The organism is Vibrio sp. Vb0667 (assembly GCF_033391095.1).
In genome coordinates, this window is sequence record NZ_JAWPOL010000011.1 from 57,672 (window position 1) to 115,342 (window position 57,671).

The 57,671-nt window shown below is 44.4% G+C and carries 53 protein-coding genes (1 of these 53 only partly in view); 34 read left to right on the top strand and 19 right to left on the bottom strand.

Going from position 1 to position 57,671, the window contains the following annotated elements; translation table 11 throughout:
- Positions 1–74: 74 nt before the first annotated feature.
- Positions 75–734 carry an NADPH-dependent FMN reductase gene (locus R8269_RS12705; RefSeq protein ID WP_158159563.1) on the top strand — a complete coding sequence of 220 codons (660 nt, stop codon included), beginning with the start codon at positions 75–77 and terminating at the stop codon, positions 732–734.
- Positions 735–845: 111 nt separating this feature from the next.
- Here the strand turns inward: R8269_RS12705 and grcA are convergent, their stop codons facing one another.
- Positions 846–1,223, bottom strand: coding sequence for an autonomous glycyl radical cofactor GrcA (gene grcA, locus R8269_RS12710; RefSeq protein ID WP_005381814.1), 378 nt, complete (start codon positions 1,221–1,223; stop codon positions 846–848).
- A 326-nt stretch (positions 1,224–1,549) separates the two neighbouring features.
- Between grcA and nfo the strand changes: the two genes are divergently transcribed.
- The 3 genes from nfo to R8269_RS12725 all read left to right on the top strand — a co-directional run bounded on the left by nfo (position 1,550) and on the right by R8269_RS12725 (position 4,069).
- Positions 1,550–2,434: a deoxyribonuclease IV gene (gene nfo, locus R8269_RS12715; RefSeq protein WP_005381812.1), complete on the top strand. Its 885-nt coding sequence runs from the start codon at positions 1,550–1,552 to the stop codon at positions 2,432–2,434.
- Between the two features lie 289 nt (positions 2,435–2,723).
- A complete protein-coding gene (gene ung / locus R8269_RS12720) occupies positions 2,724–3,404 on the top strand; it encodes a uracil-DNA glycosylase (RefSeq protein ID WP_005381808.1) in 681 nt (226 codons plus the stop codon).
- A gap of 113 nt (positions 3,405–3,517) precedes the next feature.
- Complete coding sequence (locus tag R8269_RS12725) at positions 3,518–4,069, top strand: hemerythrin domain-containing protein (RefSeq protein WP_005381807.1); 552 nt, start codon at positions 3,518–3,520, stop codon at positions 4,067–4,069.
- Between the two features lie 236 nt (positions 4,070–4,305).
- On the opposite strand, the gene R8269_RS12730 is transcribed toward R8269_RS12725, so the two are convergent.
- Positions 4,306–4,491 (bottom strand): DUF3545 family protein, encoded by a 186-nt coding sequence (locus R8269_RS12730; protein WP_005381805.1) that lies wholly within the window; start codon positions 4,489–4,491, stop codon positions 4,306–4,308.
- A 721-nt stretch (positions 4,492–5,212) separates the two neighbouring features.
- On the opposite strand from R8269_RS12730, the gene R8269_RS12735 reads away from it, so the two are divergent.
- Positions 5,213–6,646 (top strand): alanine/glycine:cation symporter family protein, encoded by a 1,434-nt coding sequence (locus tag R8269_RS12735; RefSeq protein ID WP_005381800.1) that lies wholly within the window; start codon positions 5,213–5,215, stop codon positions 6,644–6,646.
- A 110-nt stretch (positions 6,647–6,756) separates the two neighbouring features.
- On the top strand, positions 6,757–7,533 hold the full coding sequence (gene yaaA / locus R8269_RS12740; protein ID WP_005381798.1) for a peroxide stress protein YaaA: 777 nt from the start codon (positions 6,757–6,759) through the stop codon (positions 7,531–7,533).
- A gap of 109 nt (positions 7,534–7,642) precedes the next feature.
- Here yaaA and srmB read toward each other — a convergent pair whose 3' ends face one another.
- Both srmB and R8269_RS12750 read right to left on the bottom strand, forming a co-directional pair.
- Entirely contained in the window at positions 7,643–8,866 is a 1,224-nt protein-coding gene (gene srmB / locus R8269_RS12745) for an ATP-dependent RNA helicase SrmB (RefSeq protein ID WP_005381797.1), read from the bottom strand.
- Positions 8,867–8,973: 107 nt separating this feature from the next.
- A complete protein-coding gene (locus tag R8269_RS12750) occupies positions 8,974–9,693 on the bottom strand; it encodes a tRNA1(Val) (adenine(37)-N6)-methyltransferase (RefSeq protein WP_005381794.1) in 720 nt (239 codons plus the stop codon).
- 330 nt (positions 9,694–10,023) lie between these two features.
- Here R8269_RS12750 and brnQ point away from each other — a divergent pair, with 330 nt between their 5' ends.
- Positions 10,024–11,334, top strand: a complete 1,311-nt coding sequence (gene brnQ, locus R8269_RS12755; protein WP_005381792.1) for a branched-chain amino acid transport system II carrier protein — start codon at positions 10,024–10,026, stop codon at positions 11,332–11,334.
- 72 nt (positions 11,335–11,406) lie between these two features.
- Here brnQ and fldB read toward each other — a convergent pair whose 3' ends face one another.
- Positions 11,407–11,925 carry a flavodoxin FldB gene (fldB, locus tag R8269_RS12760; protein WP_005381790.1) on the bottom strand — a complete coding sequence of 173 codons (519 nt, stop codon included), beginning with the start codon at positions 11,923–11,925 and terminating at the stop codon, positions 11,407–11,409.
- Between the two features lie 157 nt (positions 11,926–12,082).
- Here fldB and xerD point away from each other — a divergent pair, with 157 nt between their 5' ends.
- The 7 genes from xerD (at position 12,083) to R8269_RS12795 (ending at position 20,815) form a co-directional block, all read left to right on the top strand.
- Entirely contained in the window at positions 12,083–13,000 is a 918-nt protein-coding gene (xerD, locus tag R8269_RS12765) for a site-specific tyrosine recombinase XerD (RefSeq protein ID WP_005381788.1), read from the top strand.
- A 59-nt stretch (positions 13,001–13,059) separates the two neighbouring features.
- Positions 13,060–13,848, top strand: a complete 789-nt coding sequence (gene dsbC / locus R8269_RS12770; RefSeq protein WP_005381786.1) for a bifunctional protein-disulfide isomerase/oxidoreductase DsbC — start codon at positions 13,060–13,062, stop codon at positions 13,846–13,848.
- Between the two features lie 43 nt (positions 13,849–13,891).
- Positions 13,892–15,631 carry a single-stranded-DNA-specific exonuclease RecJ gene (gene recJ, locus R8269_RS12775; protein ID WP_005381784.1) on the top strand — a complete coding sequence of 580 codons (1,740 nt, stop codon included), beginning with the start codon at positions 13,892–13,894 and terminating at the stop codon, positions 15,629–15,631.
- 173 nt (positions 15,632–15,804) lie between these two features.
- Positions 15,805–16,903, top strand: a protein-coding gene (prfB, locus tag R8269_RS12780) for a peptide chain release factor 2 (protein ID WP_100068604.1) whose coding sequence is annotated in 2 segments (ribosomal slippage) — positions 15,805–15,879 and positions 15,881–16,903 — 1,098 coding nt in all. Because the reading frame shifts where the segments join, the coding sequence is not laid out codon by codon here.
- A 34-nt stretch (positions 16,904–16,937) separates the two neighbouring features.
- Positions 16,938–18,455 carry a lysine--tRNA ligase gene (gene lysS / locus R8269_RS12785; RefSeq protein ID WP_005381781.1) on the top strand — a complete coding sequence of 506 codons (1,518 nt, stop codon included), beginning with the start codon at positions 16,938–16,940 and terminating at the stop codon, positions 18,453–18,455.
- Between the two features lie 243 nt (positions 18,456–18,698).
- Complete coding sequence (gene vpsR, locus R8269_RS12790) at positions 18,699–20,033, top strand: cyclic-di-GMP-binding transcriptional regulator VpsR (RefSeq protein WP_053304355.1); 1,335 nt, start codon at positions 18,699–18,701, stop codon at positions 20,031–20,033.
- A gap of 530 nt (positions 20,034–20,563) precedes the next feature.
- Positions 20,564–20,815: a hypothetical protein gene (locus R8269_RS12795; protein ID WP_005381776.1), complete on the top strand. Its 252-nt coding sequence runs from the start codon at positions 20,564–20,566 to the stop codon at positions 20,813–20,815.
- Positions 20,816–20,949: 134 nt separating this feature from the next.
- On the opposite strand, the gene R8269_RS12800 is transcribed toward R8269_RS12795, so the two are convergent.
- Complete coding sequence (locus R8269_RS12800; RefSeq protein ID WP_005381774.1) at positions 20,950–21,984, bottom strand: NADP(H)-dependent aldo-keto reductase; 1,035 nt, start codon at positions 21,982–21,984, stop codon at positions 20,950–20,952.
- A gap of 154 nt (positions 21,985–22,138) precedes the next feature.
- Here R8269_RS12800 and R8269_RS12805 point away from each other — a divergent pair, with 154 nt between their 5' ends.
- Positions 22,139–22,450, top strand: a complete 312-nt coding sequence (locus R8269_RS12805) for a DUF6482 family protein (protein ID WP_005381772.1) — start codon at positions 22,139–22,141, stop codon at positions 22,448–22,450.
- A gap of 15 nt (positions 22,451–22,465) precedes the next feature.
- On the opposite strand, the gene mutH is transcribed toward R8269_RS12805, so the two are convergent.
- A complete protein-coding gene (gene mutH, locus R8269_RS12810) occupies positions 22,466–23,146 on the bottom strand; it encodes a DNA mismatch repair endonuclease MutH (RefSeq protein ID WP_005385968.1) in 681 nt (226 codons plus the stop codon).
- A 619-nt stretch (positions 23,147–23,765) separates the two neighbouring features.
- Here mutH and rppH point away from each other — a divergent pair.
- The 5 genes from rppH to R8269_RS12835 all read left to right on the top strand — a co-directional run bounded on the left by rppH (position 23,766) and on the right by R8269_RS12835 (position 29,104).
- A complete protein-coding gene (gene rppH, locus R8269_RS12815; protein ID WP_005381953.1) occupies positions 23,766–24,287 on the top strand; it encodes an RNA pyrophosphohydrolase in 522 nt (173 codons plus the stop codon).
- 2 nt (positions 24,288–24,289) lie between these two features.
- Entirely contained in the window at positions 24,290–26,536 is a 2,247-nt protein-coding gene (gene ptsP / locus R8269_RS12820) for a phosphoenolpyruvate--protein phosphotransferase (RefSeq protein WP_258476710.1), read from the top strand.
- 6 nt (positions 26,537–26,542) lie between these two features.
- Positions 26,543–27,334, top strand: coding sequence for a sulfite exporter TauE/SafE family protein (locus R8269_RS12825; RefSeq protein WP_005385965.1), 792 nt, complete (start codon positions 26,543–26,545; stop codon positions 27,332–27,334).
- A gap of 87 nt (positions 27,335–27,421) precedes the next feature.
- The gene (gene lgt / locus R8269_RS12830) at positions 27,422–28,243 is read left to right on the top strand and encodes a prolipoprotein diacylglyceryl transferase (protein ID WP_005381948.1); all 822 of its coding nucleotides are present in this window, start codon (positions 27,422–27,424) and stop codon (positions 28,241–28,243) included.
- A gap of 9 nt (positions 28,244–28,252) precedes the next feature.
- Positions 28,253–29,104, top strand: coding sequence for a thymidylate synthase (locus R8269_RS12835; RefSeq protein WP_005381947.1), 852 nt, complete (start codon positions 28,253–28,255; stop codon positions 29,102–29,104).
- A 70-nt stretch (positions 29,105–29,174) separates the two neighbouring features.
- Here the strand turns inward: R8269_RS12835 and R8269_RS12840 are convergent, their stop codons facing one another.
- Together R8269_RS12840 and R8269_RS12845 are read right to left on the bottom strand one after the other, a co-directional pair.
- Positions 29,175–30,317, bottom strand: coding sequence for a flavohemoglobin expression-modulating QEGLA motif protein (locus tag R8269_RS12840; RefSeq protein ID WP_053306894.1), 1,143 nt, complete (start codon positions 30,315–30,317; stop codon positions 29,175–29,177).
- Positions 30,318–30,464: 147 nt separating this feature from the next.
- Positions 30,465–31,610, bottom strand: coding sequence for a Na/Pi symporter (locus R8269_RS12845; RefSeq protein WP_025768431.1), 1,146 nt, complete (start codon positions 31,608–31,610; stop codon positions 30,465–30,467).
- Positions 31,611–31,996: 386 nt separating this feature from the next.
- Between R8269_RS12845 and nhaR the strand changes: the two genes are divergently transcribed.
- Together nhaR and R8269_RS12855 are read left to right on the top strand one after the other, a co-directional pair.
- Complete coding sequence (gene nhaR, locus R8269_RS12850; RefSeq protein ID WP_005381942.1) at positions 31,997–32,887, top strand: transcriptional activator NhaR; 891 nt, start codon at positions 31,997–31,999, stop codon at positions 32,885–32,887.
- A gap of 288 nt (positions 32,888–33,175) precedes the next feature.
- Positions 33,176–33,484: an ArsR/SmtB family transcription factor gene (locus R8269_RS12855; protein ID WP_005381940.1), complete on the top strand. Its 309-nt coding sequence runs from the start codon at positions 33,176–33,178 to the stop codon at positions 33,482–33,484.
- A gap of 304 nt (positions 33,485–33,788) precedes the next feature.
- Here the strand turns inward: R8269_RS12855 and rpsT are convergent, their stop codons facing one another.
- Entirely contained in the window at positions 33,789–34,049 is a 261-nt protein-coding gene (gene rpsT, locus R8269_RS12860; protein ID WP_005381938.1) for a 30S ribosomal protein S20, read from the bottom strand.
- Between the two features lie 305 nt (positions 34,050–34,354).
- Here rpsT and murJ point away from each other — a divergent pair, with 305 nt between their 5' ends.
- The 6 genes from murJ (at position 34,355) to ispH (ending at position 41,961) form a co-directional block, all read left to right on the top strand.
- Positions 34,355–35,917, top strand: coding sequence for a murein biosynthesis integral membrane protein MurJ (gene murJ, locus R8269_RS12865; RefSeq protein ID WP_318222552.1), 1,563 nt, complete (start codon positions 34,355–34,357; stop codon positions 35,915–35,917).
- 69 nt (positions 35,918–35,986) lie between these two features.
- On the top strand, positions 35,987–36,922 hold the full coding sequence (ribF, locus tag R8269_RS12870) for a bifunctional riboflavin kinase/FAD synthetase (RefSeq protein WP_005381933.1): 936 nt from the start codon (positions 35,987–35,989) through the stop codon (positions 36,920–36,922).
- Between the two features lie 64 nt (positions 36,923–36,986).
- Complete coding sequence (ileS, locus tag R8269_RS12875; protein ID WP_017821497.1) at positions 36,987–39,815, top strand: isoleucine--tRNA ligase; 2,829 nt, start codon at positions 36,987–36,989, stop codon at positions 39,813–39,815.
- Positions 39,816–39,888: 73 nt separating this feature from the next.
- Positions 39,889–40,395 (top strand): signal peptidase II, encoded by a 507-nt coding sequence (lspA, locus tag R8269_RS12880; protein ID WP_005381924.1) that lies wholly within the window; start codon positions 39,889–39,891, stop codon positions 40,393–40,395.
- Positions 40,396–40,539: 144 nt separating this feature from the next.
- Complete coding sequence (fkpB, locus tag R8269_RS12885) at positions 40,540–40,971, top strand: FKBP-type peptidyl-prolyl cis-trans isomerase (protein ID WP_005381922.1); 432 nt, start codon at positions 40,540–40,542, stop codon at positions 40,969–40,971.
- A gap of 24 nt (positions 40,972–40,995) precedes the next feature.
- Positions 40,996–41,961: a 4-hydroxy-3-methylbut-2-enyl diphosphate reductase gene (gene ispH / locus R8269_RS12890; protein WP_017636164.1), complete on the top strand. Its 966-nt coding sequence runs from the start codon at positions 40,996–40,998 to the stop codon at positions 41,959–41,961.
- 46 nt (positions 41,962–42,007) lie between these two features.
- On the opposite strand, the gene R8269_RS12895 is transcribed toward ispH, so the two are convergent.
- From R8269_RS12895 to R8269_RS12910, 4 genes are all read right to left on the bottom strand, one after another.
- Positions 42,008–42,481, bottom strand: coding sequence for a low molecular weight phosphatase family protein (locus R8269_RS12895; RefSeq protein ID WP_017636163.1), 474 nt, complete (start codon positions 42,479–42,481; stop codon positions 42,008–42,010).
- A 71-nt stretch (positions 42,482–42,552) separates the two neighbouring features.
- Entirely contained in the window at positions 42,553–43,281 is a 729-nt protein-coding gene (gene btsR / locus R8269_RS12900; protein ID WP_258476709.1) for a two-component system response regulator BtsR, read from the bottom strand.
- A 31-nt stretch (positions 43,282–43,312) separates the two neighbouring features.
- Positions 43,313–44,983, bottom strand: a complete 1,671-nt coding sequence (locus R8269_RS12905; RefSeq protein ID WP_005381915.1) for a sensor histidine kinase — start codon at positions 44,981–44,983, stop codon at positions 43,313–43,315.
- Between the two features lie 193 nt (positions 44,984–45,176).
- On the bottom strand, positions 45,177–46,661 hold the full coding sequence (locus R8269_RS12910) for a carbon starvation protein A (RefSeq protein ID WP_005381914.1): 1,485 nt from the start codon (positions 46,659–46,661) through the stop codon (positions 45,177–45,179).
- Between the two features lie 280 nt (positions 46,662–46,941).
- Between R8269_RS12910 and R8269_RS12915 the strand changes: the two genes are divergently transcribed.
- Together R8269_RS12915 and R8269_RS12920 are read left to right on the top strand one after the other, a co-directional pair.
- A complete protein-coding gene (locus R8269_RS12915) occupies positions 46,942–47,283 on the top strand; it encodes a DUF2799 domain-containing protein (protein WP_005381912.1) in 342 nt (113 codons plus the stop codon).
- Between the two features lie 114 nt (positions 47,284–47,397).
- A complete protein-coding gene (locus R8269_RS12920) occupies positions 47,398–47,670 on the top strand; it encodes a hypothetical protein (protein ID WP_005381911.1) in 273 nt (90 codons plus the stop codon).
- A gap of 51 nt (positions 47,671–47,721) precedes the next feature.
- Here R8269_RS12920 and murQ read toward each other — a convergent pair whose 3' ends face one another.
- Positions 47,722–48,651, bottom strand: coding sequence for an N-acetylmuramic acid 6-phosphate etherase (gene murQ / locus R8269_RS12925; RefSeq protein ID WP_215810542.1), 930 nt, complete (start codon positions 48,649–48,651; stop codon positions 47,722–47,724).
- Positions 48,652–48,687: 36 nt separating this feature from the next.
- Positions 48,688–49,800, bottom strand: coding sequence for an anhydro-N-acetylmuramic acid kinase (locus tag R8269_RS12930; protein WP_215810541.1), 1,113 nt, complete (start codon positions 49,798–49,800; stop codon positions 48,688–48,690).
- A 99-nt stretch (positions 49,801–49,899) separates the two neighbouring features.
- Between R8269_RS12930 and nagZ the strand changes: the two genes are divergently transcribed.
- The 3 genes from nagZ to tyrA all read left to right on the top strand — a co-directional run bounded on the left by nagZ (position 49,900) and on the right by tyrA (position 53,316).
- Entirely contained in the window at positions 49,900–50,883 is a 984-nt protein-coding gene (gene nagZ, locus R8269_RS12935) for a beta-N-acetylhexosaminidase (protein ID WP_005381905.1), read from the top strand.
- A gap of 207 nt (positions 50,884–51,090) precedes the next feature.
- Positions 51,091–52,167: a 3-deoxy-7-phosphoheptulonate synthase gene (locus R8269_RS12940; RefSeq protein ID WP_005381904.1), complete on the top strand. Its 1,077-nt coding sequence runs from the start codon at positions 51,091–51,093 to the stop codon at positions 52,165–52,167.
- Positions 52,168–52,188: 21 nt separating this feature from the next.
- Positions 52,189–53,316 carry a bifunctional chorismate mutase/prephenate dehydrogenase gene (gene tyrA, locus R8269_RS12945; RefSeq protein WP_206959259.1) on the top strand — a complete coding sequence of 376 codons (1,128 nt, stop codon included), beginning with the start codon at positions 52,189–52,191 and terminating at the stop codon, positions 53,314–53,316.
- Between the two features lie 77 nt (positions 53,317–53,393).
- Here the strand turns inward: tyrA and R8269_RS12950 are convergent, their stop codons facing one another.
- From R8269_RS12950 to ettA, 3 genes are all read right to left on the bottom strand, one after another.
- Complete coding sequence (locus tag R8269_RS12950) at positions 53,394–54,395, bottom strand: M23 family metallopeptidase (RefSeq protein WP_054578534.1); 1,002 nt, start codon at positions 54,393–54,395, stop codon at positions 53,394–53,396.
- 39 nt (positions 54,396–54,434) lie between these two features.
- A complete protein-coding gene (locus R8269_RS12955; RefSeq protein ID WP_005381897.1) occupies positions 54,435–54,794 on the bottom strand; it encodes a PilZ domain-containing protein in 360 nt (119 codons plus the stop codon).
- Positions 54,795–55,024: 230 nt separating this feature from the next.
- Positions 55,025–56,692 carry an energy-dependent translational throttle protein EttA gene (gene ettA / locus R8269_RS12960; protein WP_005381894.1) on the bottom strand — a complete coding sequence of 556 codons (1,668 nt, stop codon included), beginning with the start codon at positions 56,690–56,692 and terminating at the stop codon, positions 55,025–55,027.
- Between the two features lie 364 nt (positions 56,693–57,056).
- Between ettA and sltY the strand changes: the two genes are divergently transcribed.
- Positions 57,057–57,671, top strand: partial view of a murein transglycosylase gene (sltY, locus tag R8269_RS12965; RefSeq protein WP_064369001.1) — the 5' end (the start) only. It continues 1,332 nt past the right edge of the window; only the first 615 of its 1,947 coding nucleotides appear in the window; its start codon is at positions 57,057–57,059; the stop codon falls past the right edge of the window.

The window sequence follows — 57,671 nt, forward strand, 5'->3', positions numbered from 1 at the left end:
TTTTATTGTCGGTAAGTTTTGACTCTCTTTATGATTGAGAAACGAACTTAACTAAATGAGATGGAAAGAGAAGCATGCATTTTTTGATTTTTCTTGGCTCAGTGAGAGACAGCACGCCACCACGACCAGCCCGTTTAGGAATGCGAGTCAGTAAAGCGTGTGAAAAACTCATCGCGAGTCAACATTCGCAACATACGGTCGAAATCATCGACCCTTTGAATTACGACTTTGGTGATGTGTTTAAGCCCGAGTTTGCTTATCACCGCTCTAAAGTTCCGCAGCACCTAAGTGAGCTGGCAGACAAAATCAAACATGCGGATGGGTATGTGATGGTTAGCCCGGAATATAACCATTCGATGAGTCCTGCTCTGGCGAACACGCTTAACCATTTCGGCAGTTCGCTGTTTTCTTACAAGCCGAGTGCTATCGTGACCTATTCTGCCGGACAATGGGGTGGTGTTAGAGCTGCCGTTTCTATGCGTACCTTCTTATCTGAACTTGGATGTCTACCTGTCTCTGCGATGATCCACATTCCGAAAGCGCAAGAAGTGTTTGATGAACAGGGCGTTGCTGAGGATGAGTCGGAGCAGACGCAGTGGGACAACTATATGAATCGCACTATGCATCAATTGATTTGGTGGGCAGAAGGGGCGTCACTGCAAAGAGATAGGCGTGATCCAACCTCTTTAGCGCAAGCGTTTCAGAAAGATCCTTCGCAAAGAAATGCACCTTAGAGGCGAGTTGCTTTCCATTATAGAAAGGGTTTAGAAGGATTCTGAAACAAAAAAAGCTTGGTCATTGCTGACCAAGCTTTTTAAATTCTAGCGAGCTAGTTTACTGAGAGATTATAGAGTCTCAGTAAAAGTACGAGCGATTACATCACGTTGTTGCTCTGGAGTTAGCGAGTTAAAACGTACTGCGTAACCAGAAACACGAATAGTTAGTTGTGGGTATTTCTCTGGGTGTGCAACTGCATCTTCTAGTGTTTCGCGTTTAAGCACGTTCACGTTTAGGTGTTGGCCGCCTTCGATACGAGGAGCAGTTTCGATTGCAACTTCACGGCTTTCGTATTCACCTAGGTCGCTGATTGCGATAACTTGGTCTGCTTCGTAGCCAGCAGTTGCAGCAACACAACGAGCTTCATTTTTTTCGCTATCTAATAGCCAGATAGAGTTTAGTAGGTCGTCGTTTGCCGCTTTTGTAATTTGGATACCTTGGATCATCACTATCTCCTAGACCACTTACGTGGTGATTATTGGTGTTAATTTTCGAATTTTCGTTGAGCTGAGTATTATATAGCTAATATCCACTATTTTAATATTGATTTGAGTCAAAAAACAACCAAAAACATTATTTTTATTAAGGTGATTTTATTGAGTTAAATCAATAAAACCTTTGAAAACAAACTAATTACAATTTATTTGATAATATAAAAAATATTTAATAACTTGTTTTGTTGTAAATTTACTACAAATTGAGATTAAAGTTTAAACTGGTTAACGCAACTATCTGTATTTAGGTAGCAATACTGAAAGTCTAAAGTGATTAAATGACAAACATGAAAAACAAGCTTGGGAATAAACTCATTGGTGCACATGTCTCTGCTGCTGGTGGGGTCGATCAAGCTCCGTTGAGAGCTCGTGAAATTGGCGCAAATGCATTCGCACTATTTACAAAAAACCAACGCCAGTGGGTGGCGAAGCCTTTAGAAGTAAAAACCATCAGTGCGTTTAAAGCGAACTGTAAAATGCTGGGTTTCGGAGCAGAACATATTCTTCCCCATGATTCTTATCTGATTAACTTGGGTGCGCCGGAAGAAGAAAAGCTGAATAAATCCCGCGCGGCATTTATTGATGAAATGGAGCGTTGTAATCAGTTGGGGCTGACTTTGCTTAACTTCCATCCGGGTAGTCACCTAAAAAAAGTCTCTGAACAGGAGTGCCTCGCGACGATCGCCGAGTCGATCAATCTTGCGCATAAAGCGGTGCCGAATGTGATCGCTGTTATCGAGAATACGGCAGGTCAAGGCACTAACTTAGGCTGGAAGTTTGAGCACCTTGCTGAAATCATCGAGCAAGTGGAAGATAAAGATCGTGTCGGCGTTTGTATTGATACCTGCCATACCTTTACGGCTGGTTATGACTTACGTACAAAAGAAGATTGCGAGCGCACCTTTGCAGAGTTCGACCGTATCGTAGGTATGCACTATTTAAGAGCAATGCATCTAAATGATTCAAAAGTAGAGTTTGCCAGCAAAGTAGATCGCCACCATTCTCTAGGTAAAGGAGAGATCGGGTGGGATTGCTTTGAGTACATCGCGAAAGACCCTCGTTTTGATGGTATCCCTCTGATTTTAGAAACAATTGATCCAGATATTTGGCAGCAAGAGATCAACACGTTGCGTCAATTCCATTTAGCGGCCATTGACAGTTAATGGCGTAACCACAAAGTTGGCACCTTTCTTTCTTAGTCATTGAACATCAATCTCTGAATTAGCAAAGAAGGATGCCAATATGTCTCGACCACTCTCTTTTACTCCTTATGCTTACACTCGTCGCGTGCTTCGCTTACCGATGCCTAATCGTCACATTACCGGACAGGGGCATTTTCGAACGCCACAGAAGCATTAGTCTTTTATTACTTGTCTCAAGTTCGTGGTAAGTTTTTGTTTGTTTGAGTTTCGCTCGTTAGAATAGAAGCAAAATTTAGGACAGGAACTTTCCATGAATCAGTCACCCACTTGGCACGATGTGATCGGCGAAGAGAAAAAGCAGAGCTACTTTGTAGACACCTTGAGTTTTGTTGAAGCCGAACGCGCCGCAGGCAAAGCTATTTTTCCTCCCGCAAAAGATGTCTTTAACGCGTTTCGTTTTACCGAGTTCAAAGACGTTAAGGTCGTGATTCTAGGACAAGACCCATACCACGGCCCAAATCAGGCGCATGGCCTGTGTTTCTCTGTACTTCCTGGCATTAAAACGCCACCGTCACTGGTTAATATGTATAAAGAGCTGGCGCAAGATATTGAAGGTTTCCAAATCCCTCAACATGGTTTTTTGCAAAGCTGGGCTGAACAAGGCGTATTGTTACTCAATACGGTATTAACGGTGGAGCAAGGTAAAGCGCATTCACATTCAAAGACAGGTTGGGAAACGTTTACTGACCGAGTGATTGAAGCCATTAATCAGCATCAAGAAGGTGTAGTGTTCTTGCTGTGGGGGGCACACGCGCAGAAGAAAGGGCGCTTTATCGATCGCAACAAGCACCATGTGTTAGCTGCCCCACACCCATCGCCACTTTCTGCACATCGAGGCTTTTTCGGTTGTAAGCATTTCTCTCAAGCAAACCAGTTGCTTACATCACAAGAAAAAGCACCAATTAACTGGCATTTGCCATTAACGGTATAAATGAAGAGACAGCGATCATGGATGGTATGATCGCTGTTTTTTTGAGCACGCTCGAGGCTGATAGTAAATTTCTCATGTACACTTACTAAAAGTAGGTGTTAAGGAGAGACGCTATGATGATCGAAAGAATTCGACGCGAACATGGTTATATGGTTCGTCTGTTGGCGATACTGCGCCATAAGCTTAATGAGATAAAAAAAGAACGTGTAATCAACTATGCGTTAGTAAGCGAGATTGTTGATTACCTCTCTAATCATTCGGAGAAAGTACACCACCCGAAAGAAGATATCCTCTATCACCACTTTCTTGAACACTATGGTAAGCAACAAACCATGGAAAATTTAGAGAAAGAACATCTAGAGTTAGCGAGTAAAACCAGAGAGTTTTCATCCGTGATAGAGATGATCCTTCAGGATGCTGTTGTGCCACAAGACATGTTTGTCGCTCACCTAGAAGATTTCATAGAATCGCAAAGGCACCACTTGGAGCTAGAAGAGCGAAAAATTTTGCCTCTCATTGAAGAGTTATTTACCACAGAAGATTGGCAGCATGTCGAGAGCTTATGGAGCGTCAGTGAGGATGACCCTGTGTTTGGTGACACGATTGCTGATCGTTATAAGCAGTTGGCCGAACGTGTTCGTCAAAGTGATACTGAATATGTTTAAGACTGAATGATGAAACCTGAGCGAGCGAAAGCCGTCTCTCGGGTTTGTGAGATACATTTCTTATTTATTGGGAATCAACCGAAAATTTAGTGTGCATATTTCTCGGCAAAAAGTACGGAAGATTCTCATTGAGTAATAATGGTATTCATACTTAAACCTTGGTACATAAACTCACGGTGTTTACGGTCACTGTAAACAAAAAACAAAAGGCACCTGTAAGGTGCCTTTTGTTTGAATTAGAGTTTAATGTCTTCCAAGTTATAATCGGTACAGACATCAAGTTCGCGCAGCTCTTTAAGCAAATTGCGTCTGTCGTTCATCTCTTCTATTTCACGCCACTTTCGCTTTACTGGTTTGGCACGAGATTTGGTTGTTGAGGTAGTATCCAGATTAAAAATGTCATCTAGTTGAAAGCCTTCCATAAGCCACCTTTACCTTTCTTAAGCTAAACTGTTGTAACCAGTCCTTGTGGAGTTTTTTTAGTACCACAATAGCCGTGAGAATAACCATGATATATTTCGCATTTGTGTCGGTAGCATGACATTTTCGTGCAAAAATATTCTCAAAATCACACTTTTTATTGCAACGATGTGGATAAAAAATGCACAAACGATCTCAAGAAAACGATTAAATAGAGAGATTTTCTATGTTAATTCGATTTGATGAATGGGGGCACTGCGCAAAGGTTAAAGTTGCATAAAATCAGTTTGATGAAATAGTGTTCAATTAGATGGTAAGTCACTAGCGTAAATTTATGTAACACCTTGTGAATACTAGCTTGTTCTTGTTTATACGGTTTACCATTCCATTTAATGAAGAATAATTATTTATGTTGGTGTTTGGTAATTGAAATGTTGCGCAGTTTGAGTGTTAAGTCTTCTATTTATGTTATTTTTTGGTGACTTTATAGTGAAAAATAACAATGTTATTCTTGTTGTTGCATATTGATTTTTGCGCTCCTAGGTTGCATTATCCGCCCGTCAAAAAATACGCTGGTACGTAAAATGGATGCATGAAGCGACGTTTACGATTCTAGATTGCCCATAAACATTACTTAAAAAGCTAAGCACACTTTGACACTTAGCAGGCAATTTGGTGGATGGCTAGGACGCATAGACTGGCGCAACTCACTTTGAGGTACACATGACAGACTTAATCAATTTGATGAACGATCTCCTCTGGGGCTCGATTCTGGTTTATCTTCTTGTTGGTGTTGGTATTTACTTCACCGTTCGATTAGGGTTCATTCAGTTCCGCCATTTCGGCCACATGTTCTCTGTTCTTAAGAACAGCCGTAAAGCAGACAAAGCTGGTATTTCCTCTTTCCAAGCGCTTTGTACTAGTCTTGCTGCACGTGTTGGTACAGGTAACATGGCGGGCGTTGCAGTTGCATTGACTGCGGGTGGTCCTGGTGCGATCTTCTGGATGTGGCTGATTGCAATGCTTGGTATGGCAACATCGTTTGCTGAGAGCACACTGGCGCAGTTATACAAAACCAAAGATGATGATGGCAACTACCGTGGTGGCCCTGCCTACTACATGGAAAAAGGCCTGGGCATGCGTTGGATGGGCGTGTTGTTCTCAGTTTTCCTAATCATCGCTTTTGGTTTGGTATTCAACGCCGTACAAGCTAACTCAATTGCCAATGCAATGAGTAACGCATTTGGTTGGAATAACCTGTATGTCGGTATTGCCGTTGTTTTACTGTCTGCAATTGTTATTTTCGGTGGCATCAAGCGTATCGCAAGAGTTGCTGAGATGATCGTTCCGATCATGGCACTACTTTATCTAGCCCTAGCGCTGTTCATCATGTTCTCTAACCTAGAGAAATTACCTGATGTATTGATGCTTATCTTTAAGAGTGCATTTGGTCTGCAAGAAGCAGCAGCAGGTGGTCTTGGCTACGCAATTGCACAGGCAATGATTAACGGTATCAAGCGCGGTCTATTCTCGAATGAAGCAGGTATGGGTTCTGCACCTAACGCGGCAGCTTCAGCAACACCTTACCCACCACACCCAGCGTCTCAAGGTTACGTACAGATGCTAGGCGTGTTCATGGATACGATCGTTATCTGTTCTGCAACAGTGGCTATCATCCTGATGTCTGGTGAGTATGTCGGTCAAGCAACAGAAGTGACGGGTATCGAGCTAACTCAGCGTGCATTGAGCTCACAAGTTGGCGATTGGGGCGGCATCTTTGTTGCTGTGGCAATCTTCTTCTTTGCGTTTACTTCAATCATTGCAAACTACTCGTATGCTGAAACGAACTTAATCTTCCTAGAGCACAATCATAAAGCGGGCTTAAGCATTTTCCGCGTTATTGTTCTTGGTATGGTTATGTTTGGTGCACTAGCTTCGTTACCAGTCGTATGGTCGCTTGCTGATGTCTCTATGGGTCTGATGGCGATAGTCAACTTGGTGGCGATCATCTTGCTATCTGGCATCGTGATTAAACTGGCCAAAGATTACAATCGCCAGCTTGGTGAAGGCAAAGTGCCAACATTTGATGCGAATGATTTCCCAGAGCTGAAATCTCAGCTTGAAGAAGGCATTTGGTACAACGATAAAAAAGACTAAGTGAGCTATCACTCATAGTTGAAAGCTATTAGTACGATGTAAAAAGCCATGCAGACAATGCATGGCTTTTTTTGTACCCTATTAAAAACAAAATTAGAGAAGGGAAAGTCATGCTTATCGTAGTTTCTCCAGCGAAGACTCTTGATTACGAGTCTCCGTTAGCGACAGAAAAATTTACTCAACCTGAGTTGGTCGAATACTCAAAAGAGCTTATCGATGTATGCCGCAAACTGACTCCTGCTGATGTTGCCTCTTTAATGAAAGTGAGCGACAAGATTGCCGATTTAAATGTGGGCCGATTCCAAGAGTGGAGTGAAACGTTTACCACGGAAAACTCACGACAAGCCATTCTTGCATTTAAAGGTGACGTTTACACAGGGCTAGACGCCGAAAGTTTATCTGAAGCGGACTTCGAATATGCTCAAGATCATCTGCGTATGCTATCGGGTCTCTATGGTTTACTAAAACCACTTGATTTGATGCAGCCATACCGTCTTGAAATGGGTACCAAGCTTGCAAACGACAAGGGTACGAACTTGTACCAGTTTTGGGGCAACGTTATTACGGACAAGCTTAACGAAGCGATTTCTGCTCAAGGTGATAATGTCCTTATCAACCTTGCATCAAATGAATACTTTAAAGCGGTTAAGCCAAAGAATTTAGATGCGCAAGTGATCACGCCAGTATTCAAAGATTGTAAGAATGGTCAATACAAGGTCATCAGTTTTTACGCGAAGAAAGCGCGCGGTATGATGGCGCGTTACATCATTGAAAACCGTGTTGAGAGCGTAGCAGACCTGGCGAAGTTTGATACGGCGGGTTACTACTTTGTGGAAGATGAATCGACGCCAACAGAGTTAGTATTTAAACGCGAAGAGCAAAAATAAAGCTGATTGAGACGTAGTCTACGTTAATCTCTATCAGCACAAACGAAAAAGGGTTGGCATTGCCAACCCTTTGTTATTTTCTAGCTTGAGCTACTTGGCCCCAACAAGATTACTTCTTCTTAGCGGTTTTCTTTTTCGCTACTTTTTTCTTGTCGTCTTTTTTCTTTTTCTTCTTAAACACAGGCTTTTTGTGTTTAGGACGCATCTCTTTCACGAAACGCTCTTTGATGTCTTCTTTCACGTAACGTGCAACGCGATCCATCATTGGTTGGTCGTGTGCTTCTACGATTGAGATAGCGTTACCTTTCTTACCTGCGCGAGCCGTACGGCCGATACGGTGAAGGTAAACATCAGCCGTGCGCGGCATGTCGTAGTTGATAACGTGTGATACATCCGGAAGATCGATACCACGCGCAGCAACGTCCGTCGCGAGCAGCACATTCACAGTTCCATCGCGGAAGCGAGAAATCGCATTGTTACGACGATCTTGCGGCATTTCACCTTGAATCCAAGAACATGGAATCTGTGCACTTTCAAGCTGCGCTCGTAGCTCAGCCAAACGCTCACGAGTCTTTAAAAAGACGATAGTGCGCTCAGCTTGCTGAGTAATAATGTGTTTTAGTAATTCCAGTTTGTGTTCAGCATCATCAGCTCGGTGGTACCACTGAGCAATTTTCTTACGCTCACGCAGCGGCGATTTTGCATCGATCTCTGCTGGGTCATTCAACAGATCAGCGGTAAAGCCTTCTACGCCTTTCCCTTCTAACGTTGCTGAGAACAGAAGGGTTTGCTTACGCCAGCGACATTCGTTAGATAGGCGATCGACAGTAGGAGCAAAACCCATATCTAGCATACGGTCTGCTTCATCAAGGATTAACCATTCGATTGCACGACAATCAAAACGTTCTGCATCAATGTATTCTTTTAAACGGCCAGGTGTCGCAACCACAATGTCTTGTGTTGTTGCAAGGATGTCGGCGTGCTCTTGGTACTGAACACCACCAGTGATGGTGAAAATGTTGAGTTTGGTATTTTTTGCCAAAGCACGTGCTTGATCGGCAATTTGCATCGCCAGTTCGCGAGTAGGCGTTAGGATCAAAATACGCGCAGGCCCAGGCTTACGACGAGGGAAGTCTTGCAAGTATTGCAATGCTGGCAGGACGAAGGCGGCCGTTTTACCAGTTCCTGTTGGCGCTGACGCTAGAATGTCACGACCGTCCAACGCTTGTGGAATCGCTTCTGCCTGAATTTTTGTTGGGCGTTCGTAACCCATCTCTTCAATGGCTTCAAGTAGGTTTTGGTCTAGATCAAGTTCAGCAAAGGTTCTGATCACAATGAGTTCTCCACAAGCAAAGCTTGGTTAATGGTTCGCCACAACAGCATAGAATACAAAAAGGTCGCACATTATAAAGTGATTGGTGATAAGGATCACATGTTATTTCACATCTTAAGATAAAACTCGCGAGTTAACTGTATGAAATCATCACTATAGCCGTCATTTGAACGGATAATTAAATGTGACGTCTGCAAATCGCAAGGTCGTTTTGACAGTTCAAATAACAGTCGGTGTACTGGTTTCTTTTCTGATGGTTGCACACGACAGATCCGCGATAGATACCAACTTTGGTTTAATGCTAGCTCAATGAACTGCTCGCCTTCGGTGATTGGCAACACAAAACTAGCTCTCCCTTCGTCATCAAGCAAATGATAGCAACGCTGTAGCAATGCGTTATGGCCTAGCGTATCAGTGTGCCTCGCGGTTGCACGTTGACTGTGTTTCGATTGCTCGCCGCTGTTGAAGTAGGGCGGGTTACAAATGATGCGTTGGAATGGATGTGTCGGCGTAAAGTGCAGTATGTCGGTGTGATGCACACTTACACGATCTGACCAAGGAGACTGGGCCATATTTTTTTGCGCGGCAGCAACGGCTGTTAATTCGATATCGACCGCGGTTATTTGAGCTTCTGTAAAGCGTTGAGCACACATCAGGGCAAGCAGGCCAGTGCCAGTGCCAATATCGAGAATTTTAGCGTCGTTAGGGCTTTGAACCCAAGCACCAAGTATTACCCCATCTGTGCTGACTGGCATACCACTCTCGCCGCCCTCAATACAAAATTGCTTAAAATTGAAGCCTTTAGTTTTCAGTTTTTTGTTCTTCATGATTGTTTTATATTTGCTCAATAATTAAGTGGATTGCTCTATTGTTTATTAATTGTATAGATTGTTGTTTTGTTGGTTATTAAATTGTATTGTTAATTGATCGAGATAAAGAACTGGACTGTTATTTGGATCTGGTTATATCCACTGCTTTTAAGTTTGAAAACTAAATTAATATGGTGTTTTTTTCTTAAAGGTTGCCAAATGATGAGTCTTTCGTCATTATGCGGCGAAAATTTTATAGATTGAACCACGTGTACTTATTGACTTTAGGTATACAAAAAGTGGTCTACGCATACACAACATTCATTAATTAAAAGACAAGGGTTATCTGTGAAGCAGACGTTAAAACTAACAGATATTATCGCAGTAGGCTTTATGCTATTTGCGTTCTTTTTAGGTGCGGGCAATATTATCTTTCCTCCTCTAGCGGGTCAGCTAGCGGGTGAAAACTTAATGCCAGCTATGTTTGGTTTCTTGCTAACAGCGGTAGGTCTACCTCTTATTACTATCGTTGCTATTGCTGTTGCTGGTGGTTCTTGGGATCACTTGACGCAAGATCTTCCGAAAAAAGCGGCAGTTCTTATGGCTGCACTGATTTTCATCATCATTGGTCCAGCGTTTGCAGCGCCTCGTACAGGCCTAGTGGCTTACGAGATGGCGGTGAAACCTTTCTTCCTTGAGGCGTCACAAACGCATCTGACAGCGTTCTCAGTGATCTTTTTTATCGCAGCGATGATGTTCTCATGGTTCCAAGGCCGTTTGATCGATCTTATCGGTAAAGTACTGACACCAGCATTGTTCGTTGGTTTGATCATTCTTGCTGTCGCTGTCTTCCTTGATCCTCAGGGCGATATGATTGGCGCGCACGGTGAATACCTAACGCAGCCTCTGACCAAAGGCTTCTTAGAAGGCTACAACACAATGGATACGTTCGCGTCATTGATGTTTGGTATGCTGATGGTTGATGCACTGCGCGGTAAAGGCATTACTGAGCGCTCTGCAACTACTAAATATCTGATCTATGCAGGTTGTATTGCTGCTGCTGGTCTTGCGTTTGTTTACATCTCACTATTTTACTTAGGTGCGACGAGTGCAACGGTTGCTGCTGGTGCTGATAATGGTGGCCTAGTGCTTAGCCAATACGTTCAAGCGTTGTTTGGTCCATACGGTCAAATCGTTCTGTCTGTCATCGTATTGCTAGCGTGTCTGACAACCGCGATTGGCTTGATTTCTGCGTGTTCAGATTTCTTCAGCTCGAAAACACCACTGTCATACAAGCAATGGGTACTGATTAATGGTTCTGTTTGTGCATTGGTTGCAAACGTTGGTCTTGCGCAGCTGATTTCTCTGTCAGTGCCAGTATTGTTTGCGCTGTACCCTGTGGCGATTGCGTTGGTTGCACTAACATTTGTGCGCAGCAAACTGCCGAATCCACGCTTTGCTTACCGTGCGGTACTGCTTGTATCTCTGCTGTTTGCGTTAGTTGATGCGGCAAAAGTATCGGGTATTGATGTTTCTGCGTTTAACATGTTGCCACTATTCGAAGTCGGCATGGGTTGGGTGCTTCCAACATTTGCGGCTATCGTGTGCATGTTCTTCATCGCGAAACCTCGCCCAGAGCTAGCACAAGAAACCGCGTAATCAAGATAATAAAAAGCCCGATGAATTACTTCATCGGGCTTTTTACTTTTTAATGATGACGTGTTTGCGCTATTAAAGCGTGTCGTGGAATTCCACAAGAACTTGTTCACACCATTTTTCGATGCGTTCATCACTCAGTTCGTACTGTGAGTCTTCATCTAACGCAAGTCCAACAAACTTGCTGCCATCTTCGATCAATGCTTTCGATGCTTCAAATTCGTAGCCTTCATTTGGCCAGTAACCGATAAAGGTTGCGCCTGTGGCTTGCAATTCATCGTGAAGTAAGCCCATCGCATCTAAATACCACTCTCCGTAACCTTCTTGGTCACCCAGACCAAACAGCGCTACAACTTTGCCTTTCAGTGGTGTGGTCGCGATGTCTTGCCAAATCGCGTTCCAATCTTCTTGAATTTCACCAAAATCCCAAGTTGAGATGCCAAGGAGTAATAAGTCGTAGTCCGCCATTAGTGATAACGGTGTCTCTTTCACATTGTGAATGTCGACAAGGTCTTCACCAATAAGGGTACGAATTTTCTCTGCTGCCATTTCGGTGTAGCAGGTCGTTGAGCCGTAAAAGAGTCCGATTTTCATTATATTCGTCGTTATTTGTGTTGCTGTTGTGGAAGATTCTAACCATAAATTGAGGAAGATTGCAGCGAATATCCTATGTGGGATGATTTTTTATGGTATTGGATTGGCAGGTGCTTTAATCTAAATACTGTAAATATAAACAGATAAGGAAGCATTCATGACGGCACAACAGCCTGTCAATCAACAAGATTTTTCGCTTGTTGAGCAATTCTTAGATGCGATGTGGATGGAGCGTGGCCTATCAGAGAACACGTTGGCTTCCTACCGAAACGATTTAATGAAGTTGCTCGTGTGGATGGAAAAACATCGATACCGTCTTGATTTTATCAGTTTGTCTGGCTTGCAAGAATATCAAAGCCACCTTGTAGATTTAGATTACAAACAGACGTCTCGTGCGCGTATGTTGTCGGCGATTCGCCGTTTATTCCAATACCTGCATCGTGAGAAGGTGCGCGCTGATGACCCGAGTGCGCTCTTGGTTAGTCCTAAACTGCCACAACGTTTACCCAAAGATATTAGTGAAGAGCAAGTGGACGCGTTGCTCGAGGCGCCAGACCCGAACGACCCTATAGAATTGCGCGATAAAGCGATGCTAGAGCTACTCTACGCGACAGGGTTGCGTGTGACAGAGCTCGTCAGTTTGACCATGGAAAATGTTAGCTTGCGCCAAGGGGTGGTGCGCGTGACTGGTAAAGGTGGTAAAGAACGCCTAGTTCCTATGGGGGAAAACGCGGTCGATTGGATCGAGACGTTCATTCAACAAGGGCGTCCTGCGTTACTTGGTGATACATCATCTGATATTGTTTTTCCTAGTAAACGCGCAAGACAAATGACTCGTCAGACGTTTTGGCACCGTATTAAGTACTATGCTTTGATAGCAGGGATTGATACTGATCAGCTGTCGCCGCACGTACTGCGTCATGCCTTTGCCACGCATTTATTGAACTATGGCGCAGATCTCAGGGTCGTACAGATGCTTTTAGGACATAGTGACTTATCGACCACGCAAATTTATACTCACGTGGCGACTGAACGATTGAAGCAGATCCACAGTCAACACCACCCAAGAGCATAACAATGGTTAGATTCATCCATGTCCTCTTGGAAAAACGATTTTACATTAAGGTGAATTTCATGAGCGTATTACGCCGACTAACTCTGCTGACTTTACCATTTTTTGTTACCGCTTGTGGTGCAGAAGAAAGTCAGGCTCAAACGGAGACTCCTGCGCAACAAGTAGCGCCAGCTGCACAAAGCGGCTTTGATGAAGCAGCATTAAAAACTAAGTTCTCAAAGCTTGGTTTATCTATCGTTGATATTCAACCATCAGACGTCGCTGGCTTATTGGAAATTCAAACCAATGGCGGGATCCTGTTTGCTTCAAATGATGGTAGCCACTTTATCGCCGGTACGCTTTATGCCATTAATGATGATGGCAGTTACAAAGATGTCATAGCAGAGCGTCAAGCGCCGCTTAACGCCGAGAAAATTGCGCAGTTCTCCGATAGCATGATCGAATACAAAGCCGACGATGAAAAGTACGTTGTGACCGTATTCACTGATATCACTTGTGGTTACTGTGTGCGTCTGCATAGCCAAATGCAAGGCTATAATGATCTAGGTATCACAGTGCGTTACATGGCTTACCCTCGCCAAGGTGCAACTGGCCCTGTGGCAGAGCAAATGGCAACGATTTGGTGTGCTGAAGATCCGGCGTCGGCAATGCACAACGCGAAAGTGAATCGTACATTTGATAACCCTGCGAAAGACTTAAAACAGTGTAAAGAAACCATCCAGGCGCATTACAATCTAGGTCGCCAATTGGGTATTTCTGGTACGCCAGCAATCTTCTTACCGAATGGCGAAATGGTTGGTGGCTACCTACCACCTGCAGAGCTATTGAAACGTTTAAAGCAACTATAATCCATTAGGAGCAGAGCCGGCAAAGTTGTCGGCTCTTTCAAGCATGATAGAAATTCAACGACGTCCTGAACCAGATCTTTCCCTTCTTCCTGATTCCATTCCTCCGATTCTTAAACGTATCTACATCAACCGTGGGATAACGGATCTTTCACAATTAGAAACGTCGGCCCGTGGGTTGCATTCATATCAAAAACTCGGGGGGATTGAGCAAGCTGTCGATCTTTTGTTTCAGGCGATAAAAGAACAAAAACGCATCATCGTTGTCGGTGATTTTGACGCTGATGGCGCGACAAGCTCAGCATTATCAGTGCTCGCGCTGCGCATGCTTGGTAGTCACAATGTGGATTATCTAGTGCCAAATCGTTTTGAAGACGGTTATGGGTTAAGCCCAGAAGTCGTTGACCAAGCCCTAGAGCTTGGCGCTGAGATGATCATGACGGTGGATAACGGCGTCTCATCAATCGAAGGCGTGCGTTACGCAAAAGAAAATGGCATTACCGTGCTCGTTACCGATCACCACTTACCAGGACAAGTGTTGCCTGATGTGGATGCAATGGTGAACCCAAACCTTGACAGCTGTAGCTTTCCATCTAAAGCGCTTGCGGGTGTGGGGGTCGCGTTTTATCTCATGATGGCACTATGCGTTCATATGCGAAAACACAATTGGTTTGCAGAACAGGGGATGCAAGAGCCCAAGTTGATGGAACTGATTGACCTTGTTGCACTGGGTACCGTCGCCGATGTCGTTCCATTGGATGAAAACAACCGCATTCTTGTACACCAAGGTTTGCAACGTATTCGTGCGGGCAAAGCGCGTCCCGGCATCCAAGCGTTAATTGAGGTCGCTAAGCGCGATGCGCGTCGTTTAGTTGCGTCCGATTTTGGCTTTGCTTTAGGTCCACGTATTAACGCAGCAGGCCGTCTTGATGACATGTCTTTCGGTGTTGAACTGCTGATGTGTAACAACATCCACGCAGCTCGTCGCATGGCAAGTGAATTGGATGGCTTAAACCAGACTCGTAAAGAGATTGAAGAAGGCATGAAGCAAGAAGCGATGGCTTTCTGTGAGCGCCTTCAGTTTGGTGAAGGCAATGAGCTTCCTTATGGCTTAGCCTTATTCCAACGTGATTGGCACCAAGGTGTGATTGGTATTTTGGCTTCGCGCATTAAAGAGAAGTTTCATCGTCCAGTCATTGCATTTGCTGATGGTGGAGAAGGGACGATTAAAGGCTCGTGTCGTTCTATTCCGGGGCTACACATGCGCGATGCGTTGGATTTCATCGACACGCAAAACCCGGGTTTGATCATCAAGTTTGGTGGACACGCCATGGCAGCAGGCTTAACGATTAAAGAGCAGGATTTTGAGCGTTTCAGTCGTTTGTTTGATGAAGTGGTAAAAAAGGAACTCGATGAAGCGGCGCTAAAAGGCGTGATCATGTCAGATGGCGAACTTAAGCCGGAAGAGTTCTCTATGCATGTTGCTGAACAGCTGCGATCGGGTGGCCCTTTTGGACAAGCCTTCCCTGAACCAATCTTTGATGGTGAGTTTAAAGTACTGCATCAAAAGCTGGTGGGTGAGAAGCATCTTAAATTGATGTTAGAGCCGCTTTATAAAGGTCACCCTACCAATGTGATGATCGACGGCATTGCATTCAATGTTGATCTACGCCGATGGCCAGATGCATCGGTTAAAACAGTACGTCTCGCGTATAAGCTGGATGTGAATGAATTTCGTGGTAATCAATCATTGCAATTGATGATCGACCATATCGAAGCTAAGTAATACCTAGATTAACCTTTCTTATAGAGTACGGTTGCCCCTAAGTGGGCGTAAAATTTTATGACCGTGCTCTCTCTCACCGCAATCTGATTTCTCATCCGAAATTTTCCTGTATCTCGGTCACATTTTTCAGTAGAATTTCTCGGTTAAATTCTATTCTAAAATGTTGAGTAAACATGTTTGAAATCAATCCAATTAAAAACCGTCTGCAGGACGTGTCTCAGCGCACAAATGTCCTGAGGGGGTATCTTTGACTATGACGCGAAGAAAGAGCGTCTAGAAGAAGTCAACGCAGAACTTGAACAACCAGATGTATGGAACGAACCTGAGCGTGCGCAAGCACTGGGTAAAGAGCGTGCATCACTAGAAGCGGTTGTTGAAACCATTGATCAACTAGAGCAAGGTGTGGAAGATGTAGAAGGTCTTCTTGAGCTGGCTGTAGAAGAAGAAGATCAAGAAACATTTGACGAAATTGAACCAGAACTTGCTGAGTTGGAAGAGAAGCTAGAAAAGCTTGAATTCCGTCGTATGTTCTCTGGAGACCACGATAGCTCTGATTGTTACATCGATTTGCAAGCTGGCTCTGGTGGTACAGAAGCACAAGACTGGACTAACATGCTGCTGCGTATGTACCTACGTTGGGCAGAAGCGAAGGGCTTCAAAGCTGAAGTGATTGAAGTCTCTGAAGGTGAAGTCGCGGGTCTTAAGTCGGCAACAGTTCGCATCTCTGGTGAGTATGCGTACGGTTGGTTACGCACTGAAACGGGCGTTCATCGTCTTGTTCGTAAATCTCCGTTCGATTCAGGCGGTCGTCGCCATACGTCATTTGCTTCTGCGTTCATCTATCCAGAGATTGATGAAAACATCGACATCGACATTAATCCTTCCGACCTACGTATTGACGTTTACCGTGCGTCAGGCGCAGGTGGTCAGCACGTAAACACCACAGAATCTGCGGTACGTATTACGCACGTACCTACGAACACAGTGGTTCAGTGTCAGAATGACCGTTCTCAACATAAGAACAAAGATCAGGCAATGAAACAGCTTCGAGCGAAGCTATTTGAGCTTGAATTGCAAAAGCAAAATGCGGAAAAACAAGCTAATGAAGACGCTAAGTCTGACATTGGCTGGGGTAGCCAGATCCGTTCTTACGTATTGGATGACTCACGTATTAAGGACCTCCGTACGGGCATTGAAAACCGTAATACTCAAGCGGTTCTTGATGGCGATCTGGACAAATTTATTGAAGCTAGCCTGAAATCAGGTCTATAAAGCTTTTCACCGACAAAAACAGGATACATCGAAAATGACTGATGCTGTTCAAAACGAAACTGTACTAGAAGAAAATAAGCTGATTGCTGAACGCCGCGCTAAACTGGATGCAATCCGAAAGAGCTGCAAAGCGAACGGCCATCCAAACGACTTCCGTCGTGACGCACTAGCGGGCGACCTTCAGAAAGAGTTCGGTGAAAAGACGAAGGAAGAGCTAGAAGAGCTTAACCACGTAGTAGCAATCGCTGGCCGTATCATGGCTAAACGTGGTCCATTCTTGGTAATTCAAGAAACTTCTGGCCGTATCCAAGCTTACGCTGACAAAGCGGTTCAAAAAGTACTTAAAGAAAAATACCAAGGTCTAGATATCGGTGACATCATCGGTGTTAAAGGTGCACTTCATAAGTCTGGTAAAGGTGACCTATACGTGAACATGGAAGAGTACGAGTTGCTAACCAAAGCACTACGTCCACTTCCAGAGAAGTTCCACGGTCTAACTGACCAAGAGATGCGTTACCGCCAACGTTACGTTGACCTGATCGTTAACGAAGACTCTCGTCAAGCGTTTGTAGTACGTTCTAAAGTAATGTCTGCAATCCGCAACTTCATGATCTCTAAGCAGTTCATGGAAGTTGAAACGCCAATGATGCACGTTATCCCTGGCGGTGCGAGTGCGCGTCCATTCATCACGCACCACAACGCACTAGACATGCCAATGTACCTACGTATCGCGCCAGAGCTATACCTGAAGCGTCTAGTTGTTGGTGGTTTTGATCGCGTATTCGAAATCAACCGTAACTTCCGTAACGAAGGCCTTTCTCCACGCCACAACCCAGAATTCACAATGATGGAATTCTACATGGCGTACGCAGACTACAAAGATCTGATGGACCTAACTGAAGAACTACTAAGTTCAGTGGCGCAAGAAGTTCTAGGTTCAACGTCAATGCCTTATGGTGATGAAACGGTTGAGTTTGGTGGTACTTACACTCGTATGAGCATGTTCGAAGCAATCAAGCACTACAACCCAGACCACTCGCAAATCCAAGCGCTAACAGAAGAAGACCTACAAAACCGTGATCTAATGGTTTCTATCGCGAAATCTGTTCACGTTGAAGTAGAACCTTTCTGGACATGTGGTCAGCTTCTTGAAGAGATCTTTGGTGAAACAGCAGAACCTAAGCTAATGCAGCCTACGTTCATCACTGGTTACCCAGCAGATATTTCTCCGTTGGCTCGTCGTAGCGACGATAACCCGTTCTTTACAGACCGCTTTGAGTTCTTTATCGGTGGCCGTGAAGTAGCGAACGGTTTCTCAGAGCTTAACGATGCTGAAGACCAAGATGCACGCTTTAAAGCACAGGTTGAAGCGAAAGAGTCTGGTGACGACGAAGCAATGTTCTACGATGCAGACTACATCACTGCTCTAGAGCACGGCCTACCGCCAACAGCAGGCCAAGGTATCGGTATCGACCGTTTGGTTATGCTACTGACTAACACGCACACTATCCGTGACGTGATCCTATTCCCTGCAATGCGCCCGCAAGCGTAATTCGATAGGATGAGTAAAAAACCACCTTCGGGTGGTTTTTTTTTGCCTTTTAGTTAAGTTAATTCAAGTTGTTGCATTTGCTTTTTAATGGGATATGCAAATAAACATTCGCCAAATCTCAATCTATTGCATAGTCTTAATACTGAGACAGACGTGAGGGGGCGGAGTCTCGATAATGTTACCCGCTCGCAAAGATAAGTTTGTGGCACAAAATTTCTATTAACAATGAAAAAGGGTTAGAGAATGGCTGGGCAGTTTAAGATGGATTCCATCCCGGGATCGCTTGTGGTAGTTGGCGGTACTTATGAGCCTTGGTTATCGGTACTGGAGCAAGTGGGCTGGAAGTGTCACCAAGTCGGTGACTTACGCAAAGCTAATACGCTGTTAGAAGATATTGGTCCATGTATCGGTATTGTTGATCTCAGCCATGACGAGTTCAGCTTGAATGGTTTGGCGAACTTAGTCAGCTCTCACAAACACGTACGTTGGTTAGCGTTTATTCGTGAATCTCAGCTTGGCACTGACACCATATGCCAGTTCATTGTTAACTTTTGTATCGATTTTTTCACAGCGCCGATCCCAGATGCACAGTTATTAAGCACAATAGGTCACCAGCTTGGCATGCTTAAATTGGAGAAAAAAGTTTGGCCTAGTTTTGGTAGCAGTTTAGATATGGGTTTGATCGGTGAATCTATCCCGATGAAACGTTTACGCGATCAAGTGAAGCGCATTGGTCCAACGGACGTCAGCATTCTGATTTCTGGGGAAAGTGGGACTGGTAAAGAGGCGGTTGCTAGGGCCATCCATAAAGTCTCTTCACGCTCTCATAAACCGTTTATGGCAATTAACTGTCGCGCACTCAATGAACAACGTTTCCAAGCTGAAGTATTTGGTATTAACTCCGATGAAGATATGGAAGCATGCCTGCTTGAACAAGCAGATGGCGGCACCGTGTTGTTTAACGACATTCTTACCATTTCAAAAGAGCAGCAAATGAATCTGCTGAGATTCTTGCAAGAAGGCACCATTGATACCAAAGATGGCGTAAAAGCGGTTAACGTGCGTATTCTTGCTGCTAACTCGTCAGATGTTGAAAAAGCTTTGATTGACGGTGACTTCAATGAAGAGCTTTACCATTACATCAACGTTCTGCGCATCAATGTCCCTAGCTTGAAAGAGCGTGCGAGTGACATCGCATTGCTGGCTCGTTTCTACTTACAAGAGTTCTCAAAAGAGTACAACTCGCAAGCAAAAAGCTTTTCTGAGGATGCATTCAAGGCACTGACACGTTATTTCTGGCCTGGAAATGTGCGTGAGCTGATGAACCAAGTGAAGCGAGCGGTATTAATGTCCGACAGCGTAATGATTGAAGAGCATCACTTAGATTTACCTCAACGTAATGACTCAAAGCGCAGCTTGAAATCAATCCGAGAGAAGAGTGAACGTGATGCGTTGCTGGTTGTTTTGGAATCTCATTCTGGTCAAGTTTCAAATGCGGCGAAAGAGCTCGGAGTTTCGCGTGCAACCATGTATCGACTACTTAATAAACATAACTTGATTTCCGAACAAGCCATGTAGTTGGCCTTTCCCTGTGTCAAATAGGCGAATAAATACAATAAAAGAGAGTGGCCACAGAGCCGCTCTTTTTATTTTTTGTTTGGTTTGATTTATAAAATCCGCAAATTTATATATTCCTCAGGTGAATATGTTATACATAAAAGTATATGAAACTAAATTGCGGTGTATTGATTTGTTTTTAATCAAAAAGGCAAAAAATGTTTGATATATATTCATCAAAGCTTACAATTTAACCGTAACTCAATGAGTTATACCTTTCATAAACGGATTAATTTTTAGCTAGGAGGCGCAAGATGAAACATTACGTTGTTAACACCACTGCTTGCGCTGATCGTATGCCTATCGCTCCGATAACCCTTAAATCGGATGATACCAATACCACTGGCTCACAAGATAAAAATTAATCCGTAACCTATCATATTTATTACTAGGCTGCGGGAAAGTAGCGGCTTAGTATCAACAGAATATTTCTGTTCATTTTACGCACTATTTTTTCCCAGTCGAATACATCGATAATCGGAGAAAATATTATGCGTCACTCTATTTACCTACAATTGGCCACTTTGCTATTGAAAGCAGACCTTAAACGCGAAGAAAAACAATGGCAGCGTACCATACGCCGAACTGCTCATGATATTCCATGGACGAATGTTCATCTATTGAGGGATATTGGTTTAGATCGCGATGGTCGTTCTACACGTGCCAATGTTCCGGATGCAGTAAAAGTTGAACGTCGAGTTCGTCACCTTCGTCGAGTCTTAACGTCGCGAATAATGACGTAATCGTTAGCGTGTTGGACTGACTGAGTTGCTAACGAGTCATTCAACACGCTTAACTTTTTATATGAAGTATGACTTCATTGGATAAACAGCTGATCTTGAAGATCAGCTGTTTTCGTTTGAAGGGAGCTTTACTGTTAAGGGCAAGGATTCGAGTAAGTTGTACCTATTGCTTGAATTTCAGTAAGTAGCTCGTCGCTAAGTTGCAAATCAATACTGTCGATATTGGCTTTTAATTGGTCTAGGTTTGTTGCTCCGATAATGTTAGAAGCAACAAATGGACGCTGATTGACAAACGCGAGCGCCATTTGTGCAGGGTTTAGACCATGCTCTTGAGCTAAATTGACGTAAGCTTCGGTCGCTTTAACACCTTGTGGAGTGAAGTAGCGCGCAAAACGCTCCCACTTAGTGCATCGAGCGCCTTCAGGTTTTGCCCCGTTTAGGTATTTACCACTCAGGCAGCCAAATGCCAAAGGAGAGTAGGCAAGTAACTGAACGCCTTCGTAATGGCTGATTTCAGACAAGCCAACTTCGAAGCTGCGGTTCAATAAGTTATATGGGTTTTGAATGGAGACAATTCTTGGCAAATCGTGCTTTTCTGCCAAACGCAGTAGCGACATCACCCCCCACGGCGTCTCGTTGGATACGCCGATATAGCGCACTTTACCTGCATTCACTAATTCAGTAAGCGCTTCCAACGTTTCAATTAACGTGACTTCTTCTTGTTTGTCAGGGTATGGGTAGTTGAGTTGACCAAAGCAGTTGGTTTGACGCTGCGGCCAATGTAGTTGGTACAAATCGACATAATCGGTTTGTAGACGATTAAGGCTGTCATCAATTGCTGTATGGATGTGGCGACGATTAAGGCTCATGTTGTCTCTAATGTGAGGAACATTGCGAGGGCCTGCCACTTTTGTTGCCAGTACTACTTTCTCTCTTTTGCCGCTTTTTGCTAACCAATTACCGATGTATTGCTCGGTGAGCCCTTGTGTTTCCGAGTTTGGCGGTACAGGGTACATCTCTGCGGTATCGATGAAGTTCACCCCATGATCGAGGGCAAAGTCGAGCTGTTCAAAGGCGTCCTTTTCTGTGTTTTGCTCGCCAAACGTCATAGTGCCGAGGCAGATTTTACTGATCTCAAGTGATGAGTGCGGTAGTTTTGTGTATTGCATATCACGTCCTTGAAGAGTTACCGACTAAATAAGTGACTCCAATATAGGGGATTTTTAGCCGCAATCGCAAATGATTTACGTATAAAGGAAGAGCAAACTCGAAAGCTACAGTTAGCCTAACTACACTTAAATGATCGTGTGAAGGAGGTATGTTATGCAGAAGCATCAATTGGACATGTGGCTACATGGTCCACATAAAGATACTTATAAAACTCCCAAAGTATTTGTGATTGGGTGTTCTGATGTCTCTGACTATCTTTTAGCTGTGGAGTACAAGCATCAACTTGAGCCGATTAAAGACGGTGAAGACCCGATACATTTTGGCTCTCTAGACTTAGTAAAAGAAGAACTATTGAGGCTAGGGGTCGATAAAGCGTATTTAAGGCTGCGCAATGCGTATGACGAATGTGGCACTGAAGAGGCGGCCTCATACTGCGATATTGAGTTATCGCTCGTGACGCACTAAATAGCTGATATGGTTTTATTCTGGTTGAGTGTTAATGTAGTGCTTGAGTAAGATCTGTTCAGTAAACTGTGTTCTAAGGTAAAAGCCTCGGGGCAGAGTTTTCATCGGCTTACCATTTGAGTTGTATGCTTCGGTGAGCGCTTTTGCATTTGCGGCTTTAGGGCGAAGATGCAGCGCTTCTCCGTGTCTGGCGGAAATTTGATCAAATCTTCCCAAGACGATCATCTCCATTAACTCTTCCCAGTCATTTCGCAAAATCCGTTCTTCTTCTTCATCTGGTGACCAAATTAGTGGACTGCCCACACGTCTTTCAGGGAGTGGGATTTCTCGTTCTCCTTCTACGGGTACCCAAAGGACACGAGATAGCTTGTTTCGAACATGACTTGTTTCCCATGTAAGACCATGAACACCAGTGAGGGGCGCCACAGAAACAAAGGTTGTTTCTAAAGGTTTGCCAGAGTAACTGATCGGAATACTTTTCAACTCGATCCCTAGTTTTGCGAAATCTTGTTGAGGTTTACTGCCAGCTGGAGCGCCCAAGTGCCATTCGAGTAATTGACCCACCCAACCTTTATCACGTTTTAAGTTTTCAGGAACAATCATATTCGCCTCGGCGGCCAACTCAGCAAAACAGAGTCCTGCCATATCATGCGCTCGTTCCAATAGCTCTGCTTCTGTTTGTGGTTCTGGTTTCATAGTTACAAGGTGGTATTACAAAAAATATAGTTTATCAAACTCCGACCAAATCTACTGTTTAAGATTTCACCGAGGCGGTGTAAGAACGATCAATTCATAACTTATCCACAGGTGGAGGAGGTATTGATAAGATCCTGGCGGGGTCTGTATGAATAAACAGGGGTTAAAATGCATTTTTGGGGTTGATTTTGTTGTAATCATCTAAACGAATAGCAGGTGAGTGTGGATAAATAGCCTGTTGGTGGATCTTTGACCGATCTGAGTTTGGTGAAAAGATCATCAAGAAACTGAAGATCGAATTATCGTTGTTTTTAAAAATAAATACTTTTTTATCAATGTTTTATGTTTATTTTTTTGTTTCTTCATCTGTTTTGCTTTTGATGGGATTGAACTGAATTACTCATTTGAATTGAATTCTTCACAAAGTTATTCACAGAAAAGGTGAATAAATGTGGGCAATGTCTCACTCTTGTGTTGATAAGGTATGGTTTGATTAAAAGATATCCAAAAATGGTGAAAAGGTAATAAATCTTGCTCATATCACATCAGTAAGTTTGCTAGTAATGGGGATATGTGGAAAAATCACGGTAATAAAAAATTTATTCATAGAGGTTAGCCAGTGATAGATGGCGATGGTTACCGACTTAATGTTGGTATTGTGATATGTAATAACCATGGTCAGGTCTTCTGGGCTAAACGATACGGGCAACACTCATGGCAATTTCCACAAGGTGGGATTGACGAAGGTGAAACCCCTGAACAAGCCATGTTCAGGGAGTTATACGAAGAAGTCGGTTTAACGAAAAAAGACGTTAAGATCATTGCAACAAGTCGTCATTGGTTAAGATATAAGCTACCAAAGCGATTGGTGCGTTGGGACTCCAAGCCTGTTTGTATCGGCCAAAAACAGAAATGGTTTCTGCTGAGATTAGAATGCGATGAGTCTCGCATTAATATGCAACGCGGAAAATCCCCTGAATTTGATGGTTGGCGCTGGGTAAGTTACTGGTATCCAGTTAGGCAAGTTGTTTCTTTCAAGCGAGATGTTTATCGACGAGCGATGAAAGAATTTGCATCCTTAGCCATGCCTTTTCGAGAGAGAAAAGCGAAAGGGAAAAGAAAAAAGCAACGTAGAGGATAATCATGCTCAGTCAGCTAAGGGAAATAGTTGAGAAAGTCTCCAGGGTCGATGATGTGCATCTGGCACTCGATATATTGGTGAAAGAGACTTGTGCTGCCCTTAGTACTGAGTGCTGTACTATCTATCTTGCTAATGAAGAAATGCAGCGCCTTGAGTTAATGGCAACTCAAGGCCTTATTTTTGAAGGTGATAGTATTCATATCAACTTCAATGAAGGCTTGGTTGGGTTGGTAAAACGAAGCGCTGAACCCCTTAACCTTGCCGAAGCCTCAAAACACCCCGAGTTCAAATTCTTTCCTCAACTCGGCGAACAGATTTACCACTCTTTTTTAGCTACTCCAATCATTCATCGTAAACAAGTTTTAGGTGTGTTGGTGATCCAACAAAAAACGCCGCGCTTGTTTAGTGAAATGGAAGAATCGTTTCTTGTTACCTTATCCGCTCAGTTAGCGGTGCTCATTGCACATGCGCAGAATCTTGGGCATTGGCAGTTAGCATCTAAACCCACGGTATTAAAAGGTTTGCCTGCGTCTACTGGTGTCGCGATTGGAGAGTTTTGGTTCGACAATACCCAGCCGAGTTTATCGGATGTTTTCCCTTCGTCCACGTTAGATAAGGAACGCGAGCACGAGACATTACTGGTGGCCATAGAGCGAGCGTTAAATGACTTTCGCCGTATGAGGAAAAAGCTGGACAGTGAAATCAACAAAGATGCGCTGGCGATCTTCGATCTGTTTACTCACTTACTGAATGATCCGATGCTTCGCGGTGATTTGAAGAAGCAGATTGAAAAAGGAGATAGGGCAGACTGGGCGTTACGCCAAGTTGTAGAGTCATACTCGAATCGATTTGCAAGAATGTCGGATGTATACATGCGTGAAAGAGCGCAAGATATCCGAGAGTTAGGGCAAAGGCTGCTCTATTTTCTGCACAACAGTGAGCAAGAAAATTCTGCAATTGATCGTCCCATTATTTTGGTGGCGAACGAACTCACTGCCACCTTGCTCGCTTCTGTACCCAAAGAGTTTTTGTTAGCCGTCGTATCATTAGAGGGAGGCGCAAACTCTCACGCTGCCATTTTATCTCGAGCTCTTGGGGTCCCTGCAGTCATGGGCGCCAACATTAATCCGGATGTGGTGAATGGCAAACTCGGGATAGTCGACGGCTATACGGGTGAGATCTTCTTAGAGCCAAACCGCCAGTTGTTGCGAGAGTATCGCAGCTTAGTAAGCGAAGAGTCTGAACTGTTTGCCATGGTAAACAAGGACCTCGCACTCCCTGCGGTTACGCAAGATAATCACCATATCGAAATTATGCTGAATGCGGGACTCAGTGCAGACAGTAATATTGCCATCAACACAGGTGTTGATGGTGTTGGGTTGTACCGAACTGAGATTGCATTTTTACTTCAGCATCACTTTCCTTCGGAAGATGAGCAGTATCATCAATACCAAGCAATACTTAACAGCTATCCGAATCAACGAGTAGTGATGCGTACTTTGGATATTGGTGGTGACAAACCTTTGCCGTATTTGCCCATCGAAGAAGATAATCCGTTTCTAGGCTGGCGTGGCATTCGTTTTACATTGGATCATCCAGACATTTTCTTGATCCAGCTGCGTGCAATGTTAAGAGCGAGTGCAGAAAGCGGAAACTTAAGTATCTTATTGCCAATGGTGTCAGGGGTAAAAGAGCTAGACGATGCCATTAGCTTGATTAATCAAGCTCACAGCGAAGCCGTTTTGCTTGATGATAGAATTCAATTCCCACAAATTGGGGTCATGATTGAAGTACCATCGATGGTGTATCTGTTGCCAGCGATTGCTCACCGTGTTGATTTTGTTTCTGTCGGGACAAACGATTTAACTCAGTATTTATTAGCGGTAGATAGGAACAATTCGCGCGTAGCGGATGTCTATGAATCTATGCATCCTGCGGTACTGTTAGCGCTTAAGCAAATCCATGAGGTGTGTGATAAATATCAGGTGCCCGTGTGTATTTGTGGTGAGCTAGCGGGTGATCCATTTGGCGCTCTTCTCTTACTTGGGTTAGGGTATACCAGTTTGAGTATGAACACCTCCAATGTGGCTAAGGTGAAATATTTGATTCGTCATAGCCAACAAGAAGAATTAGAAAAATTAGCGGAGCAAGCAATGACAAAGTCCTATGGGGAGGACATTCATCAAATGATGCATGACTTCTTCATTCAACAGGGCTTTGCGGGCTTTATCCGTGCAGGTAAAAAGTAGGAAATCGTGACCGTCTCTTTATTTTTGTTATTGTTGGCGCTAGGCGCTTTTGTGGGTGTGATGGCGGGGTTACTCGGTATCGGTGGTGGTTTGATTGTTGTTCCTGCCTTGTTGTATTTGCTTCCTCTTGCTGGGATCTCTCCAGAAATGAGTATGCACATGGCCTTAGCCACTTCGTTAGCGAGTATTATTGTCACGTCTGGCTCATCGGCGATGAATCACCTTAAGCTCGGCAATGTCGATATGTTTGTCGTAAAATGGTTGATGCCTGGTGTGGTCATTGGTGGCTTTGTTGGTGCCAATATTGCTGAGTGGATCCCTACACACTATTTGCCGAAAGTGTTTGGTGTCATTGTTCTTTGCCTGTCAGTACAAATGTTTCGTTCCATTAAAGTTACGAGCAGTAAACCTATGCCGAGCAGCCCTGTGACTGTAGTTTACGGCACGGGAATTGGTGTCGTATCAAGCCTTGCTGGTATTGGTGGTGGCTCACTGTCGGTACCATTTTTAAATAAACATGGGATAGAGATGCGTAAAGCGGTGGGCTCATCCTCCGTTTGTGGTTGCGTGATTGCTATTTCTGGTATGATCGGCTTCATCTTACATGGCTATAAAGTGGAAGGCTTACCTTCATACAGTATTGGCTATGTTTATCTTCCCGCTTTATTAGCGATTGCTATGGCCTCGATGCTCACAACAAAAGTGGGTGCGAAGCTCGCAACTAACCTTCCAACTGCGGTATTAAAAAAGATATTCGCGGTGTTCTTAATGTTTGTTGCAGCGACCATGCTGCTCTAAGTTTGTACCCAAGTCATTCTCGCTGAACCAAGCATCTAGAGGTTACTTGGGTATATTTATTTTGTTGTGATAAGAAGAGAATGATTTATGTCTCAGGGATATATTGAATTTCCCAATATTGATCCGGTTTTAATCTCTATTGGTCCTGTTTCGGTTCGTTGGTACGGTTTGATGTACCTTGTTGGCTTTATGTTTGCTCTATGGTTAGCGAACCGACGTGCGGATAAGCCTGGAAGTGGTTGGACACGAGAGCAGGTTTCTGATTTGTTGTTCGCAGGCTTCCTTGGCGTGGTGATTGGTGGCCGTGTAGGCTACGTGCTTTTCTACAATTTTGAGCTCTTCCTGGCTGACCCTTTGTATCTATTTAAAGTGTGGACCGGTGGTATGTCTTTCCACGGGGGCTTACTGGGTGTGATTACTGCGATGTTCTGGTATGCACACAAAAACGGGCGAACTTTCTTCGGTGTTGCTGACTTTATCGCGCCGCTTGTGCCATTTGGTTTGGGTATGGGGCGTTTAGGTAACTTCATGAACAGCGAGTTGTGGGGCCGAGTAACGGATGTGCCTTGGGCGATCGTTTTCCCAAATGGCGGTCCACTGCCACGTCATCCATCACAGCTTTATGAAATGGCGCTTGAAGGTATCGTCCTTTTCTTCATTTTGAATTGGTTCATCAAGAAACCTCGTCCTCTAGGTTCTGTTTCAGGACTCTTTCTTGCGGGTTACGGAACCTTCCGTTTCCTAGTAGAATACGTGCGCGAACCAGACGCTCATTTGGGGTTATTCGGTGGCTTTATTTCCATGGGACAGATTTTATCCCTGCCAATGGTGGTTATCGGTGTCCTCATGATGGTTTGGGCATACAAACGTGGTCATTACAAAGACGAATTACCACAAAAGACGAAGTAAGGTATTGGTGTGAAACAGTATTTAGATTTGTGTCAACGCATCGTTGACCAAGGTGTTTGGGTTGAAAATGAGCGTACAGGCAAGCGCTGCCTGACCGTAATCAACGCGGATTTAACCTACGATGTTGCGAACAATCAATTTCCGTTGGTCACCACACGTAAAAGTTTTTGGAAAGCGGCCGTTGCAGAGCTATTAGGGTATATTCGTGGTTACGATAATGCGGAAGATTTTCGTAAGCTGGGCACGAAAACCTGGGATGCCAATGCCAACCTAAATGATGCCTGGTTGAATAACCCATACCGTAAAGGCGAAGACGACATGGGCCGTGTCTATGGGGTTCAAGGGCGCGCCTGGGCGAAACCTGATGGTGGTCATGTTGACCAACTACGTAAGATAGTGGATGACTTAACGCGTGGTGTTGATGATCGCGGTGAAATCTTGAACTTCTACAACCCGGGTGAGTTCCACATGGGGTGCTTGCGTCCTTGTATGTACAGTCACCATTTTTCATTGCTGGATGATACGCTTTACCTGAATAGTACTCAGCGTTCGTGTGATGTACCGCTTGGCTTAAACTTCAATATGGTTCAAGTTTACGTGTTCTTGGCGATTATGGCGCAAATTACGGGCAAGAAACCTGGTCAGGCATTTCATAAGATTGTGAATGCTCACATTTATGAAGATCAGCTTGAACTGATGCGCGATGTTCAGTTGAAGCGTGAGCCATTAAAAGCGCCGACGTTCCATATCAACCCAGAGATTAAATCTCTAGAAGATTTGGAAACATGGGTCACACTGGATGACTTTTGGGTTGAAGGGTACGAGCATCACGATCCTATTCGTTACCCATTCTCAGTGTAACGAGTATCGTTCTTCAAGATATAGAAAAAGCTCCGAATGGAGCTTTTTTCTTTTTTGTACTTAGAAGGTATTATTTTAGTGCACTGACAATATAACGGTGAATTGGGTTGGTCTGCATCGGTGTGGACAGTGCCGGGCTAATAAACTTAGGTTGAGTGAATATTTCTTTACTCACTAATGAACGGATAAGCTCAAAGTACTTCAGCTCTGTTTTCCCGCACAACAATAGTGAAAAGTCATCGCCCAATTTATCATAGGCATTGAGCACCTCTCGGAATCCTCTAAGATACAAGTAATCCTTCGTTAAACCTCCACCTCGATAGACTCGGGCAGTCGTTGTAAATGCTTGAAGATCAGAAGCTTTATACTGTTCTTTTAATAGCATGAACGTATGGCGGAAATCGCGATCCTTGATCATCGACTCTACTGCCAGAACTCGTAAGGCTAAGGTTCTTAGGCGCTTGATACTGAAATGTCCTGACAGATACTCACATAATATAGCCAGCCCTTCTTGAGTGTTGGTATTGGCAGGACAACCTAAGCTCAGGACTTTTAGCGGTTGTTGACGACCGTTAAGCGTAGTTAGGAGATGTACTCCCATTTCATGATGTGCAAGAGCCTCCAGCTCATCAGTGGTGATGTACGCCGCGTGGTTAATTTTGACTCTAGATCCTGAAACTAGTGCGTTTGCTAACATCCCGTCCAACACCTGTATTTCACATTCATACCCATTGCGTTGAGCAAAATTTTGCATGAAACGTGCTATTGCACGGCTATCGTGCTGAGGTTCTTTTTCTTCTTCTGTAGGAAGGTGCAATATGAAATGGGCGTTGGCAATATCTTTGGCGCTCGGTTCCCCATAATAGCGTAAGGAGTTATAAAGAAACTCTTGCGTACCTATGGTATTCACTTGATCCAGTTTATCTGCATAAGACTGAATTACATCCGCGTACAGCCTCTGCAGTTGGGTGTCTTGAATGTTTTCTAGAGGTAGCTCATATAGACGTCGCTTTGCGCTGTGGGTATCTACGTTAGTAATTGAATATTGAAAATTAGGCTCTTGAGAATATTTGTTTTTAATGAAACGTTCTCTTTCTTGAGCATAATTAAGAGGATTCACGCTACTGAGGATATCAATATCAGCAACCAGTTGGGTTAGGTTTTCGTCTATTGCGAGTAGCTGATCAGAAATAGCGTCATTAAGCTGCGTCATGTTGTCGACTCCAAATGAGATAGCTCAGCATAAGCATGCTGATGTGGCTCAAATTATCACCGGACAATCGATTTGAACAGTTTAATTATCATAAAAAAGGCTCCACGATGTGGAGCCTAAACAATAAGCGATGGTATGTCGTTGTTGTTACGTTGTTAGGGCTAGAATTGCACCTGGTAGAATAACGAATACTGACATTAGGTAACCACCAACAACTGCTTTATTCTTAATAGCCATTTCAGAAATCATCTCAGCGCCTTTAACCGGAATCTCACGTAGGAATGGAATTCCAAAGATAAACAGCGTCGCCATGATGTTAAATACTAAGTGGACTAGAGCGATTTGTAGTGCGAATACTGCGAACTCTCCAGATACCGCTGTCGCTGCTAGTAGTGCCGTAATACAAGTACCAATGTTAGCACCCAGAGTGAAAGGGTAGATATCTCGTACTTTCAACACGCCAGTACCAACCAACGGAACCATTAAACTTGTCGTGGTTGAGGAAGATTGTACTAGAACGGTCACGATTGAGCCTGATACGATGCCGTGAATAGGACCACGACCGATGGCGTTTTTCAAAATTTCACGTGCGCGACCAACCATTAGGCTCTTCATCAATTTACCCATCACTGTGATTGCAACGAAGATAGTCGCAATACCCAAAGCAATAAGCATGACGCCGCCAACAGTATCACCGAAGGTAGAAAGTGGCTCTTTAATTGCGCCTACGACTGGCTTTGTAATTGGTTTAATAAAGTTGAAGCCTTTAATGCTCATATCACCAGTAGCAAGCAGTGGAGAAACAAGCCAGTGAGAAACTTTCTCTAAAATGCCGAACATCATTTCCAACGGAAGGAAAATAGCGACAGCAAGCAAGTTGAAGAAGTCATGAATGGTTGCACTTGCAAATGCACGTTTGAACTCTTCTTTACAGCGCACGTGGCCAAGAGACACAAGCGTATTGGTCACTGTGGTACCAATGTTAGCACCCATCACCATAGGGATAGCGGTTTCTACAGGTAAGCCACCTGCAACCAAGCCTACAATAATAGACGTTACAGTACTTGAAGACTGAATTAAGGCTGTTGCCACCAAGCCGATCATTAGACCTGCAACTGGGTGTGCGGCAAATTCAAATAGCACCTTAGCTTGATCGCCAGTTGCCCATTTAAAGCCACTACCAACCATAGATACTGCTAGAAGAAGCAGATATAACATGAATGCCAAGTTAGCCCAGCGTAACCAACGAGCTGTGCTCGAAATTGGTGCCACTGTTGAAGTAGCTTGGTTCATCATAATTTTCTCCGTTGACCTTTCAGTTCATTTTTCGGTCTGTAGTTGAATCTGCGGGCGATGTTAGAGAACAAATATTTCAGTAATATTACAGATTTCTTGCTGTGAGAGATTTTTATTGTTCTTTTTGATAATGGCGTAAAAGAGGAAGAAAATTAATTTTTAACTTGTTGATTTTAATGGTTAAATTTTGATTTAGTTTTGTTTGGTTTTTGCGTTTTTTTTGTAGAGAAAATGCGCCTCAGTTCAACTTTTATGACAGTGTTGACTTTATACTTTCGGTAAAACTTATGCTTTTGTAAGGTGTTGTATGGTTTTGTCGAGTTTATTGTTTGTCTCTGTCACATTTGGTATAAAAAGTATCACTTTCTTTTCGGGACTCGATCATGTCACATCTAAACTACAACCATCTCTATTATTTCTGGATGGTGTGCAAACAGGGCTCTGTAACTAAGGCGGCTGACGCGCTCTTCCTGACACCGCAAACCGTGACAGGACAGATTAAAGCGCTTGAAGAGCGCATGAAAGGAAAGTTAACCAAGCGCAATGGTCGTACAGTTGAGCCCACTGAGTTAGGTCAGCTTGTGTTTAAGTACGCCGACCGGATGTTCGGTTTGAGCTATGAGATGTTAGATATCGTCAATTACAGCCAGCACTCGAACATTCTATTTGAAGTTGGTGTAGCCGATGCATTATCTAAACGCTTGGTCAGTAAAGTACTGATGACGACCGTCCCGGAAGATAACAGTATTCATTTACGCTGTTATGAATCGACCCACGAACTGCTACTTGAACGCCTTTCTCAGCACAAGCTAGATATGATCCTTTCGGATTGTCCCGTTGATTCTACTCAAAGTCCTGGCCTTTATAGCAAAAAGTTAGGTGAAAGTAGCATGAGCTTTTTTGCTTCTTCTGAAATTGAAAATGTGCGATTCCCTGAGATCTTGGAACAAAAAAAACTTCTGATTCCCGCGAGCCGAACGGCTATGGGGCGTAAAGTTATTCAATGGTTTGATCGTCAAGGTCTTCAACCCAATGTGCTGGGGGAGTTTGATGATGTTGCGTTGATGAAAGCTTTTGCTCGGTACCACGATGATGTGATTTTCTTGGCACCGACCGTATACATGTCGGAGATTGAAGACGACCGAAATTTACAGCTAATTGGCCATGTCGATGGGCTAAAAGAAGAGTACTACGTGATTTTTGCGGAACGAATGATCCAACACCCCGCGGTAAAAAATGTTTGTGATGCTGATTTCAGTCAAATGTTTGAGTAAACCCGTATCGTTGCGTAAATAAATAGATTACTATCAATAAAAATATAATTCTAAATAATATCTAAGTAAGCAAGATACTTGTTTTAGTGAGCAAAACTATTAATTATTGATGGCGCACCAATTAAAATCCTTGGTGGATAATATTGGTGTATCACTAACAACTAAATTAGAGGTTCTAATAATGAAGACTCTGGAAGTGTATCTTGATTTTCTTAGATATATAAATCAGTGCAACACAACAAGCTGGCCAGGGTTGGAATAAGTAAGTTGTAGCTAGAGGTCCAACACATGAATCTACAAGAAATGGAGCAGAACTCCGCAAAAGCCGTCGTGTTGCTCAAAGCGATGGCAAACGAGAGACGCCTACAAATCCTTTGTATGCTGCATAACCAAGAGCTGTCCGTGGGAGAGCTGTGTGCAAAGTTAGAGCTAAGCCAGTCGGCATTATCTCAGCATCTTGCTTGGCTTCGCCGTGATGAGTTAGTCACGACAAGGAAAGAAGCACAGACGGTGTACTACACATTAAAGAGTGATGAAGTGAAAGCGTTAATAAAAACACTGCATAGTCTTTATTGTGCTGAGAGTGCTCAACATTAATTAAATAGTCCTAATATACTGCTCATCTTAGAGTGTGAATCTAACTTGTTGGAATATTTGAGAGTGGCGCTAAAATTTTGATGATAGGGTACTACTCATCGACCAATTTGCTTTGTTCTCAAGTGTTTTATTAGTGCTTTCTAGTTTGAGCGTTATATGGGTAATGAATAAGCTGATGTCTTTAAATGGGACATTCAGAAAAAGAAAAGCTGGCATTGCCAGCTTTTTTTATTAAGAAAACTTTGTAGATATAAAAAAACCGACACAAGGTCGGTTTTTTCTTCACTGTAAAATTAGGACTCTATTAAAGAGCTTTGATTTGTGCAGCGAAACGAGACTTATGGCGAGCTGCTTTATTCTTGTGAATAAGGCCTTTAGTTGCCATGCGGTCTAGGATAGGTGTAACTACAGCGAATGCAGCAGTTGCAGCTTCTTTGTCGCCTGCTTCGATAGCAGCAACAGTTTTCTTCATGTAAGTACGCATCATTGAGCGACGGCTAGCATTGTGCTGACGACGTTTCTCAGCTTGGATAGCGCGCTTCTTAGCAGATTTACTATTTGCCAAGGGTCTAACTCCCAAAAACTTAGTTCTGTGACAATTTAAGGGCGAGGAATATCCCTCATTTGCGCTTAAATGTCAAATGATTTGTGCAAAAACCGATCTAAGCCAAAACAAATTTTGGTAAGAGAGGTTATCGCGGTTAAGATGGCGGGGATTCTAACAGCATTTTTATACCAATGCTAATAATTATCCGCGAAAGGCACACTTATTCCTTACAACCCGCGGATAGATTTTTGACGTCTATTTGCAGCACCTGTCAGAGAAACAGTATAGGGTTAGCTGTCTTATGGTGATATTCCGAGGTTACAGTGAGTAAACGACTACTCAAGTCTGGCATGATCGTCAGTGCTATGACATTTATTTCCCGCGTTCTTGGCCTAGTTCGTGATGTTGTAGTGGCAAATTTAATGGGGGCAGGAGCAAGCGCAGACGTCTTTTTCTTCGCCAATAAAATTCCTAATTTTTTACGACGTTTGTTTGCTGAAGGTGCTTTTTCCCAAGCGTTTGTACCTGTTTTAACGGAAAGCCATGCTCAAGGCGACATGGATAAAACTCGGGAGCTCATTGCTCGTGCGGCGGGTACATTAGGGGTGATAGTCTCAATTGTTACCATCTTAGGTGTTCTAGGTTCCGGAGTGGTGACTGCACTGTTTGGTTTTGGTTGGTTCCTAGACTGGATGCATGGTGGTCCCGCGGCTGAGAAGTTCGAACTTGCTAGCGTGATGCTCAAGATTACCTTTCCTTATTTATGGTTCATCACTTTTGTTGCCCTATCGGGAGCCATTCTCAATACACTAGGTAAGTTTGCGGTTTCTTCGTTTACTCCCGTCTTCCTCAACGTAATGATCATTTTGGCAGCATGGTTTATCTCGCCGCAGATGTCACAGCCAGAGATTGGCCTTGCCATCGGTGTTTTCCTTGGTGGTTTGGTTCAGTTCTTATTTCAAATCCCTTTCCTTATTAAAGCGGGGATTATGGTTAAGCCGAAATGGGGCTGGCGCGATCCGGGCGTGGTGAAGATCCGAACCTTAATGATTCCTGCTTTGTTCGGTGTGTCGGTAAGCCAAATCAACTTGTTGTTTGATACTTTTATTGCCAGCTTTCTGCAAACCGGTTCGATCAGTTGGTTGTACTATTCAGATCGCTTGTTGGAATTCCCGTTAGGTCTGTTTGGTATTGCTATTGCAACGGTGATTTTACCAGCATTATCACGCAAACATGTTGACGCACAAAATGAAGGATTCGCACAAACCATGGACTGGGGGGTGCGCATGGTGATCTTACTTGGCCTTCCTGCAATGCTTGGTTTGATGGTACTGGCAAAACCTATGTTGATGGTGTTATTCATGCGAGGTGAGTTTTCGCCACAAGACGTACATCAAGCATCATTGTCACTCTTTGCTTACGCTTCAGGCTTGTTGAACTTTATGCTGATTAAAGTGCTCGCTCCGGGTTATTACTCGCGTCAAGACACTAAAACGCCAGTGAAATACGGCATCATTGCGATGGTGACCAACATGGTATTTAATGCAATTTTTGCGTACTTCTATGGCTACGTTGGCTTGGCTATCGCGACGGCACTATCGGCATTTGTGAATATGGCACTGCTGTATCGTGGCCTGCACATCGCAGAGGTATACCAAATCACTAAGCGAACCGTCTTCTTTATTATACGTTTAGCTATTGCTGGCGCGGCGATGGTGGCGGCAATCTTATGGCAACTGGAAGATATGTCAGTATGGCTGGGCTGGAGCTTTGCTCACCGAAGCGCGGTGCTAGGGATGTTGATCGGTTTAGGAGCCGTAGTTTACCTAGTGGTTCTATTTTTAACTGGTGCGCGTTTAAAAGACCTAAAAGCTGGGACAGACTGAGGGTGATTAGTATATAATCCGTCAGTTTCACACAGTGTAAAGTAAAACAGAGGCAGAAAGCAGTATCCAATGGAACTGATTAGAGGCATTCACAATATCAACCCGCGACATCATGGTTGTGTGCTGACTATTGGCAATTTCGATGGTGTCCATAAAGGCCATCAACAAGTATTGCAGCAAGTGTCTGAGCAAGCGGACAGGCTATCCTTGCCTTCTGTTGTGATGACCTTTGAACCTCAGCCGATGGAGCTGTTTGCCAAAGACAAGGCACCTGCAAGGTTGACGCGATTACGCGATAAGTTCGTGCAATTGAGTAAGCTCGATATTGACCGCTTACTGTGTGTCAATTTCAATCGCCATTTTGCAAGTTTAACCGCGGAAGAGTTTATCCGTGACTTGTTGGTCGAGCGTTTGGGTGTTAAGTTTCTTGTCGTTGGTGATGATTTCTGCTTTGGCAAAGGCCGTACAGGTAACTTTGCAATGCTGCAGGAAGCAGGGGAAAAATACGGCTTTGATGTCGTAAGTACCCAGAGCTTTTGTTTACAACAATTACGTGTCAGCAGTACGGCTATCCGTCAAGCGCTGGCGCGTGACGATTTGCATTCCGCGCAACAGATGCTGGGAAGAAACTACAGCATCAGCGGTCGTGTTTCTCACGGAAGAAAGCTAGGTCGAACCATTGGGTTCCCTACTGCAAATATTCCTTTGAAACGCTGTGTTTCTCCGGTTTCCGGAGTCTATGTTGTTCAAGCGCTTGGCTTAGGAAATAAGCCAGTTGGTGGTGTTGCTAATATTGGTCAAAGACCAACCGTCAATGGTGTTCGCCAACAGTTAGAAGTGCACTTATTCGACTTTCATGCCAATTTATATGGCAAGCAACTAGAAGTGGAACTTTTGCATAAACTTCGAGATGAGCAAAAGTTTGAGTCGTTTGAAGCACTTAAACAACAAATCGAATTGGATGCTGAAGCAGCAAGGGTGTGGCTGCGTCAGCTTAAGCGTTGAGCGGTTTATTCCACCGTTCAACATAATGTCTAATTTTCGCCCAATATAACGGAATTAAGAATCGATGAGTGAGTATAAAGATACCCTGAACTTACCTGAAACAGGGTTTCCAATGCGCGGCAACCTGGCCAATCGTGAGCCAGAAATGCTTAAGCGTTGGTACAAAGAAGATCTTTACGGTGAAATCCGTAAAGCTAAGAAAGGCAAAAAGTCATTCGTATTGCACGATGGCCCTCCTTACGCAAATGGTGACATTCATATTGGTCACGCACTAAACAAGATTCTTAAAGACATTATTATTAAATCCAAAACACTTTCAGGTTTTGACGCACCTTACATCCCAGGCTGGGACTGCCACGGTCTACCAATCGAATTAATGGTAGAGAAGAAAGTAGGTAAGCCAGGCCAAAAAGTGACAGCAGCGGAATTCCGCGAGAAATGTCGTGAATACGCAGCAGGTCAGGTTGAAGGTCAGAAAGAGAGCTTCAAACGCCTTGGTATCATGGGTGAGTGGGACAAGCCATACCGCACTATGGATTTCGCAACTGAAGCGAACATTATTCGTGCTCTTGGTAAGATCGCAAGCAATGGTCACCTGCTAAAAGGTTTCAAACCTGTTCACTGGTGTACAGACTGTGGTTCTGCTCTTGCTGAAGCGGAAGTAGAATACAAAGATAAAGTATCGCCATCTATCGACGTTCGTTTTAAAGCGGCTGACGAAGCGGCACTGCTATCTAAATTTGAACTGACAGAAGGTCATGAAGGTCACGGTGACGTATCTATCGTTATCTGGACAACAACACCTTGGACACTGCCTGCAAACCGCGCAGTATGTCTACGTGATGATCTAGAGTACGTGCTTATCCAAACAGAAGGCGACAACGCTGAGCGTATCATCGTTGCTGCTGAGCTAGCGAAAGACGTAATGGACCGTGCGGGTATCGAGCACTTCCACAACCTTGGCTTTGCTAAAGGTGCGGACCTAGAGCTTTCTCAATTCCAACACCCATTCTACGATTTCACTGTACCGGCGATCCTTGGTGATCACGTTACGACTGATTCAGGTACTGGTGTTGTTCACACTGCTCCTGGTCACGGTCAAGAAGACTTCGCGGTTGGTAACAAGTACAACCTAGAAGTAGCAAACCCAGTTGGCTCAAACGGTGTTTACCTACCAGATACAGAGCTATTTGCTGGTCAGCACGTATTTAAAGCGAACGATGCAGTAGTAGAAGTACTAAAAGAAAAAGGTGCACTACTACACCACCACGCTTACGAGCACAGCTACCCACACTGTTGGCGTCATAAGACCCCAATCATCTTCCGTGCTACACCTCAATGGTTCGTTTCTATGGACCAAGCTGGCCTACGTGCTAAAGCATTAGAGTCAATCAAGAATGTAGAGTGGATGCCTGAGTGGGGTCAAAGCCGCATCGAAGGTATGATCGAAGGTCGCCCTGAGTGGTGTATCTCTCGTCAACGTACTTGGGGTGTGCCAATTGCTCTGTTTGTTCATAAAGAAACAGCAGAACTTCATCCAAACACGCTAGAGCTGATCGAGAAAGTCGCTAAGCTGGTTGAAGAGAAAGGCATCCAAGCATGGTGGGATGTAGATGCCGCTGAACTACTAGGTGCTGACGCTGACCAATACGAAAAAGTGCTAGATACGCTAGACGTATGGTTCGATTCAGGTGTCACTCACTTCTCTGTTGTTGATGCTCGTGAAGAGTACAACGGCAACAGTGCAGACCTATACCTAGAAGGTTCTGACCAACACCGCGGTTGGTTCCAATCTTCTTTAATTTCATCTATTGCGATGAAAGACGAAGCACCTTACAAACAAGTACTGACACACGGTTTCGTGGTTGACGGTCAGGGTCGTAAGATGTCTAAATCTATCGGTAACGTGGTTGCGCCAAAAGACGTAACCAACAAGCTAGGTGCTGACATTCTTCGTCTATGGGTTGCTTCTACAGACTACACTGGTGAAGTTGCGGTTTCTGATGAAATCCTAAAACGCAGCGCAGATGCGTACCGTCGTATCCGTAACACAGCGCGTTTCTTCCTAGCTAACTTGAGCGGCTTCAACCCTGAAACAGACATCGTTCCTGTTGAAGAGATGGTTGCGCTAGATCGCTGGGCGGTTGGTCGTGCACTAGCAGCACAAGAAGAGATTGTTAAAGCATACGAAGAGTACAACACACACGGTGTAACTCAGCGTCTAATGCAATTCTGTTCAATCGAAATGGGCTCTTTCTACTTAGACGTAATTAAAGACCGTCAGTACACAGCAAAACGTGGCGGCAACGCTCAACGTAGCTGTCAGACTGCACTTTACTACATCGTAGAAGCGCTAGTTCGTTGGATGGCGCCAATCATGTCGTTCACTGCAGATGAAATCTGGAACGAAATGCCAGGTCAACGCGACAAGTTCGTATTCACTGGTGAGTGGTTCGACGGTCTATTCGGTCTTGCTGAAGGTGAAGAGCTGAACAACGAATTCTGGTCTGAGATCCAAGCGGTTCGTGGTGCGGTAAACAAACTTCTAGAAGATGCGCGTAAAGAGAAAACCATTGGTGGTGCACTACAAGCTGAAGTGACTCTATTTGCTGATGACGCACTAGCGGCGAAGATCAACAAACTTGAAGATGAACTGCGCTTTGTTCTACTAACCTCTGCGGCGAAAGTTAAGCCTCTAGGTGAGAAGACGGATGCAGCACAAGCGACGGATATCGAAGGCTTGTTTGTAGAAGTAGCAGCAGCTGAAGGCGAGAAGTGTGACCGTTGTTGGCACCACACGCCAGACGTAGGCACAATTGAAGGTCACGAGAAGATCTGTGGTCGTTGTGTGTCTAACGTAGACGGCGAAGGTGAAGTACGTAAATTCGCGTAATTGCCTAGAACGACTGAACTTTTTTTAAAATTAACAGCCCCAGTATTTACTGGGGCTGTTTGTAGGTAAAGTAATGAGTGAAAAAGCACTGACGTTAAAGCAATCTGGAGTTCGCTGGCTGTGGTTAGCAATTCTGGTATTTATTGCAGATATTGGCATCAAATTGGTGGTGATGGACAACATGGGCTACGGATGGGCAAACCGAATTGAGGTGTTGCCATTCTTCAACCTACTTTACGTTCATAACTACGGTGCCGCTTTCAGCTTCTTGAGCGATCAAGCTGGTTGGCAGCGTTGGTTATTTACAGGTATCGCGTTTGTTGTGACGGGTCTTTTGACCTACTGGATGAGCAAGCTTCCAGCAAAAGAAAAATGGAACAACATTGCTTATGCACTGATTATTGGTGGTGCAGTGGGCAACGTGTTTGACCGCGTCGTTCATGGCTTTGTTGTTGATTACCTAGACTTCTTCTGGGGTAACTACCACTGGCCAGCATTCAACCTTGCTGACATGGCGATCTGTATTGGTGCGGCAATGATTATTCTGGATGGCTTCCGTAAAAAAGACGCTAACAAGTAACCTTTTGCGATATATCGAATAACCCTAAGCGTCGTCCGTTGATTCGAGCGACGCTTTTTATTATGTTGGAGCGCCAATCAGCATATCAATGTATAAAAAGACCAAGCTGACAGCGTAATAACCCAAGAACAAGGAAGCATTAACGTGACAACAATAACCAATGAATCTGTAGTAACCCTTCACTTTACGATTAAAATGAAAGACGGATCGGTTGCAGATAGTACTCATAACATGGGTAAACCAGCGAAATTTGTTATGGGTGATGGCAGCTTGAGTGAAAACTTTGAGCAGTGCTTGATAGGCCTCGAAACAGGCGCACAAAAAGCGATTGAGCTAAAGGCAGAAGACGCGTTTGGTATGCCAAACCCTGATCATATTCACTATATGGATCGCACTAAATTTGTAGGTGATGCAGAAGTGGAAGTTGGTACAATCATGGCCTTCAGTGGCCCTGATGGCATGGAAATCCCGGGCATTATTACAGAGATTGCAGGCGATTCAGTCACTGTGGACTTCAACCATCCTCTAGCGGGACAAGACGTGACTTTCGAAGTTGAAATTTTGTCAGTAGAATAGCGAACCAAATAAAAGATAACTTCCATGAGCAATGAAATGAAAATCCTGTTAGCTAACCCACGTGGTTTCTGTGCTGGTGTTGACCGCGCGATTAGCATCGTAGAGCGTGCGCTAGAGATGTATCAGCCACCGATTTATGTGCGTCATGAAGTGGTGCATAACCGTTTTGTGGTTGAAGGTCTAAAACAGCGTGGTGCTATCTTCGTTGAAGAACTGCACGAAGTGCCAGACAACAACATTGTGATTTTTTCTGCTCATGGTGTATCGCAGGCGGTTCGTCAGGAAGCGAAGCTGCGTGATTTGACCGTATTTGACGCAACGTGTCCTTTAGTAACCAAAGTGCATATGGAAGTGGCGCGTGCGAGCCGTCGTAATATGGAAGTGGTTCTGATTGGTCACGCAGGTCACCCTGAAGTCGAAGGTACGATGGGGCAATACGCCAGTGAAACCGGTGGTATGTACTTGGTTGAAACTCCAGCCGATGTTGAGAAACTGAAGGCGATTGTGAAAGATCCATCCGATCTTCATTACGTAAGCCAAACGACGCTTTCTGTCGATGAAACTGCCGATGTTATCGAAGAGCTACGCCGCGTGTTCCCAGATATCCAAGGTCCACGTAAAGACGATATCTGTTATGCGACACAAAACCGCCAAGATGCCGTACGTGAATTAGCTGGTGACGTAGATGTGATGGTTGTGGTGGGTTCTAAAAACTCATCAAACTCTACACGTCTTAAAGAGCTAGCTGAAAAGCTAGGGACACCTGGCTACTTAACCGACTGTCCGGAAGATATCAAACCTGAGTGGTTCGAAGGCAAAACAAAGGTCGGCGTGACTGCGGGAGCATCTGCTCCGGAAGAGCTCGTTAATCAGATTCTAGAGCGAATCAAAGAACTCGTCGGTGCCGAAGCGGTTGATGAAGTACTTGGCCGTGAAGAGAATATGTTCTTTGAAGTACCTAAAGAACTGCAAATCAAGCAAGTGGATTAGTCTCCATTTATCGAATATTCAAAAGGCGACCTGTGGGTCGCCTTTTTTACATCTCTCTTAACTCATTTAGGTAATCACGAATTTGGTCTTTTCCTAAACCATCGATAATCATATCAGACATCTTCGTGATTCTTCGCTCAAGCGATTGAGCAACCTTTTCGCAATGTGCGTACATGTCTTCATCAGAACCATCGGTCGGAAAAGCATCAACTTGCCAGTTTACTCGAACACCACCTGCAAGCCACTGAGGAGCGGTTTCTTGATGTAAAGAATCACAGAGAATAATAACGATGTCGGGAAGAAACTGAGTTCGCTCCTCCCATGAATGCGTGTGGATATGCGGAATGGGGAGTTGGTGGTCATCTAAATATTTTTGCACCACTGGGTGCACCTTGCCTGTGGGATGTGAGCCTCCACTGGTGACACTAAAATCTGCTGGCAGGATATTGGTTGCGATTGACTCCGCGAGGACGCTTCGTCCAGCGTTGTGCTTACATATGAATAAAACTTTATACATCATCGCCTCGTCTTTTCAGAGCGTCCTATTTATACGCTAGCGGAAACTTAGCGATGATGTGTGAAGTTTTTGTGTTAGTGGCTAATGCCGAGCATCTCTTTGAGCACCTTTAAGTAGCGGCGGCTTACTGGTATCTCAAAGCCTGTTTTGGTGATGATTTCCGCTAACCCATTTTCCAGTAACTTGATTTCGCTAATCGCTTTAATACTGACTAAGTATTGACGATGGCAGCGGACTAGAGGGGTTTTCTCTTCCAACGTTTTTAATGTCAGTTGGGTGCTCGCGGTTTGGCTGGTGGAGCGTACATGCACGCCGCTGATATCACTGTAAGCACATTCCACCGTGTCGGTGGCCATGATAACGATGCGGTTGTGTCCGATGCACGGTATCTGATCCAACGTGTCAGGTGTAATAGCAGACAGTTGTTGCGTTAGGGCGGATTGGCTAATGACTTTGTTTAGTCGTTTGACCGTTTTAGTTAACCTGCATGGGTCGACAGGTTTGAGCAAGTAATCAAAGGCATTGTCTTCAAATGCTTGAATCGCATACTGATCATAAGCCGTGACAAAAACCACATAAGGCATGGTTTCTGGATCAAGCATCCCAAGTAGTTCAATCCCCGTGACTTGAGGCATTTGGATATCGAGAAACACCACATCAGGCTTAAGTTCATTGATTTTTTTTAGGCCAAGGATTGCGTTTGAGGCATCGCCCACGACCTCAACTTGGCCTGTTTCACCCAGTAACTCTGCTAGCTCTTCACGAGCAAACTGTTCATCATCAATGACGAGTGCGGTTAACATCCAACATTACCTTTATTGCTTCAGCGTGCTTTTATGATTTTGGGGGAATGATAAAGCTCATTTTAGTAAATTGATGTGGCTCGCACGTAATTTTTAGCGCTGCATCACGTCCAAATTGATTAGTGAGACGTTTGTCGACAATTTCTAAACCTAGCCCTGAGTGGTTTTCTTTTGGCGGTTCAAAACTGCCTGCGTTGTCTTCGACGGTAATCAAGTGACCTTGTGGGTGTGCTTCGCTGTATATATGAACTTTACCACCTTCAAGCATGTTTGAAATGCCATGCTTAATGGCATTCTCAACCAAAGGCTGGAGTGTAAAGCTTGGTAATTTGATGTCCAGCAATTCAGGTTGAATATCGATTTCAACCTCTAAGCGGTCCGTAAAACGCGCTTTTTCGATGCTCAAGTACGAGTTCACATGTGCAAGCTCTTCCTTTAGCGTCACGGTATTAATGTTCTGCTTTAAATTGCTGCGGAAGAAGTGCGATAAATTTTGGATTAGCTCGCGCGCTTTGTCAGGGTCACGACGAGTAATCGCACTAATAGTATTGAGTGCATTAAACAAAAAGTGTGGATTCACCTGAGCGTGAAGCAATTTTATTTCTGCTTGGGCGAGTAAGGCTTGTTGTTGTTGGTAATCGCCATAAAGGATTTGGCTAGATAGAAGCTGGGCTATTCCTTCCGCCATCGACATGTTGGCCGTCGAGAACAATTTACGCTTCGGTTCATACAGCTTTATGGTACCAATGACCTCTTTCCCTGCACGCAGTGGGATGATCAGCGCAGATCCGAGCTTGCAATCTTTTGCAATGGAGCATTGGTATGGACGCTCCGCACCATCAAGATAAATGATGTCGTTTTTCTCCATGGAGTCTAATGTGCTTTGCGATGAAATCGGCGTGTTCGGTTTATGGTGATCATCGCCAATGCCCACAAACGCCAAGATCTTTTCTTGGTCAGTAATCGCGACAGCGCCCACTTTGGTTTCTTCGTAAATAATACGTGCGATTTTCTCTGCGTTTTCGGTGTTGAAGCCGTTGCTTAGAATTCCCACTGAGCGATCAGCAATGGTGAGCGCTCGACGCGAAAACGTCGCAGAAAACTTTTCAAAGATTGCTTTTCTGTCTTGCAGGATACTCATGAACAACGCTGCACCAAATGAGTTCGCGATGATCATAGGCGCTGCAATAGCGGACACCAGTTCATAGGCTTGATCAAAAGGTTTCGCGACGGCGAGCAGCAAAATCATTTGCACCACTTCTGCAACAAACGTGACGCTGAATACGACGCTTGGATTAAACAGCAATGCGCCTTTATTTCGCTTGATAAGGTAAACGTGGAGCAAGCCACCAATTACGCCCTCGGCGGTGGTTGAAATTGCGCAGGCTAGGTCAGTAAAGCCACCAAGAGAGTATCGATGGATGCCACCAGTAAATCCGACGGCGAAACCTACAACAGGTCCACCAAACAGCCCGCCCATAACTGCGCCGATCGCACGAGTATTGGCAATAGCATCGTTGATGTGCAGACCGAAATAGGTGCCGAGAATACAAAAGCCAGAGAAGAGTACGTAACAAATTAGGCGGTGGCTTAAGCGCGAAGAAATACTCAGCAAAGGTAAGATGATTGGCGTTTTACTTAGCATGTAAGCCAAAACTAAGTACACACACATCTGTTGTAAAAGGGAGATGACCAGTTCCATAGTGAACCTAACCTAGAATCAATGTTGTTATTGTATACCTAAGTAACCTCAAGATGCTTGGCTCAGATAGATAAGAACAGCTAAGTAAATGATGCTGCGCTGTGCTTTCTGAACCTTAAAGTGACTTGGGTATAAAACAAAAAGAGCCTGCAATTGGCAGGCTCCTATCTTAGTCACTCAGATGTGACGAGTATTACGCTGTTTCTGATACGGCTTGTGGTTTCTCTTCGTCAGCCAGTTCAGTTTCACCTTTACCCTTAGAGGTTTTGATAACGTAACCTGTCACAGCTAGGGCAAACACAATACCTACGATAGTTGATAGTTGCATTGGCAGACCAAAACCTAGCGAGCTGTTGTTTAAGATGAACGTGACACATACCGTGGTCATGAAGATAGCTGGGATAGTGGTAATCCAGTGCAGCTTGTTGTGACGCAGTAGGTAAGCGGACGCAGTCCAAAGCATCATTACCGCTGTTGTTTGGTTTGCAAAACCGAAGTAGCGCCAGATAATGCCGAAGTCTACTTGAGTTAAGATACCGCCGATAACGAACAGTGGAAGTGCCATCAGTAGACGGTTACGTAGCGTTTTTTGTTCCATGTTGAAGTATTCAGCAAGGATCAAGCGGCTTGAACGGAACGCTGTATCGCCAGACGTAATTGGTAGGATAACCACCCCCAGGAACGCAAGGATACCACCGAACACACCTAGCAGACCAAATGATGCGCTGTATACCACGTTACCAGGGCCACCGTTTTTCACAGCTTCTGATAGAGCGTCTAGAGAGCCGAAGAAAGACAGAGCGATAGCACACCAAATTAGCGCGATAACACCTTCACCAATCATTGCACCGTAGAATACGAAGCGACCGTTTTTCTCATTTTCCATACAACGCGCCATCAGTGGAGACTGAGTTGCGTGGAAGCCAGAGATAGCGCCACATGCGATAGTGATGAACAATGCAGGCCATAACGGCATGTCATTTGGGTTGAGGTTAGAGAACATGTCCGAAACTTGGAAGTCACCCATTACTGTGTGTTCGCTAGAGAAAGCAACGGCTGTCATTAGGCCAACAGACATAAAGATAAGTAGGGCGCCAAACAGTGGGTAGAAACGACCAATGATTTTATCGACAGGAACAATCGTCGCAATGATGTAGTAAGCAAAGATAGCAATAACCATCGTTGTCATGCTTACACTCAAGCTTGTTTGATCATTGATGAGGTTAGTAATCATGCCAGCAGGGGCTGAAACGAACACTACGCCAACTAGAAGCAATAGGACAATGGCAAAAATATTCATAAAGTGTTTTGCGCCATTACCTAGGTAGCGACCTGTAATGGTAGGTACAGATGCACCGCCGTTACGCACTGAAAGCATGCCTGAGAAGTAATCGTGTACTGCACCAGCAAAAATACAACCGACTACAATCCAAAGCATCGCCGCAGGACCGTATAGTGCCCCCATGATCGGGCCAAAAATTGGACCAACACCTGCGATGTTAAGTAGTTGAACTAGGTAAACTTTCTTTGTTGACATTGGAACGAAGTCAACACCGTCCGATTTGGTGTGAGCTGGCGTTTGGCGTTTTTCATTGATGCCGAAAATCTTCTCGACGAAAGCGCCGTAGATGAAGTATCCGCCGATTAGGGCTGCGACACAGGTTAGAAACCACATCATAGCAATTGTCCTTGGTCTTAGTTGGGTAGGGTAATTTTTTAATCTCAGGATGCATGTTATGCGTCACTTGTGTTAAATGCATTCGGTTAGTAGATGAGTGGTCGAATAGAGCACTGAGTGGTCGATATGCTGCTTGAGCGGTTTTTAAAAATGGCGAAAGGTTGATGACAGTCTTGAGCGGCTGATTTGAGTCATCAGTGGTTAAATCTGCAAGCTCAGCGGCAAGCGCCAATAATTAGTGGTAAGCTTATTTTTGAAAACAATTACTTAAGGAAGAACCATGAAAAAGGTAACGGTAGGTCTGGCACTGGCTTTACTTGCAGGATGCACAGCAACGACAGCAGATCTTGCCAAGTCGGGAGATTGGCATCAGATCGGATATCAAGATGGCATAACCGGACACACATCGCGCACGATGAGCGAGCTTCGTGAGTTGGGTAGTGTTAAGCAAAGTGACTACGACCAAGGTTATTTAGAAGGTTTACGTGAGTACTGTAATCCTGCTTTTGCGTATCAAATGGGGTTATCTGGTCAGTATTACGAAGGGGTTTGTGAAGGTACTGAGCAAGCGCAAAAATTCCGCATGGAATGGCAACGTGGTTGGAATGAATACTCAAATTAATAGTCAATAAAGCCGTTGTTACACTGTCTGCATCACATAAATGTGGCAAAATCTTCCTTATTAAACTATGTTCACATTGCTTGATAGTGAGCACAGAAAAAAAGGAATCACATTATGTCAACGCAAATGGCTGGTGGCTGGAGTCCATTTCATGAACTCACAGCAGAGAATAAAGAAGTATTTGCTAAAGGTATCGAGGGGTTTGTCGGTGTCAAATACTCCCCTTTGGTTGTGGCTACTCAAGTCGTAGCCGGACAAAACTATGCGTTTTTCTGTAATGCAGAAGTTGTCTACCCTGGAGCACAACCATACCCAGCAATGGTTCATATGTTCAGCGACCTTGAAGGTAAAGTCGGTATTACTCACATTGAACGATTGAACTACTAAATTAAGCCATAAAAGGCGCCTGACTTTTAAATAAGTGAGGCGCTTTATTGATTAAGATTGATTAGCTTGCTCGATCACGACTTTTCTTAAATATCCTTGTTTGGCTTTCAGTTGCTCAGTCGCGCTTTCTTTATCCAGCCCGGTTAAAATCATCAAAATAGCTAACTTGGCGTCGTAGTCCGTTTCTTTGAGCGCCGTTTTAGCCTCTTGGTTAGTACAATCTGTTGCTTGCATAACAATACGAGCCGCTCTTGCAACTAGCTTTGCATTCGTCGCTTTCACATCTACCATTAAGTTCTGATAACTTTTGCCCAGGCGAATCATGCTTGCGGTAGTGAGCATGTTTAGTACGAGTTTTTGTGCCGTCCCTGATTTTAAGCGAGTGGACCCCGTTAACGCTTCAGGTCCAACAACGGGGCTAATCGCAATATCGGCAATATCTGCAATCGGAGAGTCAGGGTTACAAGATAGTGCTACAGTGGTGGCACCAAGCTCGTTCGCATACTCTAAGCCACCAATCACGTAAGGTGTTCGTCCACTTGCCGCAATACCAACGACGACATCGCGTTGTGTTAGCGTATTCTCTTTAAGATCTTGCTCGCCTAATGTAGGGTCGTCCTCCGCCCCTTCTTTTGCACGGAACATTGCCTCTTTTCCACCGGCAATAATACCAACGACCATCTCTGGATCTGTGCCAAAAGTTGGTGGGCATTCTGAAGCGTCCAAAACGCCAAGTCGACCACTGGTACCCGCACCGATGTAAAACAACCGACCTCCGACCTTAAATGCTTCCGTGATCTTATCAACGGCTTCAGCGATCTCAGGCAATACTTTTTCAACGGCAAGAGGAACGAGTTTGTCCTGTTGGTTGATGCGTTGAACAATATCGAGAGAAGGTAGCAAGTCGATGTCCATGGTGTCTGGATTTCGCCCTTCAGATACCAGATGGGATAAAGCTGCGATAAGTGCATCGTTCGTCATAATGAATTAAGCCTTTTTGTTTAGGATATATTGCCCTTAATTTTTTGAATAGAGTACACCCAGTGAAGCGAGACGACTTGCCCCCGTAACTTCCGGTAAGTTGCTAGGGAGGCCGTGAATATGGCGCTGCGCAAGCCAAGCAAACGCCATTGCTTCCATGTAATCGCCATCAACACCTTTTTCTGCCGTTGTCGCAACGCTCCATTGTGGCAATAACTTAGCTAGTCGCTGCATCAAAAGCGGGTTTCTTGCTCCACCGCCACAGACTAATAGTTGAGGTGTGATGCCATGAGAAAACTTGTCGACTTCGTTGGCAATGGTAATTGCAGAATACTCGCAAAGTGTACGTTGTACGTCTTCGATTGGTAAATTGTGATGGGCCAGTTGTTGATGCAGCCAGTCAATATTGAACAGTTCTCGCCCGGTACTTTTAGGGGCAGGCATGGCGAGGTAAGCTTCTTTGAGTAATTGAGTCAACAAAGTAGCGTTTACCGTTCCTTTAAGTGCAAATTGTGCATCTTCGTCGAAGCTTTGCCCAGTATGCAGCGCACACCATGCGTCCATCAACATATTGCCCGGGCCTGTGTCATAGCCAATGACTGGTTGTTCTGGATGCAGTACCGAGATATTGGCAATGCCTCCAATGTTAAGCACCACAATTGTGGAATCCTGCATCGCAAAAATGCTTTTATGGAAAGCAGGGACGAGTGGGGCACCTTGTCCACCTAGCGCCATGTCTTTACGACGAAAATCCGCTACCGTATCAATGCCTGTCTTGACTGCGATAATGTTTGCATCGCCCAATTGAGTGGTAAACGGCAAGTTTCCGGTAGGCTGATGGAATACTGTTTGACCGTGATTACCAATCGCACGAATTTGCTCTGCGACGTAACCAGACTTATTGAGTAGCTGTAACACAGCATCTGCAAATAGGTGGCCGAGCTGGTGGTCAAGTTCACCTATGGCTTTTAAATTTGTTGCTTGACCGGTACAAACAGATAACAGCATGTCTTTTAGTGCTGCGGGCATTGGGTAGTCGTCGTGCGCAATCAGGCGAACGTGCTCATCGCTTATTTCAACTAGAGCGGTATCAACACCATCCATACTCGTTCCAGACATCACACCAATGTACAGTTCGTTAAATTTCATAGCCGATCTCGTCAATTCTTCATTCACTTATTGTAAAGCAAATCTGAAGCGAATAACCTCATCGAATACGAGATATTCAGCCGATTTTGAGGAGAAAACATGGGACCGTTATGGGTTGACGTTGCGGGGTATGAACTGACCGCTGAAGACAAAGAAATCTTGGAGCATCCTACGGTTGGTGGCTTAATTCTATTTGCTCGCAACTATCATGATAGCGAACAGCTTCAAGCACTTACTCAATCCATCCGAAAGGCGGCTAAGCGCCCGTTTTTGATCGGTGTGGATCAAGAAGGCGGCCGAGTGCAGCGCTTTCGTGAAGGTTTCTCATTAATTCCTGCTGCTGATGAGTACGCTAAACATCAAAATGGTGAAGAGCTTGCTCGTATGGGCGGTTGGTTAATGGCAGCAGAGCTGATTGCCCATGATATTGATTTAAGCTTTGCCCCGGTACTTGACCAAGGCCATCAATGTAAAGCGATCGGTAACCGCGCATTCGGTGAAGATGCCGATACCATTCTTCGCTATAGCACTGCTTATATGCAAGGAATGAAGAGTGTTGGCATGGCAACGACAGGCAAACACTTCCCTGGACATGGTGGCGTGATTGCAGACTCACATCTAGAAACACCATACGACGAGCGCAGTGATATTTTTGAACAAGATATGGCGATCTTCAAAGCGCAAATTGATGCCGGTATTTTAGATGCCATGATGCCTGCTCACGTGATTTTCCCACATTATGATGCTCAACCAGCCAGCGGTTCTGAATACTGGTTAAAACAGGTCCTGCGTCAGCAATTGGGTTTTAAAGGTTTGGTTTTTTCGGATGACTTGACCATGGAAGGCGCTGCGATTATGGGCAGCCCAGCCGAGCGAGGTGCTCAAGCATTGAGAGCTGGTTGCGATATGTTGTTAATGTGTAATAAACGAGAAGCGCACGTTGAGGTATTAGACAACTTACCGGTTTCAACCGTGCCACTCGCGGATGGATTACTAAAAAAACAGTCATTTTCTCCAAGCGAACTTAAGCTATCTCAAGAGTGGAAAGCGGCGAGTGAAGCGATGAAACGCTTGACTAGCTAAACCTTTTGTAAAAGATTCAAAACAGCGATGAGAAGCCAAAGTTAATTATACTTTGGCTTTTTATTTAACTGTAAACTTTAATTCACACTAAATGTTTTTTATTCTGTACGCTTGTTTTTCTTTTTTAGCCTGTTATCTTGTCGTTAAAGCTTAGTTGTCTCACCAAGGGTTTGGTTGGGTGTAAAAATAAATATACAGGTTAGAGTTATGCAGAAAAGTGAGTTGAGCAATATTAATATTATCGAAGAACAGGTTCTTATTACTCCGGAGGAACTAAAAACCAAGCTTCCTTTGAGTGAAAAAGCACGTCGCTTTATTCAAGAGTCTCGTCAAACTATCGCTAATATTATTCACAAGAAGGATCACCGCCTGCTTGTTGTATGCGGTCCATGTTCTATCCACGACGTAGAAGCGGCGAAGGATTACGCAAAGCGCCTTAAAGCACTCTCTGAACAACTAAGTGACCAACTGTATATTGTTATGCGTGTTTACTTTGAGAAGCCGCGCACCACGGTCGGCTGGAAAGGCCTGATCAATGACCCACACCTAGACGGCAGTTTCGATATTGAACACGGTCTGCATGTTGGACGCGAACTTCTGGTGGAGCTGGCAGAGATGGAAATCCCGCTCGCGACTGAGGCTCTAGACCCAATTAGCCCACAATACTTGGCGGATACTTTTAGCTGGGCAGCCATCGGTGCTCGTACGACGGAGTCACAAACTCACCGTGAAATGGCAAGCGGCCTGTCTATGCCAATCGGTTTTAAGAATGGCACCGATGGCAGTTTGGCAACCGCAATTAACGCGATGCAAGCTGCGTCCTCTAGCCACCGTTTTATGGGAATTAACCGTGAGGGACAAGTCGCACTGTTAACCACCCAGGGCAATGCTAATGGACATGTGATCTTACGTGGCGGCAAGCAAACTAACTACGATTCGGTATCAGTCACTGAGTGTGAGCAAGAGATGGCGAAATCTGGTCTTGATGCTTCATTAATGGTGGATTGCAGTCACGCCAACTCACGTAAAGATTACCGTCGCCAGCCATTAGTCGCGGAGGATGTGATTCATCAAATCCGTGAAGGCAATAAATCTATTATCGGTCTTATGATTGAAAGCCATATCAATGAAGGAAATCAATCTTCTGACTTAGCTCTTGAAGAGATGAAATACGGTGTATCTATCACTGACGCATGTATCAATTGGGATTCAACTGAGGCACTATTACGTCATGCACATGAAGAGCTAGTGCCTTTCTTAGAAAATCGTCTAAAGGCTAATTAATACAGGATTTAAGGAACATCAATGGCAGTTGAACTTAACGCATTACGCGATCAGATTGATGCAGTCGACAAGCAAATGTTGGAGCTATTGGCTCAGCGTTTAGCGCTCGTAGAGAAAGTTGGGGAAGTAAAAAGCGAACATGGTTTGCCAATTTATGCTCCAGACCGCGAAGCGGCGATGTTAGCTTCTCGTCGCGCTGAAGCTGAAAAAATGGGAATTCCTCCACAGCTTATTGAAGATATTCTGCGTCGAACAATGCGTGAGTCTTATGCCAGCGAGAAAGATTCCGGTTTTAAGTGTTTGAACCCTGATTTACGCTCAGTTGTTATTATTGGTGGTAATGGTCAATTGGGTGGCCTGTTTGGGCGTATGTTCAAATTGTCGGGCTACCAGGTCAAAGTTCTCGGCAGTAAAGACTGGGATCGTGCGGATGAGATTCTAGACAACGCGGGTTTAGTCGTGGTCACGGTGCCGATCCATCTAACGGAAGGGGTGATCGAAAAACTGGGGAACTTGCCGCAAGACTGTATTCTGTGTGACCTGACTTCTATCAAATCGAAGCCTCTGCAAGCAATGTTGAATGTGCATCAAGGTCCTGTGGTTGGTTTGCACCCAATGTTTGGCCCAGATGTTCCGAGCCTTGCCAAGCAGGTTATTGTGTACTGTGATGGCCGTGGTCACGAGCATTACCAATGGCTATTGCAACAGTTTGGGATTTGGGGCGCAAGCTTGTGCCAAATCGATGCACAAGAGCACGATCATGGCATGACGTTGATTCAGGCGCTGCGCCACTTCACTTCGTTTGCTTACGGTATGCACCTTAGCAAAGAGAATCCGAACATCGATCAGTTGTTGAAGTTAAGCTCGCCAATCTACCGCCTTGAATTGGCGATGGTGGGACGACTGTTTGGTCAGGATCCGAACTTGTACGGTGATATCATTTTCTCTTCTCAAGAGAATATCGATATGATCAAGCGATTCCATCAGCGTTTAGGTGATGCGGTAGCGATTCTGGATAGCAGAGACAAAGCGCGATTCATCGAAAGCTTTAAGCAGGTGAGTGATTGGTTTGGTACTTATTCTCAACAATTTATGAATGAGAGCCAAAACTTACTCAAACAGGCGAATGATAATATTCATCGCGGCTAATCACGGGTCATTTAGCCGTGCAGAGTCCGAAACAAAAAGAGCAGCGTAAGCTGCTCTTTTTCGTGTTGATGGACAAATCAGTTCGTCGCAGTATTACTCGTATCTTCACTTGATACTGTGTTGATACTGGTATCGCGATAGGGTGAATTGGTTAAATTGACTTGTAGACGTACAACGTTATCAATCAATTGAACCAAAGGTCCCCATTTCACTTTTTTCTCTTTTTCAAAGACGTCATTGAAGTTTTCTGGCGTCCACTCCATTAAGTATTGAGGGTTGAGTGCTCGTCCGAGGAAGCGTACTTCATAGTGCAAGTGTGGCCCTGTGGAGTTGCCAGAGTTACCGCATTGAGCAATGATGTCGCCTTTACTAACAAACTGACCGCTTTTCACTTTGAAGCGTTGTAGATGAGCAAAGGAGCTCATAAAGCCAAATGAGTGACGAATGGTGACATAGTTACCATAGCCACGCTTGCTCGGGCGAACGGTTTCCACCACACCGTCAGCCGGTGCCAGGATCTCTTCTCCTCTTTTACAAGTCAGATCGATACCAGTATGAACATGCCTCTTACCTGAAATCGGATTAATACGACTGCCGTAAGAAGAAGAAATACGTTGGTATGTGACTGGACTGTCATTTGGTATCAAACGGAACATCGTCGCGCGAACAGCAGAATCGATAGCGGCTGCGTCAATTCGCTCCTCTAACCCCATGCTGTTCTCATCGATCATCAACTCTTCGTCTGCGAGACCTAAAACCGATTCAACGTCGAATACCCGTTTGCCCAATAGCTGAATTTGATTGTTTTTGTCCGTCAAAGACTGGGAAAGTGAATGATTGGTATCAAGCTGCTCTTCGTAAAGAGCCGTCACTTCGGCCTTTTCACTTTCCAGTTTGGCGATGATTTGTGTTAGTTCGTCTTTATTGTGCATCTGCTGCTGATTAAGGTACCACGCGCCACCAACGACGGCGGGTAATGCCAATACTGAAGCAAATACTGCTAGGACCGAACTGCGGCCCAAATAGAACTGCTGATCGCCGTCTTTCGTCGGGATCTGCATGATGATTTTTTTAGACATAGTTATTGTTACTTAAATAGGCGTTCATTTATTTTTCTCCTAAAAACCAGAGAGGTGCTCTAACTCTCGATTCAGAAGGTCGTTATTGCCTACATTCAATTCTATAAATCGTTTTAGTTGGCTAATGCTTTCGATGTCTATCTTAGCGATCTTCAACCTAATCTCACACTTAGAGACATTCACAATTTGCGCTTTTAACGTAATCACTTGTTCGGATTGATCAAATGAAAAAGTCACATGGACTGGAAGGGTTGGATCCAAAGCCTCAGTCTCTTCCACTTTCATGAGTAAACCATGTAAGGAAAGATCTTGAATCCTAGCTTCAATTGCCAAGTCACGTTGTTCTATCTTAGCTGGAGCTTGATGGAGAATACGTGAAAAGCGTCGTCTCTCTGTCATATGAATATTCTCGTCAGGTCGTCAAACAGAATTGAATAGTATATCAATACGAACAAAAAGTGTTCGATTGTTGTTTGAAAAGTGTCGAGGTCGCTACAGAGTGACGTAAGTGCAATGTCATGTTCTTAACGAACGAGACGGGCTAATGAGCTCTTTTTATAACAAAGAAAACAAAGGCCGCTATGATAGCGGCCTTTGTACAAATTACAATCAAACTTTGTGGGTTGCGATTACTTCGCAATACGCTTGTATTTGATACGGTGTGGTTCTGCGGCTTCAGGACCCAATGTTTTCTTCAACCAATCCATGTACTCTGTGTAGTTACCTTCGTAGAAGTTAACTTGGCCTTCGTCACGGTAGTCAATGATGTGGGTCGCGATACGGTCAAGGAACCAACGGTCGTGCGAGATAACCATTGCACAACCAGGGAACTCTAGTAATGCTTCTTCTAGAGCACGCAGTGTTTCAACGTCAAGGTCGTTGGTTGGTTCGTCGAGTAGCAACACGTTGCCGCCCGCTTTAAGAAGCTTCGCAAGGTGGACACGGTTACGCTCACCACCCGATAGCTCACCAATAATTTTTTGTTGGTCACTGCCTTTAAAGTTAAAGCGTGAACAGTATGCGCGAGCTGGGATTTCGAAGTTGTTGATCTTAATGATATCAGCACCTTCAGAGATCTCTTGGAATACGGTTTTAGAATCGTCCATGCTGTCACGGAACTGATCGACCGATGCCAGTTTTACTGTATCGCCCATCTCAATTGTGCCCGAGTCTGGTTGTTCAGTACCACTTAACATCTTGAATAGCGTCGATTTACCTGCGCCGTTAGCACCGATGATACCAACAATTGCACCTTTAGGGATGCTGAATGACAGGTCATCAATCAGAACACGACCGTCAAATGACTTGGTCAGGTTCTTCACTTCAATAACCTTATCACCTAGACGCTCACCAGGTGGGATAAACAGTTCATTGGTTTCATTACGTTTTTGGTGATCAGAGCTTTGCAGTTCTTCAAAGCGAGCCATACGTGCTTTTGACTTCGCTTGACGACCTTTAGGGTTTTTACGTACCCACTCAAGCTCTTTCTCGATAGTCTTTTGGCGAGCACTCTCTTGGGAGGCTTCTTGTTGTAGACGAGCGTCTTTTTGCTCCAGCCATGAGGTGTAGTTGCCTTCCCATGGGATACCTTCACCACGGTCCAGTTCTAAGATCCAGCCCGCAGCGTTATCTAGGAAGTAACGGTCGTGGGTGATGGCTACTACAGTACCTGTGTAATCCACTAAGAAGCGCTCTAGCCAAGCCACTGATTCTGCATCTAGGTGGTTGGTAGGCTCATCAAGCAGTAGCATGTCTGGCTTAGAAAGTAGCAAGCGACAAATAGCCACACGGCGGCGTTCACCACCTGATAGGTGCGCAATTTTTTGGTCCCATTCAGGTAAACGAAGTGCGTTTGCCGCACGCTCAAGCGCATTTTCTAGGTTGTGGCCATCTTTCGCTTGGATAAGGGCTTCTAGCTCGCCTTGCTCTTTTGCAAGTGCGTCGAAGTCTGCATCTGGTTCAGCGTATGCTGCGTAGACTGCGTCCAAACGTTTCAGAGCGTCAGCAACGTCAGCAACCGCTTCTTCAACAACTTCACGAACGGTTTTTGATTCGTCTAATACTGGTTCCTGAGGTAGGTAACCTACGTTTAGACCAGGTTGTGGACGCGCTTCACCGTCGATATCCGTGTCGATACCTGCCATGATACGTAGCAGTGTGGATTTACCTGCACCGTTCAGACCTAAAACACCGATTTTCGCACCAGGGAAGAAGCTCAGAGAGATGTCTTTAAGAATTTGACGCTTAGGTGGCACAATTTTGCTCACCCGCGACATGGTATATACGTATTCAGCCATTGCCGATCGTTCCTAAATTAACTGTCATTCAAACCCATCATTTTATACCAAGTGCTTTGTTTTTGTTACCGCATTGCAAGAATTTCCCTAACGAATGGATTTCTTATTTTGAGCTGACCGGAAACTTACACGGTTAGGGTATACACTTTTGTTATTCGTTAAGAATGACGAAGTGTTTTCTATGCGAGTTAGAAACGCTTTGTCTCCATCGTCTTAAAAGTTTGACGAGTACAATTTTTAATACACTAAGTTGCTTTACATGGACATCTGCATTCTGTGTAAATAGATGCATGTGTGAAAATTGCCTTAACATCACATGAACTCTAACAAAACTAGGCTTTAGGGCAGTATATGTCTGGGGAAAATGACACAAATGAGATTCAACGTATCTGAATTGGCTAAAAACGTATGCTGCGCCGCCGCGTTGTGTGCTATGAGTTTGAGTGCTAATGCCGCGCTGAGTTTGGAAAAGCAGCGCGAAGTATATGAGCAAGCTCAAGATTTATTAGATAAAAATGACATCGACGGATACCTTTCGATTCGTCCTAAAATTTCTGACTATCCACTAACGCCTTATGTGGATTACCGCACTTTTATTAGACAGTTACCGGAAAAGTCACCACAACAGGTGAACGAGTTTATTTCTGAGCACGAGTCTTTTCCATTTTCTCGTCGAGTTAGTGCTCCATACCTCAATCATCTTTATAAGCAAAAAGATTGGAAAACCATTACTGAGTTTCAAAAAGTCATTCCTAGTGGTGAGCGTTACCAATGTATTTTCTACGTCGCTCAATTAAAGCAAGGCAAGAAAGTCGCGGCGTTTAAAGGGGCTGAACATATGTGGTTACGTGGCATCAGCATTGCTGATGAGTGTGACCCATTATTTGCGGCATGGGACAAGGCGGGTGAGCGTACCGATGAACTGATTCTACAGCGTATGTTACTGGCGTTTGATGCTCGTAATGGCGGTTTGATGAGT

What these genes read in the sequence shown, in the direction of transcription:
- R8269_RS12705 (WP_158159563.1), top strand. Translation starts at nt 75, where the DNA reads ATGCATTTTTTGATTTTTCTTGGCTCAGTGAGAGACAGCACGCCACCA.
- grcA (WP_005381814.1), bottom strand. Translation starts at nt 1,223, where the DNA reads ATGATCCAAGGTATCCAAATTACAAAAGCGGCAAACGACGACCTACTA.
- nfo (WP_005381812.1), top strand. Translation starts at nt 1,550, where the DNA reads ATGACAAACATGAAAAACAAGCTTGGGAATAAACTCATTGGTGCACAT.
- ung (WP_005381808.1), top strand. Translation starts at nt 2,724, where the DNA reads ATGAATCAGTCACCCACTTGGCACGATGTGATCGGCGAAGAGAAAAAG.
- R8269_RS12725 (WP_005381807.1), top strand. Translation starts at nt 3,518, where the DNA reads ATGATGATCGAAAGAATTCGACGCGAACATGGTTATATGGTTCGTCTG.
- R8269_RS12730 (WP_005381805.1), bottom strand. Translation starts at nt 4,491, where the DNA reads ATGGAAGGCTTTCAACTAGATGACATTTTTAATCTGGATACTACCTCA.
- R8269_RS12735 (WP_005381800.1), top strand. Translation starts at nt 5,213, where the DNA reads ATGACAGACTTAATCAATTTGATGAACGATCTCCTCTGGGGCTCGATT.
- yaaA (WP_005381798.1), top strand. Translation starts at nt 6,757, where the DNA reads ATGCTTATCGTAGTTTCTCCAGCGAAGACTCTTGATTACGAGTCTCCG.
- R8269_RS12750 (WP_005381794.1), bottom strand. Translation starts at nt 9,693, where the DNA reads ATGAAGAACAAAAAACTGAAAACTAAAGGCTTCAATTTTAAGCAATTT.
- fldB (WP_005381790.1), bottom strand. Translation starts at nt 11,925, where the DNA reads ATGAAAATCGGACTCTTTTACGGCTCAACGACCTGCTACACCGAAATG.
- xerD (WP_005381788.1), top strand. Translation starts at nt 12,083, where the DNA reads ATGACGGCACAACAGCCTGTCAATCAACAAGATTTTTCGCTTGTTGAG.
- dsbC (WP_005381786.1), top strand. Translation starts at nt 13,060, where the DNA reads ATGAGCGTATTACGCCGACTAACTCTGCTGACTTTACCATTTTTTGTT.
- recJ (WP_005381784.1), top strand. Translation starts at nt 13,892, where the DNA reads ATGATAGAAATTCAACGACGTCCTGAACCAGATCTTTCCCTTCTTCCT.
- lysS (WP_005381781.1), top strand. Translation starts at nt 16,938, where the DNA reads ATGACTGATGCTGTTCAAAACGAAACTGTACTAGAAGAAAATAAGCTG.
- vpsR (WP_053304355.1), top strand. Translation starts at nt 18,699, where the DNA reads ATGGCTGGGCAGTTTAAGATGGATTCCATCCCGGGATCGCTTGTGGTA.
- R8269_RS12795 (WP_005381776.1), top strand. Translation starts at nt 20,564, where the DNA reads ATGCGTCACTCTATTTACCTACAATTGGCCACTTTGCTATTGAAAGCA.
- R8269_RS12800 (WP_005381774.1), bottom strand. Translation starts at nt 21,984, where the DNA reads ATGCAATACACAAAACTACCGCACTCATCACTTGAGATCAGTAAAATC.
- R8269_RS12805 (WP_005381772.1), top strand. Translation starts at nt 22,139, where the DNA reads ATGCAGAAGCATCAATTGGACATGTGGCTACATGGTCCACATAAAGAT.
- mutH (WP_005385968.1), bottom strand. Translation starts at nt 23,146, where the DNA reads ATGAAACCAGAACCACAAACAGAAGCAGAGCTATTGGAACGAGCGCAT.
- ptsP (WP_258476710.1), top strand. Translation starts at nt 24,290, where the DNA reads ATGCTCAGTCAGCTAAGGGAAATAGTTGAGAAAGTCTCCAGGGTCGAT.
- lgt (WP_005381948.1), top strand. Translation starts at nt 27,422, where the DNA reads ATGTCTCAGGGATATATTGAATTTCCCAATATTGATCCGGTTTTAATC.
- R8269_RS12840 (WP_053306894.1), bottom strand. Translation starts at nt 30,317, where the DNA reads ATGACGCAGCTTAATGACGCTATTTCTGATCAGCTACTCGCAATAGAC.
- R8269_RS12845 (WP_025768431.1), bottom strand. Translation starts at nt 31,610, where the DNA reads ATGAACCAAGCTACTTCAACAGTGGCACCAATTTCGAGCACAGCTCGT.
- nhaR (WP_005381942.1), top strand. Translation starts at nt 31,997, where the DNA reads ATGTCACATCTAAACTACAACCATCTCTATTATTTCTGGATGGTGTGC.
- R8269_RS12855 (WP_005381940.1), top strand. Translation starts at nt 33,176, where the DNA reads ATGAATCTACAAGAAATGGAGCAGAACTCCGCAAAAGCCGTCGTGTTG.
- ribF (WP_005381933.1), top strand. Translation starts at nt 35,987, where the DNA reads ATGGAACTGATTAGAGGCATTCACAATATCAACCCGCGACATCATGGT.
- ileS (WP_017821497.1), top strand. Translation starts at nt 36,987, where the DNA reads ATGAGTGAGTATAAAGATACCCTGAACTTACCTGAAACAGGGTTTCCA.
- lspA (WP_005381924.1), top strand. Translation starts at nt 39,889, where the DNA reads ATGAGTGAAAAAGCACTGACGTTAAAGCAATCTGGAGTTCGCTGGCTG.
- ispH (WP_017636164.1), top strand. Translation starts at nt 40,996, where the DNA reads ATGAGCAATGAAATGAAAATCCTGTTAGCTAACCCACGTGGTTTCTGT.
- R8269_RS12895 (WP_017636163.1), bottom strand. Translation starts at nt 42,481, where the DNA reads ATGATGTATAAAGTTTTATTCATATGTAAGCACAACGCTGGACGAAGC.
- btsR (WP_258476709.1), bottom strand. Translation starts at nt 43,281, where the DNA reads ATGTTAACCGCACTCGTCATTGATGATGAACAGTTTGCTCGTGAAGAG.
- R8269_RS12905 (WP_005381915.1), bottom strand. Translation starts at nt 44,983, where the DNA reads ATGGAACTGGTCATCTCCCTTTTACAACAGATGTGTGTGTACTTAGTT.
- R8269_RS12910 (WP_005381914.1), bottom strand. Translation starts at nt 46,661, where the DNA reads ATGATGTGGTTTCTAACCTGTGTCGCAGCCCTAATCGGCGGATACTTC.
- R8269_RS12915 (WP_005381912.1), top strand. Translation starts at nt 46,942, where the DNA reads ATGAAAAAGGTAACGGTAGGTCTGGCACTGGCTTTACTTGCAGGATGC.
- R8269_RS12920 (WP_005381911.1), top strand. Translation starts at nt 47,398, where the DNA reads ATGTCAACGCAAATGGCTGGTGGCTGGAGTCCATTTCATGAACTCACA.
- murQ (WP_215810542.1), bottom strand. Translation starts at nt 48,651, where the DNA reads ATGACGAACGATGCACTTATCGCAGCTTTATCCCATCTGGTATCTGAA.
- R8269_RS12930 (WP_215810541.1), bottom strand. Translation starts at nt 49,800, where the DNA reads ATGAAATTTAACGAACTGTACATTGGTGTGATGTCTGGAACGAGTATG.
- nagZ (WP_005381905.1), top strand. Translation starts at nt 49,900, where the DNA reads ATGGGACCGTTATGGGTTGACGTTGCGGGGTATGAACTGACCGCTGAA.
- R8269_RS12940 (WP_005381904.1), top strand. Translation starts at nt 51,091, where the DNA reads ATGCAGAAAAGTGAGTTGAGCAATATTAATATTATCGAAGAACAGGTT.
- tyrA (WP_206959259.1), top strand. Translation starts at nt 52,189, where the DNA reads ATGGCAGTTGAACTTAACGCATTACGCGATCAGATTGATGCAGTCGAC.
- R8269_RS12950 (WP_054578534.1), bottom strand. Translation starts at nt 54,395, where the DNA reads ATGTCTAAAAAAATCATCATGCAGATCCCGACGAAAGACGGCGATCAG.
- R8269_RS12955 (WP_005381897.1), bottom strand. Translation starts at nt 54,794, where the DNA reads ATGACAGAGAGACGACGCTTTTCACGTATTCTCCATCAAGCTCCAGCT.
- ettA (WP_005381894.1), bottom strand. Translation starts at nt 56,692, where the DNA reads ATGGCTGAATACGTATATACCATGTCGCGGGTGAGCAAAATTGTGCCA.